This window comes from Marivita hallyeonensis (assembly GCF_900129875.1).
Taxonomy (GTDB): domain Bacteria; phylum Pseudomonadota; class Alphaproteobacteria; order Rhodobacterales; family Rhodobacteraceae; genus Marivita; species Marivita hallyeonensis.
In genome coordinates, this window is the sequence record NZ_FQXC01000005.1 from 1 (window position 1) to 57,671 (window position 57,671).

49 protein-coding genes and 2 pseudogenes (1 of these 51 running past the window's edge) are annotated in these 57,671 nt (G+C 60.5%); 17 read left to right on the forward strand and 34 right to left on the reverse strand.

The window, feature by feature from the left end; translation table 11 throughout:
- Nucleotides 1–139: 139 nt before the first annotated feature.
- The 5 genes from BUA42_RS16185 to BUA42_RS16205 all read right to left on the reverse strand — a co-directional run bounded on the left by BUA42_RS16185 (nt 140) and on the right by BUA42_RS16205 (nt 5,665).
- Nucleotides 140–991 carry a helix-turn-helix domain-containing protein gene (locus BUA42_RS16185; RefSeq protein ID WP_072779378.1) on the reverse strand — a complete coding sequence of 284 codons (852 nt, stop codon included), beginning with the start codon at nt 989–991 and terminating at the stop codon, nt 140–142.
- 535 nt (nt 992–1,526) lie between these two features.
- Nucleotides 1,527–2,717, reverse strand: coding sequence for a CaiB/BaiF CoA transferase family protein (locus BUA42_RS16190; RefSeq protein ID WP_072779379.1), 1,191 nt, complete (start codon nt 2,715–2,717; stop codon nt 1,527–1,529).
- On the reverse strand, nt 2,717–4,225 hold the full coding sequence (locus tag BUA42_RS16195; RefSeq protein ID WP_072779380.1) for a tripartite tricarboxylate transporter permease: 1,509 nt from the start codon (nt 4,223–4,225) through the stop codon (nt 2,717–2,719). Before BUA42_RS16195 ends, BUA42_RS16190 begins: the two co-directional genes overlap by 1 nt.
- Before the next feature lie 3 nt (nt 4,226–4,228).
- Nucleotides 4,229–4,699 (reverse strand): tripartite tricarboxylate transporter TctB family protein, encoded by a 471-nt coding sequence (locus BUA42_RS16200; protein WP_072779381.1) that lies wholly within the window; start codon nt 4,697–4,699, stop codon nt 4,229–4,231.
- Nucleotides 4,700–4,702: 3 nt separating this feature from the next.
- Complete coding sequence (locus tag BUA42_RS16205) at nt 4,703–5,665, reverse strand: Bug family tripartite tricarboxylate transporter substrate binding protein (RefSeq protein ID WP_072779382.1); 963 nt, start codon at nt 5,663–5,665, stop codon at nt 4,703–4,705.
- 123 nt (nt 5,666–5,788) lie between these two features.
- Between BUA42_RS16205 and BUA42_RS16210 the strand changes: the two genes are divergently transcribed.
- Complete coding sequence (locus tag BUA42_RS16210; RefSeq protein ID WP_072779383.1) at nt 5,789–6,703, forward strand: LysR family transcriptional regulator; 915 nt, start codon at nt 5,789–5,791, stop codon at nt 6,701–6,703.
- A 66-nt stretch (nt 6,704–6,769) separates the two neighbouring features.
- Here the strand turns inward: BUA42_RS16210 and BUA42_RS16215 are convergent, their stop codons facing one another.
- The 3 genes from BUA42_RS16215 to BUA42_RS16225 form a co-directional block, all read right to left on the reverse strand.
- Nucleotides 6,770–7,639 carry a CobW family GTP-binding protein gene (locus tag BUA42_RS16215; RefSeq protein ID WP_245819040.1) on the reverse strand — a complete coding sequence of 290 codons (870 nt, stop codon included), beginning with the start codon at nt 7,637–7,639 and terminating at the stop codon, nt 6,770–6,772.
- A gap of 11 nt (nt 7,640–7,650) precedes the next feature.
- The gene (locus BUA42_RS16220) at nt 7,651–9,234 is read right to left on the reverse strand and encodes an amidohydrolase (RefSeq protein WP_245819041.1); all 1,584 of its coding nucleotides are present in this window, start codon (nt 9,232–9,234) and stop codon (nt 7,651–7,653) included.
- Between the two features lie 119 nt (nt 9,235–9,353).
- Nucleotides 9,354–10,256, reverse strand: coding sequence for a LysR family transcriptional regulator (locus tag BUA42_RS16225; RefSeq protein WP_072779386.1), 903 nt, complete (start codon nt 10,254–10,256; stop codon nt 9,354–9,356).
- Nucleotides 10,257–10,359: 103 nt separating this feature from the next.
- Here BUA42_RS16225 and BUA42_RS16230 point away from each other — a divergent pair, with 103 nt between their 5' ends.
- From BUA42_RS16230 to BUA42_RS20880, 5 genes and pseudogenes are all read left to right on the forward strand, one after another.
- Nucleotides 10,360–11,352: a TRAP transporter substrate-binding protein gene (locus BUA42_RS16230; protein WP_084066285.1), complete on the forward strand. Its 993-nt coding sequence runs from the start codon at nt 10,360–10,362 to the stop codon at nt 11,350–11,352.
- A 57-nt stretch (nt 11,353–11,409) separates the two neighbouring features.
- Nucleotides 11,410–11,943, forward strand: coding sequence for a TRAP transporter small permease (locus BUA42_RS16235; RefSeq protein ID WP_072779388.1), 534 nt, complete (start codon nt 11,410–11,412; stop codon nt 11,941–11,943).
- Complete coding sequence (locus tag BUA42_RS16240) at nt 11,940–13,235, forward strand: TRAP transporter large permease (protein ID WP_072779389.1); 1,296 nt, start codon at nt 11,940–11,942, stop codon at nt 13,233–13,235. Before BUA42_RS16235 ends, BUA42_RS16240 begins: the two co-directional genes overlap by 4 nt.
- A 3-nt stretch (nt 13,236–13,238) precedes the next feature.
- Nucleotides 13,239–14,834, forward strand: coding sequence for an N-acyl-D-amino-acid deacylase family protein (locus BUA42_RS16245; RefSeq protein WP_072779390.1), 1,596 nt, complete (start codon nt 13,239–13,241; stop codon nt 14,832–14,834).
- 147 nt (nt 14,835–14,981) lie between these two features.
- Nucleotides 14,982–15,481 (forward strand): annotated as a pseudogene (locus BUA42_RS20880) (transposase); the annotation flags it as partial.
- Nucleotides 15,482–15,541: 60 nt separating this feature from the next.
- On the opposite strand, the gene BUA42_RS21225 reads toward BUA42_RS20880, so the two are convergent.
- Nucleotides 15,542–16,366: a hypothetical protein gene (locus tag BUA42_RS21225; protein WP_072779392.1), complete on the reverse strand. Its 825-nt coding sequence runs from the start codon at nt 16,364–16,366 to the stop codon at nt 15,542–15,544.
- Nucleotides 16,367–16,657: 291 nt separating this feature from the next.
- Here BUA42_RS21225 and BUA42_RS16260 point away from each other — a divergent pair, with 291 nt between their 5' ends.
- The 4 genes from BUA42_RS16260 to BUA42_RS16275 all read left to right on the forward strand — a co-directional run bounded on the left by BUA42_RS16260 (nt 16,658) and on the right by BUA42_RS16275 (nt 20,301).
- Nucleotides 16,658–17,557 carry a metal ABC transporter substrate-binding protein gene (locus tag BUA42_RS16260; RefSeq protein WP_072779393.1) on the forward strand — a complete coding sequence of 300 codons (900 nt, stop codon included), beginning with the start codon at nt 16,658–16,660 and terminating at the stop codon, nt 17,555–17,557.
- A gap of 97 nt (nt 17,558–17,654) precedes the next feature.
- Complete coding sequence (locus tag BUA42_RS16265) at nt 17,655–18,554, forward strand: manganese/iron ABC transporter ATP-binding protein (RefSeq protein WP_072779394.1); 900 nt, start codon at nt 17,655–17,657, stop codon at nt 18,552–18,554.
- The gene (locus BUA42_RS16270; RefSeq protein WP_178346921.1) at nt 18,551–19,453 is read left to right on the forward strand and encodes a metal ABC transporter permease; all 903 of its coding nucleotides are present in this window, start codon (nt 18,551–18,553) and stop codon (nt 19,451–19,453) included. Before BUA42_RS16265 ends, BUA42_RS16270 begins: the two co-directional genes overlap by 4 nt.
- Nucleotides 19,453–20,301, forward strand: a complete 849-nt coding sequence (locus tag BUA42_RS16275) for a metal ABC transporter permease (RefSeq protein WP_072779395.1) — start codon at nt 19,453–19,455, stop codon at nt 20,299–20,301. The genes BUA42_RS16270 and BUA42_RS16275 overlap by 1 nt, the downstream gene beginning before the upstream one ends.
- A gap of 19 nt (nt 20,302–20,320) precedes the next feature.
- Here the strand turns inward: BUA42_RS16275 and BUA42_RS16280 are convergent, their stop codons facing one another.
- Genes BUA42_RS16280 through BUA42_RS16310 form a run of 7 tightly spaced genes read right to left on the reverse strand, consistent with a single transcriptional unit; the run spans nt 20,321 to nt 33,334 of the window.
- Complete coding sequence (locus tag BUA42_RS16280; RefSeq protein WP_072779396.1) at nt 20,321–21,952, reverse strand: alpha-D-glucose phosphate-specific phosphoglucomutase; 1,632 nt, start codon at nt 21,950–21,952, stop codon at nt 20,321–20,323.
- Nucleotides 21,949–23,931 carry a 4-alpha-glucanotransferase gene (gene malQ, locus BUA42_RS16285; protein ID WP_072779397.1) on the reverse strand — a complete coding sequence of 661 codons (1,983 nt, stop codon included), beginning with the start codon at nt 23,929–23,931 and terminating at the stop codon, nt 21,949–21,951. The genes BUA42_RS16280 and malQ overlap by 4 nt, the downstream gene beginning before the upstream one ends.
- A complete protein-coding gene (gene glgX / locus BUA42_RS16290) occupies nt 23,928–26,033 on the reverse strand; it encodes a glycogen debranching protein GlgX (RefSeq protein WP_072779398.1) in 2,106 nt (701 codons plus the stop codon). Before glgX ends, malQ begins: the two co-directional genes overlap by 4 nt.
- Nucleotides 26,033–27,466, reverse strand: coding sequence for a glycogen synthase GlgA (glgA, locus tag BUA42_RS16295; RefSeq protein ID WP_072779399.1), 1,434 nt, complete (start codon nt 27,464–27,466; stop codon nt 26,033–26,035). Before glgA ends, glgX begins: the two co-directional genes overlap by 1 nt.
- Nucleotide 27,467: 1 nt before the next feature.
- Nucleotides 27,468–28,727 (reverse strand): glucose-1-phosphate adenylyltransferase, encoded by a 1,260-nt coding sequence (glgC, locus tag BUA42_RS16300; protein ID WP_072779400.1) that lies wholly within the window; start codon nt 28,725–28,727, stop codon nt 27,468–27,470.
- A 27-nt stretch (nt 28,728–28,754) separates the two neighbouring features.
- Entirely contained in the window at nt 28,755–30,959 is a 2,205-nt protein-coding gene (gene glgB / locus BUA42_RS16305; RefSeq protein WP_072779401.1) for a 1,4-alpha-glucan branching protein GlgB, read from the reverse strand.
- On the reverse strand, nt 30,956–33,334 hold the full coding sequence (locus tag BUA42_RS16310) for a glycogen/starch/alpha-glucan phosphorylase (protein WP_084066271.1): 2,379 nt from the start codon (nt 33,332–33,334) through the stop codon (nt 30,956–30,958). The genes glgB and BUA42_RS16310 overlap by 4 nt, the downstream gene beginning before the upstream one ends.
- A 309-nt stretch (nt 33,335–33,643) precedes the next feature.
- On the opposite strand from BUA42_RS16310, the gene BUA42_RS16315 reads away from it, so the two are divergent.
- A complete protein-coding gene (locus BUA42_RS16315; protein ID WP_245819042.1) occupies nt 33,644–34,165 on the forward strand; it encodes a hypothetical protein in 522 nt (173 codons plus the stop codon).
- Between the two features lie 144 nt (nt 34,166–34,309).
- On the opposite strand, the gene BUA42_RS16320 is transcribed toward BUA42_RS16315, so the two are convergent.
- The 3 genes from BUA42_RS16320 to BUA42_RS16330 all read right to left on the reverse strand — a co-directional run bounded on the left by BUA42_RS16320 (nt 34,310) and on the right by BUA42_RS16330 (nt 37,437).
- On the reverse strand, nt 34,310–35,020 hold the full coding sequence (locus BUA42_RS16320; RefSeq protein ID WP_072779404.1) for a GNAT family N-acetyltransferase: 711 nt from the start codon (nt 35,018–35,020) through the stop codon (nt 34,310–34,312).
- Nucleotides 35,017–36,405, reverse strand: a complete 1,389-nt coding sequence (locus BUA42_RS16325; protein WP_072779405.1) for an aminotransferase family protein — start codon at nt 36,403–36,405, stop codon at nt 35,017–35,019. The genes BUA42_RS16320 and BUA42_RS16325 overlap by 4 nt, the downstream gene beginning before the upstream one ends.
- A gap of 192 nt (nt 36,406–36,597) precedes the next feature.
- The gene (locus BUA42_RS16330) at nt 36,598–37,437 is read right to left on the reverse strand and encodes a zinc-ribbon domain-containing protein (protein ID WP_072779406.1); all 840 of its coding nucleotides are present in this window, start codon (nt 37,435–37,437) and stop codon (nt 36,598–36,600) included.
- A 179-nt stretch (nt 37,438–37,616) separates the two neighbouring features.
- Here BUA42_RS16330 and BUA42_RS16335 point away from each other — a divergent pair, with 179 nt between their 5' ends.
- The 4 genes from BUA42_RS16335 to BUA42_RS16350 are packed head-to-tail and all read left to right on the forward strand — an operon-like array spanning nt 37,617 to nt 40,522.
- The gene (locus tag BUA42_RS16335; protein ID WP_072779407.1) at nt 37,617–38,294 is read left to right on the forward strand and encodes a cell division ATP-binding protein FtsE; all 678 of its coding nucleotides are present in this window, start codon (nt 37,617–37,619) and stop codon (nt 38,292–38,294) included.
- A 26-nt stretch (nt 38,295–38,320) separates the two neighbouring features.
- The gene (locus tag BUA42_RS16340) at nt 38,321–39,196 is read left to right on the forward strand and encodes a cell division protein FtsX (RefSeq protein WP_072779650.1); all 876 of its coding nucleotides are present in this window, start codon (nt 38,321–38,323) and stop codon (nt 39,194–39,196) included.
- Nucleotides 39,196–39,930 carry a lysophospholipid acyltransferase family protein gene (locus BUA42_RS16345; protein ID WP_072779408.1) on the forward strand — a complete coding sequence of 245 codons (735 nt, stop codon included), beginning with the start codon at nt 39,196–39,198 and terminating at the stop codon, nt 39,928–39,930. The genes BUA42_RS16340 and BUA42_RS16345 overlap by 1 nt, the downstream gene beginning before the upstream one ends.
- On the forward strand, nt 39,917–40,522 hold the full coding sequence (locus BUA42_RS16350; protein ID WP_072779409.1) for a pyridoxamine 5'-phosphate oxidase family protein: 606 nt from the start codon (nt 39,917–39,919) through the stop codon (nt 40,520–40,522). The genes BUA42_RS16345 and BUA42_RS16350 overlap by 14 nt, the downstream gene beginning before the upstream one ends.
- A 72-nt stretch (nt 40,523–40,594) precedes the next feature.
- Here the strand turns inward: BUA42_RS16350 and BUA42_RS16355 are convergent, their stop codons facing one another.
- The 14 genes and pseudogenes from BUA42_RS16355 to mdh form a co-directional block, all read right to left on the reverse strand.
- Nucleotides 40,595–40,966, reverse strand: a complete 372-nt coding sequence (locus BUA42_RS16355; protein WP_072779651.1) for a VOC family protein — start codon at nt 40,964–40,966, stop codon at nt 40,595–40,597.
- Between the two features lie 404 nt (nt 40,967–41,370).
- Complete coding sequence (gene lpdA / locus BUA42_RS16360; RefSeq protein WP_072779410.1) at nt 41,371–42,759, reverse strand: dihydrolipoyl dehydrogenase; 1,389 nt, start codon at nt 42,757–42,759, stop codon at nt 41,371–41,373.
- A gap of 74 nt (nt 42,760–42,833) precedes the next feature.
- On the reverse strand, nt 42,834–43,223 hold the full coding sequence (locus BUA42_RS16365) for an MAPEG family protein (protein WP_072779411.1): 390 nt from the start codon (nt 43,221–43,223) through the stop codon (nt 42,834–42,836).
- 13 nt (nt 43,224–43,236) lie between these two features.
- A complete protein-coding gene (locus BUA42_RS16370; RefSeq protein WP_143152730.1) occupies nt 43,237–43,653 on the reverse strand; it encodes a hypothetical protein in 417 nt (138 codons plus the stop codon).
- Nucleotides 43,654–43,965: 312 nt separating this feature from the next.
- Nucleotides 43,966–44,085: pseudogene (locus BUA42_RS20985) on the reverse strand (MAPEG family protein); the annotation flags it as partial.
- Nucleotides 44,082–44,621, reverse strand: coding sequence for a hypothetical protein (locus BUA42_RS16380; protein WP_072779414.1), 540 nt, complete (start codon nt 44,619–44,621; stop codon nt 44,082–44,084). The gene BUA42_RS16380 and the pseudogene BUA42_RS20985, both read right to left, overlap by 4 nt.
- Before the next feature lie 178 nt (nt 44,622–44,799).
- Nucleotides 44,800–46,326, reverse strand: a complete 1,527-nt coding sequence (gene odhB / locus BUA42_RS16385) for a 2-oxoglutarate dehydrogenase complex dihydrolipoyllysine-residue succinyltransferase (protein WP_072779415.1) — start codon at nt 46,324–46,326, stop codon at nt 44,800–44,802.
- A complete protein-coding gene (locus tag BUA42_RS16390; protein WP_072779416.1) occupies nt 46,327–49,296 on the reverse strand; it encodes a 2-oxoglutarate dehydrogenase E1 component in 2,970 nt (989 codons plus the stop codon).
- Nucleotides 49,297–49,332: 36 nt separating this feature from the next.
- Nucleotides 49,333–50,073, reverse strand: a complete 741-nt coding sequence (locus BUA42_RS16395; RefSeq protein ID WP_178346922.1) for a hypothetical protein — start codon at nt 50,071–50,073, stop codon at nt 49,333–49,335.
- Between the two features lie 62 nt (nt 50,074–50,135).
- The gene (gene sucD / locus BUA42_RS16400) at nt 50,136–51,017 is read right to left on the reverse strand and encodes a succinate--CoA ligase subunit alpha (protein WP_072779418.1); all 882 of its coding nucleotides are present in this window, start codon (nt 51,015–51,017) and stop codon (nt 50,136–50,138) included.
- Between the two features lie 768 nt (nt 51,018–51,785).
- Entirely contained in the window at nt 51,786–52,979 is a 1,194-nt protein-coding gene (sucC, locus tag BUA42_RS16405; RefSeq protein WP_072779419.1) for an ADP-forming succinate--CoA ligase subunit beta, read from the reverse strand.
- A 250-nt stretch (nt 52,980–53,229) separates the two neighbouring features.
- Entirely contained in the window at nt 53,230–53,958 is a 729-nt protein-coding gene (locus BUA42_RS16410) for an FkbM family methyltransferase (protein WP_084066273.1), read from the reverse strand.
- A complete protein-coding gene (locus BUA42_RS16415) occupies nt 53,958–54,794 on the reverse strand; it encodes a hypothetical protein (RefSeq protein ID WP_072779421.1) in 837 nt (278 codons plus the stop codon). The genes BUA42_RS16410 and BUA42_RS16415 overlap by 1 nt, the downstream gene beginning before the upstream one ends.
- Nucleotides 54,795–55,064: 270 nt before the next feature.
- Nucleotides 55,065–56,027: a malate dehydrogenase gene (gene mdh, locus BUA42_RS16420; protein ID WP_072779422.1), complete on the reverse strand. Its 963-nt coding sequence runs from the start codon at nt 56,025–56,027 to the stop codon at nt 55,065–55,067.
- Between the two features lie 148 nt (nt 56,028–56,175).
- On the opposite strand from mdh, the gene BUA42_RS16425 reads away from it, so the two are divergent.
- The gene (locus tag BUA42_RS16425; RefSeq protein WP_072779423.1) at nt 56,176–56,931 is read left to right on the forward strand and encodes a sulfite exporter TauE/SafE family protein; all 756 of its coding nucleotides are present in this window, start codon (nt 56,176–56,178) and stop codon (nt 56,929–56,931) included.
- A gap of 20 nt (nt 56,932–56,951) precedes the next feature.
- On the opposite strand, the gene BUA42_RS16430 is transcribed toward BUA42_RS16425, so the two are convergent.
- Nucleotides 56,952–57,266: a hypothetical protein gene (locus BUA42_RS16430; protein ID WP_425435039.1), complete on the reverse strand. Its 315-nt coding sequence runs from the start codon at nt 57,264–57,266 to the stop codon at nt 56,952–56,954.
- A 196-nt stretch (nt 57,267–57,462) separates the two neighbouring features.
- On the opposite strand from BUA42_RS16430, the gene BUA42_RS16435 reads away from it, so the two are divergent.
- Nucleotides 57,463–57,671: the start of an HpcH/HpaI aldolase/citrate lyase family protein gene (locus BUA42_RS16435; RefSeq protein WP_072779424.1), read on the forward strand. The gene runs 649 nt beyond the window's last position; the window shows 209 of its 858 coding nt (coding positions 1–209); its start codon is at nt 57,463–57,465; its stop codon lies beyond the right edge, outside the window.

Here is a 57,671-nt window from a genome sequence, read left to right on the forward strand (position 1 = left end):
GAAGACGAAGGTCTCCGTCAGCGGCTCTTTTGCGCGGGCTTTTCCCGCGCCGGTGGGGTTCGAAGGGGAGGCTTGCCGCCCCTCGCAAGGTCCCGGGTCATCCGCGCCAGCGTATGACATGGGTCGCCTTGCTGTTTCCTCAGACCGCATGGCGGTTCTCCTCCGCGCTCGGGGCAACATCCTGCGGAAGACACGATGCGCTCTGCGTCTGACGCGGTGCAAAAGACGCGATGCGGGGTGCGGGCGACGCGGCGCATGCGTCATCCTGCGCTTGACGGATGACATCCCGCAGAAGACGCAACTGCGCCTGCCATTCCGCGCTGTCAGCCGGGGCCGGTGTCCGTGCTGGAAGCCAGTAGCCCAAGTGATGCTCATGCGGTGACAGGGGCAGGCTGCGGTCCAGCGTGGTCATGCCTTCCCGGGCCAGCCGTGCATCCCAGTCCCGGACAAAGCAGATGCCCCTCGAGACAAACACCAGGTCTGGGCGCGTTCCGCCGGATTGCCCTTCATCGGGTAAATCCGGCGCGGACGCGCGCGCCTGTTCTTTTCTAAGTTCTTGTTCTCTGTTCGGGGGGCGATCCTGTCCCCCTTTGCCGGACAGGTCTGTCCCGCTTTGCGGACAGGAGTGTCCCCCTTTGGCGCGGCTAAGCGGGACAACCTTGTCCCCCTCCCGGCGGCGCTCGGTAGCCCGTTTCAGGGCCGCTTCGGTCGGGCGGTAGCGCGAGGATTTCCCCTTGTTGGTCCCGCGCTCCACGGTCATGTAGCCTGCCGCCTCGACCTTGTTCAAGGCGCGCTTGACCGACTTGGCGTGCTTGCCGATGGCCGCGCCGATGGTCTCGAAAGACGGGCGGCTCTCGCCGGTCGCGTGGTCTGCATGCGCCAGTGCCAGGTAGAGGGCGACCCGCAGGGCGTTGTCGTCCAGCTCGTGGTCCGTGACCATCTCCAGCAGGTATTGCAGCTTGATCTTGCAGAAGGGCAGAACCTCAGACATCGGCCCCTCCAGCAATTGCGGTCACGGGCGCGATCTGATATCCATATCTAGCAAAGTTTTCGGTTTGGCCGTTGACGCGGGTGCCAGCCCAGTCAGCGGCCTTTCGGTTTCTAGGCTCCCTGAAACGGTTCGCCAGAGGCCCGAAAAGCCCAATCAAATCAAGGGGCGGGGTTTTCCGGTTCGCCAGCGCAAGCCGTTGATTTCCCTCACCCCGCACAGTCCTACACGGCTCACCACTGAATCCAGTAAGTTAGACAAACGTCACGTATTGCGACTCGCGCTTGGATAAGCGTTACGTGAGCATGCGCTCAGTTTTGTCAGGGCAGCAGGTTCTCTTCTCCAAGTAGCCATCGCTGAGCCTCCGAATTGCGGGACGTTCCATTCCAGTTGGTGGGCCATGTTCGGCGGGATGCTCCACAAAGGTTGCCAGTCCCTCTCACCCTACGGTTTTCGAGGTGGGGCATGCACCGCAATTGATCGATGCCACGTCAGAGGCAGCTGGCATCTAGCGGTTTTGACGTCGTTGGGCATCAAATCATTCGGGCTGCTCAACAATCCCATCAGCCAGCATGTCGTACACGTCAGTGTCCCCGAATCCAAGTTCACTCAGAACGGACTTGGTATCTGCGCCCAGCCGTCGTGGGAGTTCGCTTGTCCCGCCGGGTTCGGTTCTGAATGGCAAACCAACAAAGCCGGCTGGACCGCGTGTTGCAAAGGCTCGGTCCTTCGCAGGCGGAAGATCAAGCGCCTCTGCCAAGCTGCGCAAGCGTGCGCAGGGGACGCCGGCGGCTAGCAAAATTTCTTCCCACGCATGTGCGGTTTTGGTCCGCAACACAGCAGTCAAATCTTCGACAAGTGCGCTTCTGTTCTTGTCACGCTCTTCAGGCGCCGCAAACCTTGGATCTCTCAGCCAGTCTGATCGCCCAATCGCCACTGCCAGTGCACGGAACTGCGGTTCCTCATTGACGCCAAGGCTGAGATGTCCGTCTTGGCAAGGGAATGTGCCAGAGGACGGCGACCTGCTGTTGGCGGCATTGCCGCGTGGTTGGGGCTCTGTGCCTGTCAGGCGGTAATCGGTGATTGTCGAGCTCATCAACGCAAAGGCCGTTTCCAGCATCGACACATCCACGAAAGCGCCTTCGCCGCTGTGGCTGCGCGACATCAGTGCGGACATGACCCCCAATGCCCCGGCCAACCCGGTGGCGTAGTCAATGATCGGCGCTCCCGTGCGGATTGGGCCGGTTTCCTGTGTGCCGGTCAGTGCCATCAAGCCGCTGATTGCCTGTATGTTCACGTCATAGGCCGGGGAGCCAGACATTGGATTGTCACGCCCGTACCCCGTCATCGCGCAGTGGATGAGGCGCGGATTGATGTCGCGCGTGTGGCGCTCAGTCAGGTTCAACCGCTCAAGCGTCGAAGGGCGATGGTTTTCCACCAGCACATCTGCGGAGCGAAGCAGGCGCTCGAAAACCTCGCGGCCCTTGGGCGTTTCAAGATCAACGGACAATGATTTCTTACCCGCCCCTTGGGTCAGGAACGCGGTGCTCATTCCTTGGGATGCGCGGGCGGCGTCGCTGCCACCCCGGTGGCGCATTGCGTCGCCACGACCGGGGCGTTCGACCTTGATCACTTCGGCGCCGAGTTGCCCGAGGTAGTAGGCACATGCCGGGCCGGCCAGCACATGCGTCCAGTCGATCACCCGTATCCCGTGCAGTGCAGCAACCATCACGCGTCCCTCAAGGCAACGGCACGCGCCTGTTTGTTCACGCTGCGAATGCGCGCAAACATCGCCGCGAGGCCGATCAGCAGGAATGTGAGCGCAATGGGGCGGGTGACAAAGATCATCAATCCGTTGTCACTCAGAAGCAGCGCCTGCCGAAACGCCTCTTCCGCGCCGCCTGCCAGCACGAAGGAGATCACGAACGCGGCAGGGTTGAAATCGAGCTTGCGCATGGCCCAGCCGGCAAAGCCCGCCGCCACCATGACATAAACATCGAACAGGTTGCCGCGCGATGTATAGGCTGCGACGAACGACGTCAGAAAGATAACGGGATAAAGCACCTGCGTCGGAACACGCATGATTAACCGGCCCACATAGGCCGCGCCGAAGTAACCTATGACGCCGTACATGACGATGCCGATCAGCCCGCACGCAAACAGCGCAAACACCAGATCACGGCTTGTCAGGAACATCGTTGGGCCGATCTGGATGCCGTGGATCAGGAACACACCGATCAGGATCGCGCCGATGGTTGAACCCGGAATGCCCAGCGTCAGCAAGGGAGCCATTGACGGACCGCTGACCGCGTTGTTGGCCGCCTCCGGTGCCGCCACGCCCTCTAACGCGCCGTGTCCCCACTCATCGGGGTTCTTCGCAAGCCGTTTGCCTTCGCCGTAGGCCACAAAGGCCGCAATGGCAGAGCCGAGACCGGGGAGCATTCCGATGAATGCGCCGATGAAGGATGATCGTATGACATGCGGCATACAGGGTTTGTATTCTGCCCAAGTGAGACGATTGCGGGCGGCATCGCTGTCACCGGTCGGAACCATGCGGGTTTTGACGCCGCGCTCTTCGATTTGGGAGAACACCTCGCCCAGCACGAAGATTCCGATCATCAGAGGCACCAGCGAAATGCCATTTGTCAGATCAAAACTGCCGAAAGTGAAGCGTTCTGTCGAACTGATCGGATCGAGGCCAATCATGGCAACCAGGACGCCCAGTGCCGCCGATGCAAGGCCCCGCGTTACGGATTTGCCGATGACCGACCCGATTACGATGAACGCGGCGAAATAGACGGCGAACAACTCCGGCGGCCCAAGTTTCAGGGCGATGGCCGCGATCCATGCAACGCCAATGATTAGCAGGATCTCTCCGGTAAAGTCACCGATCACGGACGAGATCGTCGCGACCTTCATAGCCTTGCCCGCCTTTCCCTGTCGTGCCAGCGGATAGCCATCCAGCTGCGTCGCCGCTGACGCTGCCGTGCCGGGGGTGTTGAACAAGATCGCGGCGATCGAGCCGCCGTAGCGCCCCGATTTGCCGATCACATAGAGAAACGCGAGGGCGGGCAGTGGTTCCATGTAAAAGGTGAGCGGAAGCAACATGGCAATCGCGGCGGATGCCGTAAGACCGGGGATAGCCCCGACGATCATTCCGACAATTGCAGCTAGAAAAACCCAGCCCAAAAGAACGGGATCACTTAGAACGGTGGCGAGGCCCACAAAGATGTCCACGCCTCAATACCCCCCGATAATATCAAGGAGGTCGAACCACCGTCCCAACGGGGGAAAGACGCCCAACGCAACAAAGAACACGGTGTGATAGATGGCGGGGCACAACACTGCCGCTGCACACAGGCCAATCGGATTGCGCACACCGAAGATGTAGAGCGCCAGAGGTGCGGCTACTGTGGTGCTCAGCAGATACCCAACAACGGAAATCGACCAGACATAGGCAATAGATAAAAGAAGGAGCGCCAAAATCGCAGGTAGGTGGCGACGGTCAGACGGTTCGGATGGTTTCGCCCCCCAAAGCTCCACAACTCCAAGCACGAGCAACGATAGTGACCCTGCCAACGGAAAGAAGCGCGCGCCCCAGCGTCCGTATTGATCCAGCCCGATGCTCATGCTCGTGACGGTGGCGCCAATCCCGATCAGGATCAGCGCCACGCCGACGGCACGCGAGGCGGGAGCGGCCTGCGGTGACACGTCCTAGCCCTGCGACTTCAGCGCATCGATGACCGGTTGGGTTTCTTCCTGCATCTGGCGCAAACGCGCTTCAGTCTCCGCGCCGCTGAGAAAGGCGGGTACGTTTCCACGCTCCAGCATCAAGGCAGCGAACTGCTCCGTTTCGGTGATTGCCTTCAAGGCCGCTTCCATTCCGCTGATGATCTCGGGATCGGTGCCCTTCGGCGCGAAGAAGACAATCGGTGAGGACACGGCAACATAGTCAAAGCCAAGCTCTTCCAGCGTCGGGACATCGTCGCGCACCGCATCGCGTTCCGGTGCAGCCAGCGCGAGCACGCGCAATTCGTTTTCGAACCCGGCCGCCTGCTGAATGCCGACAAAGGCAAAATCCACCTGCTCGCCGATCACGGCGGCGCGTGTGGGCCCGCCGCCTTTGAAAGGCACGTCCTGCGCCTCCAGATCGTTGCGGTTCAGGAAGCTTTGGCCCGCGACCTGATGGAACCCACCGCGTCCGTTATGCGCCCAGCGAAGTGAACCTGGGTTCGCCTTCGCTGCGTCGACCAGATCCTGCACCGTCTGGAAGGGGCTGTTGGCGGGCACGATGACGGCTGGTGTCAGATTGCCGATTTGCGCGATGATCTCGAAACTGTCGAACGGGTTCACATCCGTGTCGCGCAACATCGAGGTCAGCAGGAAGGATCCCGCCGATGTCACCATGACGGTGTTGCCGTCGGGCCGGGCGGCTGCCGCCTCTGTTGCGCCCGTGATGCCGGACGAGCCGGGCTTGTTCACGATTACCAGCGGAACTGGCAAGATGCCTTCTGCAGAGGCTGCCGCCGCACGCGCCAGGGCGTCGGTACCGCCACCGGCGGAATACGGCAAAATCGCATTGATCGGGCGACGCGGTGCCCATTCTGCCAGAGCCGGGCCAGCGGCCAGAACAGCAGAGGCAGACAACCCTGCTTTGATAAAGTCACGTCTTTCCATGATGTCCTCCCACAGACGTCGGCACCGCTTTTGCGCGCCGAAAAAGGTGTTGCTGGAGCTTAGCAAACGGCGCATCGTATAAAAAACGCAATTATCGCATCTATAATTCGAAAAAGTAGAACTATGAACATCCGGTCTTTGCGCATCTTCGTCTATGTCATGGAAGAGGGGACGCTTGCCCGCGCTGCTGACCGGATGAACCTCAGCCAATCCGCTGCAAGCCGTCAGCTTGTGCTGCTAGAGCAGGAATACGACGTCACGCTCTTCAGCCGCGCGCAAAAGCGACTGATCCCGACGCCGGAAGCGGAAAAGTTCTATCCCGAGGCGCTGAGCCTTCTGGCCCAGATTGACGAACTTCCATCCGTGTTAGGCCAAATGCGGAAGGATGTGCGCCCACCGCTGCGGATCGTGTCACAGACCCGCATTGCAAATGGACTTGTGCTTCCCTCTATCGCGGAGTTCGCGGCGTCGTATCCCGACCATCCGGTCAAACTGGAAATCATGTTGCGCCGCGATCTGGGTCGCCGGATCATGCACCAGAAATTTGATGTGTGTGTCTCGGCGCTGCCCTTGCCCGTGGAGAAGCTAGAGCCGATACCCCTTGGCGCGGCAACTCTTTGCATCGCTTTGTCTCGCAATCACCCCTTGGCAACGAGACCTGTCCTCGGACCACGCGACCTTCGCGATGTGCCCTACATTGCCTTGGATGAAACAACGGTGTTGCGCCGCCTTATCGAGCGCGAAGTGTCCGGTCTTACCAAACCCGCATACGAGGTGTCCGTCGGCACCGCCGCTTACCGGCTTGTCCATAAAGGGCTTGGGTTCGCCTTCGCCGATCCCGTGTCACTCGATCCTGAATTGGCGGAAGGCGTTGCTTTGGTGCCATGGGAGCGAAAGCTGACCATCGAGTTTGGTTACTTCGTAGCCGAGGGAAAGGAAAACAATCGCGTGTCTCACGCGTTGGGCGGCATCTTGGAGCGGCAGTTCCAATTGAAATCACGGCAGTTCGAAGATTTAGAAAATGGCAATGATCCTTAGCTGAAAATGATCACATCCAACTGAGTGTTTACCAGAAAACCGTGCGACCATGGCCGGTTCGGCGTTTCAGTGATCAAGTTTGGTCACCGAAGCCCACCAAGCCTCAACTTCGGCCAAGTCGACGCGCTCGCGAAGGCCGATTCCAACAAGCGCGGGCGGTGCTGATCCGGTGTTCGGTGTGATTTCGATGTTCTGGCCCACGACTTGCACGCCCCATTTTGCTCCTGCGCTGTCCACAACCAAGCCTTTGACGCGAAAAAGCCCGGTGGGGCGACGGGCCAGCGCGTGATGCAGAGCAGTCTTGTCAATGCCGGCTACCTCCTGGCTGACCCATGCTGTGTAATCGGGATGCCTTGCCGCGCGTTCGGGTACTGTCGCAGGTACCGGGTCGGACAGCATGAGTTTAAACACCGCATATAAATGCGGTTCTTGCAGAATGGGCGCACTGGTGAGTTCGACCAGACACGTCTCCAAGTTGTCTGACACCTGTTTGGTGATGACGACAAGGTCTGCCTTTGACACTTGGTTGCGGACTTGCGGGCCGATCAGAGGGTCGCGGGCCAAGGCGTCAAATTCCTGACCATCGACCAGCGTCAGAATTCCCGCATAGCGCATGTCGGGTTCCGCTTGTGCGGCGGTGGCGATACGCGATGGATCCGCGACGCCGCTGGCCTCGACGATCAAGTGATCGGGTCGTGGGCGGCGGTCCAACGCGTCTCCAAGCGCCAGGAACAGGTCCGACCCCATTGTACAGCACACGCAGCCATTGGTCAGTGCGATGGTGTCTTCGTCTTTCGACGCAAGCAGCGCGGCGTCGATGTTGATGGCCCCGAAATCATTGACAATGATCATCAGGCGCAACCCGTGATCTCCGGCCAGCAGTTGGTTGATGAATGTGGTTTTTCCGGCTCCGAGGTAGCCAGAGATCACAGTCATCGGCAAAGGTATCATAACAGTGTTGCCCGTCCACCGAAGACCGTTCCAAGAATGCGGATGTCCTTTAGTCTTGTCGGGTCTTCCTCAAGCGGGTTCGCCTCGAGAACAGCAAAATCCGCACGTTTACCGACCGAAATAGAGCCGATCTCGTCATCAAATTTCAAGGTTTTCGCCGCGCCCATCGTGATTGCGTAAAGCGCCTCTGAAACCGATATACGCTGCGCAGCGCCAAGCACTTTACCGGTCATCGTCTGTCGGTTGACCGCGCACCACGCGGTGAAAAGCGGCCCCATCGGAGTGACCGGCGCGTCCGAATGGATACCGACCGTGAGTCCCGCGTCCAATGCAGATCGCACAGCGTCCATCCGTTCTGCGCGATCTTTGCCAATGGTCAACGCGACGTGTTGATCCCCGAAATACCATAGATGGTTGGCAAAAAGGTTCACCGAGACGCCAAGTTCGGCACAGCGCCGGAATTGCGCTTCATCCATCATCTGTCCGTGTTGCAGCACGTGCCCGTGGTCCGGCCATGAGGCATGGCGCATCGCCTTGGCCAAGGCGTCAATCACCACTTCGGACGCCTCATCGCCGTTGACGTGGATATGCATCTGCACCCCAGCAGCATGGAGGGCGGTACAGGTCGCATAAATCTGATCTGGCGCCATGTTCCAGATGCCGTTTGGCTGCCCGCCGACGTAACCGGGCCATTTGACCCGCGCGGTCCACCCCTGAATGGACCCATCGGTCATGAGCTTCACTGCGCCGAGGCGCACCTTATCCGTGGACTTCGCTTTCAATGCCAAAGCCCGCGTGGCAATGGCCGCCGGATCACCGCTGGCTGCCAGAGCGGGTATGATGCGCAGTGGAAATTCGGCCTCGCCTGTGACTGACAGCATCACATCAAGGTCTTCTTCCTCAAGCTGCGAAAACAGGTCAGTCACGGTCGTGACCCCCGCCCGTGTGGCCACCTGTGCATAAGACCGGATCGCGCTTTCTTTCTGCGACAGAGCGCGAAAATCTATGCCCAACCGCCGCATGATCGGAAACATTGCAGCCATTTCCTGCAGCTCACCTGTGGGCTTGCCATCGGGGCCTTTGACAACACCTTCCGCATTGGTGGTTTCCGAGTATCCCACCATGTCGAGCGCTGCGGAATTCACGCACATCAGATGGAAATTCGAATACAGAATCGCGATGGGGCGCGTAGTGGACACCTTGTCGAGATGCGCGCGGCTGAGGCGGTCATCGGGTAGAAAGATCGGATCGAAACCCCAACCGATCAGCGGCTCATCGGCAGGCAGCCTGTCTTCAATCTCGGCCAGGCGCGCGACGACATCCTCGAGCGATGCGAGCCCGGTCCAAAGGCGTCCCTCAGGGTCGATACGGTCATGGTAGCCGGTATACGCAAACTCCCAAATCGCGCCGGCGAGCATATGCGCATGGCCTTCGACAAGGCCGGGCATCAGCACCGCGTCAGCGAGCGAAGCATCACGCGTTACGTCACCCCATTGATCAGCGCAGGTCGCGTCACCAACCGCCAGAATGCGCCCATCGCGCACTGCGACATGGGTGGCGTTCGGTACATTCGGGTCCATGGTAACGATTGATTTTGCTTGAAAAAGCGTGATGTCTGACATTGGGGACCCCGAAGCTACACATTGCTAGGACTACAGCAGAATCTCGGGAAGACAACGGATTTGACTGTCGCTCTGCCTCAGATTGACGAGCTGGGGTTAGGCAGCCCGCGCAGGTATTCGACGAAGTGCCGTGTCGGCCCGACCATGTGATCACGCCGCCAGATTGCTGTCGTTGTGAGGCGCTCGGTCACGTCCTCAATTGGAATTATGACCAGACCGGGCGGCAGCCCGCAGCACACTTTTTCAGTCAGCACTGTGACCCCCATTCCACAAGACACGAGGCCAAAAATCCCCGCCGTATTGAAGGCTTCTTGCACAATGCGGGGCGTGAACCCGGCTCGACGGCACAGCGGGATCAGGAAATCATAAAAATGCTGCCAATCGGTTGAGCTGCCATGCACGAAATCCTCGTTCGCAAGTTCTGCAAGTTGGATCGACTGGCGTACGGCTAGGCGATGACTGTCCGCACAGACACAGACAAAGGCCTCTGTTTGTACGGGATGTTCCTCGTAGCCGTTTTTGTTCACGGGCCCGGTGACAAACCCGATGTCGAGTTGACCCTCGGCCAAACGGTTCAACTGCATCAGGGTCACACCGTGCTGGGGTTTGAGGGTAATCTGGCGCTGGCGTTCCTGGAAATCCTTGAGAAGGGTCGGCAATGGGCCTGCTATCGCAAAATCCGTATAACCGATGCGCAGGGTTCCGACCCGGCCGTTATGGGCATTGCGTACGTCTTCGGTGGCCCGGTGCATCAGGTTCAGGATTTCATTGGACCGCTCCAGAAACACCTGACCGGCCGGTGTGATTTGAACGTTTCGGTTCGACCTGACAAACAAGGCCACGCCCAATTCAGTTTCCAAGGTTTGGATCGCTCGACTGAGCGCCGGTTGCGCGATCCCAAGCCGGTCTGCCGCGCGCCGGAAATGCAACTCTTCCGCGACGGCCACAAAGTAGCGCACCAGGCGAAGATCAGATCGCATGATGCCGATTGGGTATCAAAAGTGTCATAATTGATATTATGCCCACACGGCATCCCATGCAAAGCTGAAAGAAAAAAACAGATGGACAACAAGGAGAATGATCATGGGATTTCACACCAGAACGCTCGGCGCGGTGATGGCGCTTACGATGTCGACCGCAGCGGTTTCGGCGCAGGACATCACGATGAACGTGGGATTTGGCGCACCCGAGGATTCGCTCTACGGCCGCTTCGGCGCGATTTTCGAGGAACTGGCCGAGCAATACACGGACGGCGCGGTCGATGTTCGCCTGCGTTGCTGCAACCAGGTGGCGACCGAAGACGAAGGTTTCCGCGCGATGCAATTGGGCACTGTGGACGGCTTCTTCATCACGGCCAATAACGTTTCGCCGCATTGGCCGCTGATGGATGTGACGGTGCTGCCATATATATTCCAGAACACCGACCACCTTGCGCGCGTCGTGGATGGTGAAGTTGGCGATTTCATTCGGTCACAGCTTTTGGCCGACACCGGTGTGCATCTGCTGAGCTTTGGCCCGGCACTGTATCGTGATTTCTACAACTCGGTTCGTCCGGTGAACACGATGGCGGATATGGCAGGTCTGAAAGTCCGCACACCGAACAATTCTGTTATGCTCCAGACATTCGAGGCCTTTGGTGCGAACCCCGTGCCGCTTGCATGGTCCGAAACCCCGACTGCGTTGCAGACGGGCACGGTGGATGGTGGCGACAACGGAACGTCTTTCATCCGCGACATGAGCTTCTACGAATTCATGCCGAACTTGGTGATCCTGGAACACTTCGTGTCGATGGCCCCGCTATTCGCGTCTTCCAGCTTCATGGACCGCCTGAGCGAAGAACAGCGCGAGCAGATCATGCGCGCCGCGGTCGACGCGGGCAACCGGTTCAGCGAAGAGGTTCGCACTGAAACGGAAGAGGTACGCCAGTGGCTTGCCACCGAAGGCGGCATGACCCGCACTGACCCCGACCGCACGGACTTTATCGCGGCAGCCCAAAAAGTTCAGCAGGCCGTCGCGGCCGAGCGGGGCGAAGAATTTGTTGAACTGGTCAACATGATCAACGCCGCTGCCGAATAAACGCGACGGGCGAGAGCCGAAAACAGGCTCTCGCCCAATATCGACTGGGGGCAGGTCATGGCCGTTCTGCGATGGCTCGAAAAACACTTTGAAGAAGCGTTGTGTTGCATTGCGCTGTCGATCATCGCAGTAGCGGTTATCTCGCAGGTTCTGGCGCGCTACGTGTTCGAAGTGGCCCTGCACTGGACAGAAGAGACCGCCGCGATCTGCATGGTCTGGGCAGTTTACATGGGCGCATCCCTGTGCGTCCGCGAACGGTTCCACATCCGCATTCTGGTCGCGGTTCAGGCCCTGCCCCCAAGGGTCGGGCGCTATACGATCTTTATGGCAGACCTCGCCTGGGCCGCATTCAGTATCATCATGATCCGGGTCAGTTGGGAGTACCTGACCGTCCTTTGGAAGTTCCCGTCCCGAAGCCCAAGCCTCGGGATTAACGAGTTTTACCCTCAGACCATTCTGGTGATCGGCTACGGCCTGATGCTCGCCCGGCTGATCCAGACATACGTGCTTTGGTATCGCAACGGGGCGCACGGGTTGCCTGGCATGCTGGTGGAAGATGGCGATGCCGTGGATGAGGAGCACTTGTTTTGAACGAGCTCTCAATCCTCGCGATCACCTTTGTCGTTTTGACGCTGATCGGCGTTCCGTTGTTTGCCGCCGTAGGGCTGACAACAGCGTTGGCGCTGTTCCTGATCGACATCCCGTACACCTTGCTGGCGCAGACAGGATATAACAGCCTGACACCCTTTCCTCTGTTGACCATCCCCTTGTTCGTTCTGGCCGGGAGGTTGATGGAAACCGGCGGCATGGCGAACCGCATGATCGGGATTGCAACCAAGCTGGTGGGCGCATATCGCGGCTCCATGGGGCTGGTAACAGTATTTGCCTGCATGCTCTTCGGCGCGTTGTCCGGGTCCGGCCCCGCTACGACCGCTGCCATCGGATCGGCAACTGTTCCCGCGATGAAGAGAGAGGGATACGACGTGCCCTTCGCCGCCGCCATTACGGCGAGCGCTGGCGCGTTGGGAAGCCTGATCCCACCGTCGAACCTGATGATCATCTACGGTCTGGTCTCTGAAACCTCGATACCGCGTCTGTTTCTGGCGGGCATCATTCCCGGCTTCATCGTGACCACGCTTCTGATGATGACCACTTACATCATCGCCCGTCGTCGCGGGTATGGGGGTGGTGGCGACGCGTTCACGTGGGGACCGTTCCTGAGTGCGGCTTGGGAAGGCAAGTGGTCTATAGGTGCGCCGGTTCTGATCCTCGGCGGTATCTACGGCGGCATCTTCACCCCGACCGAAGCGGCAGGTGTTGCGGTGTTCTACGCGCTGTTCGTCGGCTTGTTCATCTACCGCGAACTGACCATGCGCAAAGTCCTTGAGGCCCTGCGCTTCACGGCCCTTCTGACCGGTATCCTGATCCTGCTGACACCGACGCTCGCCTTCGGACAGCTTACCGCATTCTACGACGTTCCCGCTGCGGTTCAGGCGGGGATCACGTCGATCACCACCAGCCCATTCCTCGTCCTGATGCTGATCGGCATCTTCTACATCTTCATTGGCACCTTCATGGAGAGCCTTGCACAGATCGTGCTGTTCACGGCCGTGTTCCTGCCGCTTGTCGTGTCGCTGGGTATCGACCCGGTTCTCTTCGGTATCTTTACCGTCATCACGTGCGAAATCGGATTCCTTACGCCGCCGTTGGGGGCGAACCTGACCATCGCGTCGCGTATCTCAAAAATCTCGCTCGAACGCATTTCGGTGGCGGTGCTGCCGTTTATCGGAGCGTATATCGTTGGGATGATCATCCTGATCCTATTCCCCGACCTAACTCTTTTCCTCCCCAACTGGGTCTACGGACCTGCATCCGTGAGGTAGCCGATGTTCGATCTGATCCTGAAGGGCGGAGAGGTGTTTGATGGCAGTGGCACGGCTGGCAAGATCGCCGATGTCGGCATCAAGGACGGGATAATCGTTGAGGTTGGCACTATCAACGACGACACAGGGGCCAAGGTGATCGATGTGTCCGGCCTTGCGGTGTCGCCGGGTTTTATCGATATGCACACGCATTCGGACTTTACCCTGATCGCCGATGGCCGCGCCGAAAGCCAGGTGCATCAGGGCGTGACCACCGAAGTCATCGGCCAATGCGGCATCTCTTGTGCACCGGTCTGTTCGCATGACGCAATCCGGCAGGTCTCCCCGTGGTTCACCGAAAAAGCCAAACACCGCAAATGGCTGGGATTTGGCGAATACCTCGACGTGCTTGACGACACCGATCTGGGTGTGAACGTGGTGGCCTTCGTGGGCCACGGCACCATCCACCGTGCAGTTCTGGGCGGTGATCTTCATCCAGGCGAGCCCGATGACGTCGCCAAGATGGCCAAGCTTGTCGATCAATGCATGGAGGAAGGGGCCGGGGGCTTTTCATCCGGCCTGGAATACTTCCCCGGCAGTCTTGCCGCTCCCGATCACCTTGTCCCGATGGTCGAGGTCGCGGCGAAATACGGACGGCTCTACGCAACCCATGTGCGCAACCGCGACACTGAATATGATCTGGGGTTCACCGAAGCCATGAGCACCGCGCGTCAGGCTGGGGCGCGGCTGCAGATCAGCCATATTCAGCCCAAGTACGGTGCGCCGAGCCACGCAATGCAACACACGCTTGAGATGATCGATATTGCGCGCACGCATGATGCCGACATTGCATTTGATGTGATCCCGCATGACTGGAACCACACGCTGATGGCTGCGATCCTGCCGAAATGGGCGCAGGCGGGCGGGATCGACGATGTCCTGAAACGGCTTGCCGATCCAGAGGCGCGCGAACGGATCAAAGCCAACCCGAAGCCGATGTGGTTGATTGTCAAAGCGCGGCAATGGAAAGACATCATTCTGCTGAACGCCACCGAAAATAAAGATCTGGTCGGTGCGACCTTCGACGAAATTGGACGGATGCGCGGCGTTGATCCCTATGACGCGGTCCTCGATATCCTGCTTGAGGAAGGTGAGAACATGATGGCCACGATGTGGTCTTCAAAGAGCTTTCAGAACGTGGATATCGATCTGTGCCTTGAGCAACCGGAATGTGCCGTGATCTCAGACACAGTCGCGATCGCCAACGATGGCATTCTGAGCGACCATATCGGTTCTCTCAGTGGCTATGGCTGGGCGGCCCGGTTCCTTCAACACTATGTCAGGGACAGAGGCGTATTAAGCCTGTCGCAAGCCATCGCCAAGATCACAGGCGTGCCGGCGGATCGGTTGGGATTGAAGGGACGGGGCAAGCTCCAAAAAGGGTACCACGCCGATATCTGCGTTTTCGACCCGGCCGCGATCTCAAGCAATGCCACGGCGCGTCATCCCCGTCGGTATGCCTCGGGCATTGCCCATGTTTTGGTAAATGGCAGCTTGTCCATGCACAACGGGAAACGCACGGCAAACAACACAGGCGTCGTCCTGCGCGAATTCCAATAGGTCGGATAAAGGCGGCACGCGCATCCAGCGCTTTTTGCCCCGGCGCGGAGAGCGTGCGATGATTGATGTCGCACGGTGCGCTGGTTTCAGGATGCATTGATTTCCGCCGTATCGCGTAATTCTCGGCTCTGAAAGCGGAGTGGCGACATGGGCGATCTTTCTTGGCTGACCGACGCGCAGATAGCGCCTCTGGAACCTTTCTTTCCGAAACCTCACAACAAGCGTCGGGTTGATGACAAGCGCGTTTTGAGCGGGATAATCTTCATCAGCCGCAATGGCTCAAGGTGGTGCGATGCGCCTGCTGCCTATGGCCCGCACAAGACGCACTACAGTCGTTGGAAGCGTTGGAGCGAGAAAGGCATCTTCGTGCGAATTTTGGTGGGCCCGGCCGCTGAGCACGGCAAACGGAAGACGGTGATGATCGTCGCGACCTTCCTCAAGACACACTGAACAACCACCTGCGTGGGCGTGAAGTTCGGAGCGCCACAAACCGATCCAGTGAATCGTTTTACAGACGGACGGGGCATGGACGCCTGATTGGTCGAACCAAGGGTGGCATGAATACGAAATTGTACACACTCTGCGGCAGCCAGGGACGACCTCTCGATCTGTTCCTCACCGCCTGGCAGGTCAGTGAATATATCGGCGGACGCATGTTCCATAGCATGCGCTATAATCGTTTACTGTTCAACCAGACGCACCAACAATCAAATAGTCCACTTCGTCCCGGACGCAGTGGCGGTTGCGCTCGTTGCATTGATACCTACATCCTGCGGATTGATGCGCCAAAAGCCGTCGTCGGTTTGGGCAGCTGCTTCGAGATAACTCAGCAACATAAAGTCCGTTTGCGCGTTCGGTTGCATGACTTGTTGTTTGCACAGTCTCTTGTAGAGAAAACAGTATGCCCCCACCATCTCGATCCTCAGGGTGGATTTGTTCGTGTTACTTTTCCGATTGGCTGGATCATTCTTGTATTCCATCATCGCCCCCATCTCGCTGTCGGCACCGACGGTTGGGTTGTTTGCGTGTTGTTGTTTGATGGCCTGAACGCGCCCGCCATAAGTTTCGCTTCCCTTGCGGTGATGGTGGCCTGAAACAACAACTGCGAGACCCCGACGTTTCAACTCATTGGCGTTTGCAGCGCCGTAGGGATTAACGCCCGCAGAATACATCACCTGATTGATTGAGTCGGCGAGCAGGTGATCACGGTTCGTCTTGTGGCCTTTGCCCCAGGGCGCGGTTCGGCTGGTCAGCTTGCCGTACTCCTCGACATCCCATCTGGCCAATTCTCCACTCGTTCGATCTTCGCGCTGATAAGACAGAACATTTCCCGTCAGCGGATCGACAACCTGTTTTGCGGCGGCCATCTCGGTTTGTCGGCCCGCGCATTTGAACCGGATAAACTGCGTATGGTTCAGCGTTACCGTTTTTTGGATCGCGTTCTGAGGGATATTGTAGTTTTGCAATCGGCCGTGGAGGTTCTGAAGGTTCGCTCCATAATGTATCTTTCCGTCTATAATGGTGATTTCCATGCGGTGGCCTCGCCAAAATCTTGAAGCAGGACGATCGACGTAAAAATGGGTGCGGCCTCGGTTCGCCGCGCCAAGTCCATTCTATACTACCAAAAAAGACGCGGCTTTTCATCAAGGATCCGGATTGACTTGCATTATCCGCGCGTGTCCCGGGCGTGTGTCCCGATTTGCGGGATTTTTCAAAGAATCAGTTGCGCCCATCTTGAGAACCGTTCGCAACTACCTAGTTAGTTGCGAGTGATTTGCATCTACAGGGCGAAAGCCTGTATATCTCATCGGGAGGTTCCAAGAATGAAGAAGCTTTTCCTTGCTGTGTCTGTCTCTGCCGTGACGGCTGCCTTCGCCGGGCAGGCGTGGGCGGACGACAAGATGAAGGTGGTTACCACTTTCACCGTGATCGCGGATATGGCGTCGAATGTGGCTGGCGACGCGGCCGAAGTCGTGTCGGTGACCAAGCCCGGCGCGGAAATCCACGGATACGAGCCGACGCCGCAGGACATCGTCCGCGCGTCGAATGCCGATCTGATCCTGTGGAACGGTATGAACCTCGAGCTTTGGTTCGAGCAGTTCCTTTCGAACCTCGGGGATGTGCCGTCCGTGACAGTCTCCGAAGGCATCGACCCGATCTCGATCTCGTCCGGCAGCTACGAAGGCAAACCCAACCCGCATGCCTGGATGGGTCTCGATAATGCGCTGATCTATATCGACAATATCGTCACGGCATTCTCAGAGCAGGACCCCGAAAATGCCGAGATCTACCGCGCGAATGCGGAGGCCTACAAGGAACAGCTGCGCGCCACGCTCCAGCCTCTGCGTGACGAAATCGCGTCCATTCCGGTGGACCAGCGCTGGCTCGTGACCTGTGAGGGCGCGTTCAGCTACCTTGCCCGGGATTTCGGGATGAAAGAGCTTTACCTCTGGCCGATGAATGCCGACCAGAACGGCACGCCACAACAGGTGCGCGCGGTGATTGACGGGGTGCGGGACAACAACATTCCAGTCGTGTTCTGCGAGAGCACAGTGAACACCGCCCCTGCGGAACAGGTCGCGCGAGAGACAGGTGCCGCCTATGGCGGCGTCCTGTATGTCGACTCGCTCAGCGAAGCGGACGGTCCTGTGCCCACCTATCTCGATTTGCTCACCGTGACCTCGCGCACCGTCGCGGAGGGCCTGACCGCTGCCACGAACTAGGCGCGGCCTATATTGAAAGTTGGTGGACCTGCGGTGCGCGCATCGCAGGTTCGCGCGTTTCCGGCCCCTTGGGGCCATTAAGTCGAAGGATACCGTCATGCTTGACGCCCAAAACGCAACGATTGACGCACCGGACTCCGAACCCGGCGGTGCGGGCTTGTCGGCGCACGACGTCACGGTGACCTATCGCAACGGGCACACCGCACTGTGGGATGCGACCTTCGAGATCCCACGTGGTACGGTCACGGCTTTGGTCGGCATCAACGGGGCGGGCAAATCCACGTTGTTCAAGGCGATCATGGGATTTGTGCCCGCGGCCAAAGGACAGATCCGCATCCTTGGCATGACGGTGAAAGAGGCATTGGCGAAGAACCTCGTGGCCTATGTTCCCCAATCCGAAGAGGTCGACTGGGCCTTTCCGGTTCTCGTCGAAGACGTGGTCATGATGGGTCGTTACGGCCATATGGGCTTTCTGCGCCGCCCTGCAGCGGCCGATCACACCGCCGTTGATGAGGCGCTCCGCCGGGTGAACATGCAGGACTTCCGCCATCGCCAGATCGGCGAGCTGTCCGGTGGTCAGCGCAAACGTGTGTTCCTTGCCCGCGCATTGGCGCAGGACGGGCAGGTGATCCTGCTGGACGAGCCGTTCACCGGCGTTGACGTAAAAACCGAGGACCAGATCGTCGCCCTCCTGCGCGAATTGCGGGACGAAGGCCGCGTGATGCTGGTCTCGACGCACAACCTTGGGTCGGTGCCCGAGTTCTGTGACCGCACGATCCTCGTCAAAGGCACCGTGCTGTGTCACGGCCCGACTGAGACGACCTTCACGCGCGAGAACCTCGAAGCTGCGTTCGGTGGCGTGTTGCGCCACTTCACGCTGGGCGGCGAAGCGCTGCACGACGATGAGGACGCGCGCGAGATCACGATTTTCACCGACGACGAACGGCCGTTTGTGCAATACGGCGAAATCACCCAAAAAACGGATCCAGACGCATGATCGACCTCCTGCTGGAGCCGTTCACCTACAGCTACATGACAAATGCCATGTGGGTGTCCGCGCTTGTGGGGGCGGTCTGCGCATTCCTGTCGGCTTATTTGATGCTCAAGGGCTGGTCGCTGATTGGTGACGCGCTGGCGCATTCCGTTGTACCGGGTGTGGCTGGAGCCTACATCCTCGGTCTGCCGTTCGCCCTGGGGGCCTTCATTGCCGGAGGGCTGGCAGCCGGGGGCATGCTCTTTCTGTCCGAACGGTCGGGTCTCAAGCCCGATGTCATCATTGGCCTGATCTTCACGTCCTTCTTCGGGCTCGGCCTGTTCATGGTCTCGCTCAATCCGATGTCGGTTTCGGTTCAGACAATCACGATGGGCAACATCCTTGCCATCACGCCAGAGGATACGCTGCAACTAGCGATCATCGGGGTTGTGTCGCTCGTGGTGCTATTGGCGAAGTGGAAAGACCTGATGGTCACCTTCTTCGACGAAAACCACGCCCGCGCCATAGGGTTGCGACCCGGCCTCTTGAAGGCGATCTTCTTTGTCCTGCTTTCGGCCTCGGTCGTGGCAGCGATGCAGACGGTGGGGGCGTTTCTCGTCATTGCGATGGTGGTGACCCCGGGCGCCACGGCCTACCTGCTCTGTGATCGGTTCCCGCGCCTGATCCTCTTGTCGGTGACGATCGGAGCGCTGAGCAGTTTCTTCGGGGCCTACATCAGCTACTTCCTCGACGGCGCGACGGGCGGGATCATCGTCACACTGCAAACGCTGGTGTTTCTTCTGGCGTTCGTTTTCGCGCCCAAGCACGGGCTTCTGGCGGCGAAACGCAAGGCCAGAGCCGCGCTGGAAAAAAGCGCGGGTCAGACACGGGTCACTCATCGCCCCGCGCAAGAGGGTCTCTGATGGACGTCGAAACGCTTCTCCTGCCGTTCCGCTTCGCCTTCATGCAGAACGCGTTCCTGATCTCGATCATGGTCGCGGTGCCGACGGCGCTCCTGTCGTGTTTTCTGGTGCTCAAAGGCTGGGCGCTGATGGGCGATGCGGTCAGTCACGCTGTCCTGCCGGGCATTGTGCTGGCTTACATCCTCGGTTTGCCGCTGATCGTCGGGGCCTTTGCCGCAGGCATGACCTGCGCCCTCGCGACCGGGTATCTGGCGAACAACAGCAGGGTGAAACAGGACACCGTGATGGGGGTCGTGTTTTCGGGCATGTTTGGTCTGGGGATCGTCCTCTACGTCTCGGTTGAGACGAATGCCCATCTCGATCACATCCTGTTCGGCAACATGCTCGGCGTCGGGGCAAGCGATCTGTGGACCGCCGGGATCATCTCGGCCCTCGTCGCCCTGGTCCTGATCCTGAAGTGGAAAGACCTGCTCTTGCACAGCTTCGATCCGGCGCAGGCGCAGGCTTCGGGTCTCTACGTCAACGTGCTTCATTACGGGCTGCTGGCGGCGCTGTCGCTGACCATCGTTGCGACGCTGTCGGCCGTTGGCCTTATCCTCGCCATTGGCTTGCTGATCGCACCGGGGGCGATTGCCTTCCTGCTGGTGCGCCAGTTCTCGACCATGCTCTGGGTCTCGGTTCTGGTTTGCGTCGCGTCAATGCTCGCAGGAACCTATCTGAGCTTCTTCCTCGACAGCGCACCCGCCCCGACCATTGTGTTGATCTTGACAGTGCTGTTCTTGGCGGCGTTCGTCCGCCGCCAGATGCTCACCCGTCGGGCGTCCAGACTGAAGGTGCGCAAGGCGTAACGTCCGTTGGACGCGCATTTCAGGTCATCACATCCGGTGCCGTCCGCCCGGTGCGCTCGACAAGCCCGGTGATTTCGGCCACCGCCGCCGCGATGTCTTTCAGCGCCGTCTGCGTTTCAATGGCAAGATCGCCGTCCCGAGGTTCGTACCGCTCAAGATAGACCCGCAGCGTCGCACCTTCGGTGCCCGTTCCAGACAAACGCAACACGGCGCGACCGCCGCCCTCGAAATCAATCCGGATGCCCTGATTGTGGCTCACCGATCCATCCACCGGGTCGTGATAGGAAAACTCATCCGCTGAAGCGACCGTACAGCTCGCAAAGCTTTGTCCGGCAAGACTATCGAGATTGGCCGTCAGATCATTCATCAGCCCATTCGCCGCGGTGCTGTCCACCGCCTCGTAATCGTGGCGCGAGTAGTAGTTCCGCCCGTAGGTCTGCCAGTGGTCTATCAGGATATTGCGCACTGGCATCTTGCGCGCGGCAAGAATGTTGAGCCACAGAAGCACCGCCCAAAGCCCGTCTTTCTCGCGCACATGATCGCTGCCCGTCCCGGCGCTTTCTTCTCCGCAGAGGGTTACCCGACCGGCGTCGAGCAGATTGCCGAAGAATTTCCACCCCGTTGGTGTCTCGAAGCACTCCACCGCAAGCGCCTCTGCCACCCTGTCGCAGGCGCGGCTCGTTGGCATGGACCGCGCCACCCCGGCGATACCGCGGTCATAACCCGGCGCGAGATGCGCGTTGGCAGCCAGAACGGCAAGGCTGTCGGACGGCGTCACATAGATGCCTTGGCCAAGGATCATGTTGCGGTCGCCATCGCCATCCGAGGCCGCGGCAAAATCCGGCCCGTCTTCCGACATCACCAGATCGACCAAAGGCTTGGCCCAGATCGGATTCGGATCCGGGTGGCCCTTGCCGAAATCGACCGACGGCACACCGTTCAGAACCGTGCCCTCCGGCGCACCCAGAGTACCTTCGAGGATGGCCTTGGCATACGGTCCGGTCACCGCGTGCATCGCATCGAACCGCATGGTGAACCCGCCCGCAAAGAGTGCGCGGATCGCGTCGAAATCGAACAGCTCTTCCATCAGCGCGGCGTATTCTGCAACCGGATCAACAATTTCGACGGTCATGCCGCCGAGCGATGTCTCCCCGATCTGATCCAGCGCGAGGTCGCCGGTATCCAGCGTCTTGTACTCGCTGATCGTCTTCGTTTCTTCAAAAATGCGGTTGGTGATCGCCTCCGGCGCCGGACCGCCGTTCGCGATGTTGTACTTCAGGCCGAAATCCTCATCGATGCCACCAGGGTTATGGCTTGCCGACAGGATCAGCCCTCCATCTGCTTTGCGCTTGCGGATCAGGTTAGACGCCGCCGGCGTCGACAGTAGCCCGCCTTGCCCGACAATCGCCCGCATCGCGCCATTGGCGGACGCCATCCGCAGGATCGTCTGGATTGCCTCGGCGTTGAAATACCGCCCATCCCCTCCGATCACGAGCGTCTTGTCATCGACCCCGTCAATCGCGTTGAAGATCGATTGCACGAAGCATTCGACATAGTCGGGTTGCATGAAAACGCGTGTCTTCTTGCGCAAGCCGGATGTCCCCGGCTTTTGACCGTCGAAGGGCGTGCAGCTTTTCGTGAGAAGTGTCATGCAGTTAGCTCCTTGGTGTGGGGCAGTTCGGGTTCGTCCTGTGCGGGGGCGCGGTGCCGGTTCATGATACCGGCTGTCCGCGCAAGCGCATCGCTTTGTGCCATTTCGTCGAGCGAGACTGGCAGGCGCCGGCGCCAGTTTGGGTGTTCGTCTATGGTGCCGGGCAGGTTCTGCGCCTCAACCGCGCCGAAGACGTCGTCCAACTGGACCGAGACCATCGCGGCGGGCGACGCCGCCAGACGGTCGTGCAGCGTTTCAGTGATCTCTGGGGCAGCGGCGGAGGGTCGAAGACTGCTGACCTTGCGCAAGCTGGCCCGTTGCCGCGCGCGGTCGCCGTGCCGATCCGCGCGTTCTTGAGGCGTGATCCAGCCGACGCGCTGCCACCAGTCGATGTCATTGCCATACCAGAACCCCTGCACGGTCGGCGTATCATGGGTGCCGAAACAGGCAAGGCTGTCGGGTGCCAAGCTGTCGGCCGGGCGAATCTCTCCGAGGTGGTTCGCCTCGAACTGCCATACCGAATAGCTGTACAGCCCCGATGCCTTCATCGCCGCGCGCAACCCGTTGGGGACAAGCCCAAGGTCCTCACCGACGACCACGCATCCCGCGCGGTGCGCCTCGATGGTGATGACGGCCAAGAGCGAGTCGAGTGGCTGGGCAATGTACCCGCCGGGGCTGCCGTCATCCGGTATCAAGAAGCTGCGCAGTAGCCCAAGGGCATGGTCAATCCGCAGCAATCCGCACCGCGCCATCAGGTTGCGCAACATCGAACGGAAGGGCGCGTAGCGGTACGCGGCAAGCTGTCCGGGCGCATGCGCCGCCAAGGCCCAGGACTGCCCCTCCGGGCTCAGGTGATCGGGCGGCGCGCCGATGGTGACACCCTTGGCGATCGTCGCCGCGTTCATCCAGACCTCGGCCCCATCCGGGCGCGGTCCAACGGCAAGGTCGAGATAGAGGCCAAGCGCCATACCTGACGCTGTCGCCCGCGCCTGCGCCGCATCCAGTTGTGTCTGTGCCAGCCACTGGAGCCAGAGGTGAAACGTGGCGTTGTCCCGCGCCTCCGCATCCGCCGCGCGGCCCGGTTGTTGCAATGCGGTGGGCCACCGACGGAAGTCATGGCCGTGCCGTTCGCTGATCGCTTCGAAGACGGCAAAGGTCTTGATGTCCGCTGAACAGGTTTCGCACCAAGCGGCAAAAGCAGTTCGGTCACCAGAAGCCTGAAACGTCGCGAAGTCCTGCCGCAATACGGTGCGCTGCCGCTCCCGAAACGCGGCATAATCGATAAGCGCGTCGTCGGGGCAGGGGCCGAGACCCGTCGCAGGCGCAATATGATCGGTGTTGAACGCCCCGCGATGCGACGGCGAATAGGGGCTGATCATATCCGTGGTGGCCCATCCAATCGCATGGACAGGGTTGATCCCGAAAAACTGCGCACCCGCGCGGCCCAGCGTCTCGGACACCACCCCCAATTCGGGGTAAGAGCCAAGACCGCCATTCCGGTCCGATCGCAAACCGTAAAGCGCACCGGTCGCGCCCCAGCAGGGCGCTTGCGGCATGCTGGGCGCACGGGCAGGACGTGCCAGGACGAAGGTCTCCGCCGACCAATCCGGCCCCTCGCACCGCAGCCGGTAATACCCAACTTCAACTTGCGGCAGCCCGATCCCGTCGGCGCTGCGCCCTTCGGCCACAACGTCCCCCGCTTCCGTTTCAAGCACCCATGTACAGTCCGGCGCTGAGATCCGAACCTCTTGCCCCGCCGCAACGATGTGCTCTGCTGGCATACGGCGCGAGGCACCGCGGCGTTCGGCCAAAGCCTCATGCACCTCCGCCTCGCTGGTCGCCGCGACCCCGATTGCCTTTAATAGCGCTCGAAGGGTGTCTGGTGTCGCCGCATGACGAACACCGTGCAGGTCAAAGAACTCAAGGTAGATCCCGTTCTCGGCCGCCAGTTCCCGAAGCGTATCGTCTGCGGTGCTCATGCCACGACCCTGTCGGTCAGGACGAAAGCGCTCACCGATTGCGCCGGGACGGTCACGCGATCGGTGTCGAGGCGGTGCGAGGACTGCACCATCTCGGACGTATCGATCTCGCGCGTCCAGGCGCGGGTCTCGGGGTCGGGAAGCGTCAATTCAAGATCGTCCTCACCCCGGTTGAAGGCCAAGAGAACCTCATCCGTCACCCTACGCCCGATTACACTCTCGGCGTTGCCGCGCAGGTGCAGACAGAGTGACGACAGGTCCGGATCGGTCCAGTCGATGTCGGTCCCTGCGAAGGACTGCCACTCCACATCAGGTTTCTGGTCAATCGGACGGATCGCGCCGTGCAGAAAACCCGATTGCCGCAGCACCGGGTGCGCTTGCCGGAACCGCGACAGCACCGTCGTGAATTCAATCAGCTCGGCATCCATGCTGGCCCAGTCAAGCCAGCTGATCTCGTTGTCCTGGCAGTAGCTGTTATTGTTGCCCTGTTGCGAGTTGCCGCCTTCGTCTCCCGCCAAGAGCATCGGCGTGCCTTGCGACAGGAACACAGTGGCCAGAAGGTTACGTTGCCGCTGACTGCGCTTGGCTTGGATGGCTGGATCGTCGGTCTCTCCCTCCACGCCAAAATTTTCGCTGAAATTCGCGCGGTGACCGTCCTGATTGTTCTCGCCATTGGCGTGATTGTGCCGCGCCTCGTAGCGCGTCGTGTCGGCCAGCGTGAACCCGTCATGTGACGCGGCATAGTTGACCGATGACCAGACCCGCCGCCCGCGCTGGTCGAAGATGTCGGCGGTGCCAAGCAACGCCGACCCAAGCCCTTGCGCCCCATGTGCGTCGCCGCGCCAGAACAGGCGTGCGGTATCGCGGAACCGATCGTTCCATTCGGCGAATTTCGCTGGAAACGCGCCAAGCTGATACCCGCCAAAGCCGATATCCCACGGCTCCACGATGAGCTTGACGCCAGCCAGAACCGGGTCCTGCCGCAGCGCGGTCAGAAACGCGCCATGCGGCTGAAACCCTTCCGCATCGCGGCAGAGCGTCGTGGCCAGGTCGAACCGAAACCCGTCAATCCCGAAGGTCTGAACCCAGTAGCGGAGGCTGTCGAGGATCATGCGGGTGACAAACGGATGGCTGACGTCAAGCGTATTCCCGCAGCCGGTGTCGTTCACGTAGTACCGCGGGTCCTCTTGCAAGCGATAGTACGACGCATTGTCGAGACCGCGAAACGAGAAGGTCGGTCCCAGGTGGTCACCCTCGGCCGAATGATTGTAGACCGCGTCCAGAATGACCTCGATCCCGGCAGCGTGGAACCGGTCCACCATTGCGCGGAACCCGCGCAGACCGGACGGCCCCATGTAGCGCGGTTCGAGCGCGAAAAATCCGGCCGTATTATACCCCCAGTAATTGACCAGACCGCGCCCGCCCAAGGCACCTTCCGACTTGATCGCCTGCACCGGCAGCAGTTCCACCGCCGTCACGCCAAGTCGCGTCATGTGATCAAGCATCGCTGGTGAGGCCAGCCCGTCGAACGTGCCGCGCGCTTCGACCGGGACGTCAGGATGGCGCATCGTCAGACCCTTCACATGCGCCTCGTAGATAAACGTGCTCTCCCAACCCCGTCCCAGAGGTGTGGCCGTTGCGGGCAAGAAGCCCGGGTCCGGCACAACGCTTTTCGGCGTGTGGCCCGCACTGTCGCGAGTGTCAAATGACAGGTCTGCCTCTGGTGCGGTCAACGTGTAACCAAATGTGACAGGATGGTCGTTGAACGCCCCGAAGAAGGATTGGCTGTACGGGTCGATCAGAAGCTTGTTGAGGTTGAAGCGATGACCTGCCTCGGGCGCGTACGGCCCTGCCGCGCGATACCCGTAAAGCGTACCTGGCTTCACGCCGGGCAGGTAGCCGTGCCAAACCGATCCTGTGCGCTCCGGCAAGGGGAGCCGTAGCTCCTCACGCTTGCCGTCCGGCGAAAAAAGACACAGAAACACAGCCTCCGCGTTTTCCGAGAAGACGGCAAAATTTGTGCCATGCCCATCGAAATGCGCGCCCAGCCGGGTCGGCATGCCGGGTTCAAGCTGTGCAGAGACGGTGTTCTGATAGGTCATCAAACAAGGTCAGAATACATGTCACGATAGGCTTTCGCCGAGGTCTCCCAACTCACCGGGTGCCGCATCGCATTTCGCTGCATGGCCTGCCAGAGTTTCGGGTCCGCATAAGCATCAACGACGCGGTCTACGACCCCCGAAATACCCGCGCCGCTGACGTCAGAGAACACAAAGCCCGTCGCGGCCTTGGCCGCAATCGCCGCGACATTGGCGTCGATCACCGTATCGGCCAGACCACCGGTCCGCGCCACCACGGGCAATGTGCCATAGCGCAGCCCGTAAAGCTGGGTCAGGCCGCAAGGCTCAAACCGCGACGGGATCAGAATGGCGTCGCTGCCCGCCTGGAAAAGGTGTGACAGGGGTTCGTCATAGCCGATATGGGTCGCGACCTGCCCGGCATGCGTTTCAGCGGCAGTTTTGAAGCCTTGCTCCAATTCGCGCTGTCCGGTGCCCAGAACCGCCAGTTGCCCACCCGTCGCGACGAGATGCGGCACCGCATCAAGCAGCGCGTCCAGGCCCTTCTGACTGGTCAACCGGCTGACCACGCAGAAGAGCGGTCCGGTTGCATGCGTCACGAGCCCGAGCTGTTCCTGCAGCGCGGCCTTGTTGGCAGCTTTTCGTTTCAGCGTCTTTGCGTCGAAATTCTCGGCCAGCGCCTTGTCGTCCGCCGGGTTCCACACGTCCGTGTCGATGCCGTTCAGCAGCCCGCTCAACACGTCTGACCGCGCGCGCAAGACGCCGTCCAGCCCCATGCCAAACTCCGGCGTCAGGATCTCGCGCGCGTAGGTCGGGCTGACCGTGGTGATCCGGTCGGAATACATCAAAGCGCCCTTGAGCATGTTCAGATCACCGTGAAACTCCAGCCCCTCGGGGTGGAACCAGTCGGTCTTGAGGTGCAACTGCCCAAGCACTTGCGGGCCGAACCGACCTTGGAAGGCGATGTTGTGGATGGTGATGATGGACTTCGGCTCCGTCCGGCCCGTCATGCGCAGGTAAACCGGACTAAGCGCCGCCTGCCAGTCATGAGCATGCAGGATGTCGGGTTGGTAGCCGTCGATCACCCCCATGCAAATCCGCGCGGCGGCCATCGACAGGGCGGCGAAGCGGATGTGGTTGTCCGGCCAATCGCGCCCGTCCTCGTCGATGTAGGGTCCGCCCGGCCGGTCAAAAAGCTGCGGCGCGTCGAGCAGAACAAGCGGCACGCCCTCCGCCTCGACTGCGACCACGCGTGCGGTCCCGCCGGGCAAATCGTCGAACGCGGCGACCTCGGTCCCTTTCGGCAGCAGCGGAAAAAGCTGCGGATACGCGGGCAAGACCACCCGCGCCTCCACGCCAAGCGGCTTCAGCGCGGCAGGCAAGGCCCCCACCACATCCGCGAGGCCACCCGTCTTAACGAAGGGCGCGCATTCCGATGACACCATCAAGACCTGCATGTCAGCCGTCCAGTTTATCAATCATCGACTGTGTGATGAGGCAGATGCCCCCTTCGGTGCGCCGGAAGCGCTTGGCGTCCAGTTCGGGGTCTTCACCCACGATCATCCCGGGCGGGATCTTTACACCGCGATCCAGCACCACGTTCTTGAGATAGGCCCGCCGTCCGACCTCGGCGTAAGGCAGGGCGACGACGCCCTCGAGCTGTGAATAGGAGTGCGTCTTCACGCCGGTGAACAAGAGGCACCGGTACAGCGACGATCCCGAAATGATGCACCCGCCCGACACCATCGACGACACCGCCTGACCGCGGCGGCCTTCCTCGTTATGGATGAATTTCGCGGGTGGGACCAATTCGGAATAGGTCCAGATCGGCCAATCGGTCGCGAAGATGTCCAGCTCCGGCTTGAAGTCCGTCAGGTCGATATTGGCCTGCCAGTAGGCATCGATCGTACCCACGTCGCGCCAGTAGGGTTCGGTCTCCAGCCCCGACATGACACAAGAGCGGCTGAACGGATGCGCCCGCGCGCCGCCTTCAGCCACGATGCTCGGGATGATGTCCTTACCGAAATCGTTGTCGGATTTCGGGTTTTCCGCGTCCTTCTTGAGGATCTCATAGAGATACTCGGCCTCGAACACGTAAATTCCCATGCTCGCCAGCGATTTGGTGTCATCGCCCGGCATCGTGGGGGGCTCTGCCGGTTTCTCCACGAAGTCGAGAATGGTGTCATTGTCATCGACATGCATGACGCCAAAGCCCTTCGCCTCGTCGCGCGGCACCGCGATGCAGCCGACGGTCACCTTGGCGCCGGACCGGACGTGTTCCTCGATCATGAAGGAATAGTCCTGCTTGTAGATGTGGTCACCTGCGAGGATCAGAACGTATTTCGGACCATAGCCGCGAATGATGTCGATGTTCTGCGTCACCGCATCGGCCGTGCCCTTGTACCAGTTCTCTTCGTTCAACTGTTGCGAGGCCGGCAGGATATCGAGCGACTCATTGCGTTCCGCGCGGAAGAAGCTCCAGCCGCGCTGGATGTGGCGGATCAGGCTGTGTGCCTTGTATTGCGTCGCGACGCCTATTCGGCGGATACCCGAGTTGACCGCGTTCGACAGCGCGAAGTCGATGATCCGCGTCTTGCCGCCAAAATAGACGGCGGGTTTCGCGCGGATGTCCGTCATCTCTTTCAGGCGGCTACCGCGCCCCCCGGCCAGGATGAAGGCCATGCTTTGCTGTGCGAGACTGAATCTGTCTTCTTTCATCTTTCCCTCCCCTCTGTCCGCGTGCGGTCAGTCCTCCAACTGAAAGAACACGGTCGCCAATGGTGGCACTGTGATTTCGATAGAATAGGGGCACCCGTGCATCGAGACCGCGTCGGTCCGTGCGCCACCGGGGGTACCCGTATCCGTGCCGCCATAGATCGCGGCATCCGAGTTTAGTTTTTCGTCCCAATGCCCTTCATGCGGCACGCCGATGCGGAAACCGGTGCGCGGGACCGGGGTGAAATTCGCGACGACCAGAACGGGTGTCTCACCCGCCTCGCCGTATCTAACCCAGGAAAAGACCGAGTCCGCCGCGTTGCCGCCGTCGATCCAGCGGAACCCGTCTTCTTGATGGTCCTTCTGGAAGAGCGCGGGCGTCGCGCGGTAGAGCGTGTTCAGATCCCGCACCAAGCGCTGCATTCCCTCATGCGAGGCATGGTCAAGCAGGTGCCAGTCGAGGCTTGTTTCGTTGTTCCACTCCTGCGCCTGGGCGAACTCGCCGCCCATGAACAAGAGCTTCTTGCCGGGATGGCCCCACATGAAGCCGAAATAGGCACGCAGGTTCGCAAAGCGCTGCCAGTCGTCCCCCGGCATCCGGCCCAAGAGCGACCCCTTGCCATGCACCACCTCGTCATGGCTGAGCGGCAGGATGAAATTCTCGGAGAACGCGTAATGCAGTCCGAAGGTCATCTTGTCGTGATGATATTTCCGGTTGATCGGATCTTCGGCCATGTAGCGCAGGGTGTCGTTCATCCACCCCATGTTCCACTTGAAGCCAAAGCCCAGGCCGCCCGCATCGACCGGAGCGCTGACGCCCGGAAACGCGGTGCTTTCCTCGGCGGCGGTCAGAATGCTGTCATCGGCGCCGTAGACGGTCGTGTTCATCCGCTGCATAAAGGCAATCGCTTCGAGGTTCTCGCGCCCGCCATCCTTGTTGGGCACCCATTCGCCCTCTTTCCGCGAATAGTCGCGGTAAAGCATCGACGCCACGGCATCCACGCGCAGCCCGTCGATGTGGTATTCCTCGAACCAGAACCGCGCATTCGCGATCAGGAAGTTCTGCACCTCCGTGCGCCCGTAGTTGTAAACGAGCGTGTTCCAGTCCGGATGGAAGCCTTCTTTCGGGTCTGCATGTTCATAAAGAGGCGTGCCATCGAACCGGCCCAGCCCGTGCTGGTCGGTCGGGAAGTGCCCCGGCACCCAGTCGATGATAAGACCAATCCCAGCCGCATGGCAGGCATCGACGAACTGGCGGAACTCTTGCGGCGTGCCAAAACGCGAGGTCGGCGCGAAGAGGCCAACTGGCTGATAGCCCCACGAACCGCCAAACGGGTATTCCGACACCGGCGTCAATTCGATATGCGTGAACCCCATGTCGCGCACGTAGTCGACAAGCATCGTTGCATGCTCAAGGTATGTGAGCGAGCGGTTACCCTCTTCCGGCACCCGCCGCCAGCTTTCCAGATGCACCTCGTAGATCGAGATCGGCTGGTCGATCCGCTGTTTCGCGCCGCGTTTCTTCAGCCAGCCAGCGTCGGACCAGTCGTACCCGTCAAGGTCTCGCACGACCGACGCCGTGGCCGGTGGCAACTCCGCGCCAAATCCGACCGGGTCGGCTTTCAACGGCAGCAGGTTTCCATGCGCATCGAGGATTTCGTATTTGTAGACCGTGCCGTCCCCAAGTCCCGGAACGAAGATCTCGTGCACGCCCGTCGCGCCCCGGCGGCGCATCACGTGGCGGCGGCCATCCCAGCCGTTGAAGTCACCGACGACCGAGACGCGCAACGCATTCGGTGCCCAGACCGCGAAATGCGTGCCATGGACACCCTCATGCGTGCAGACATGCGCCCCAAGCGCGTCCCACAGGTTGTCATGCGTACCCTCGCCGAGAAGGTATTCGTCCATCTCGCCCAGCTTCGGGCCAAATGCATAGGCGTCCTGCTCTTCCCAGGACTCGCCGCCGCGTGTCAGGCGCAGTTTGTAGTCGAACCGGTTCTTTCGTCGCGGAACAACGCCCGCGTACAAGCCGTCCCGCACGTTTTCCAAAGCTGCAATCTTGCGCCCGGTCTTGGCGTCGAGCACCTCGACACTGTCCGCCTCGGGCCGCATGGCACGGACCACGATCTTACCGCCGATCTCGTGCAAGCCGAGCACCGCGAACGGATCCCCGTGCCGACCTTCAGCAATCGCGGCGGCAGTCCCGGCGTCGATCAGATCAGCAGTGTCGCTCATGCGGATTTCTCAAGCTTCGGTCGTGTGACGGACTCCGCGCCCCAGATATCGCGGGCATAGCCCGTGATCGTCCGGTCGGACGAGAACCATCCCATGCTTGCGGTATTGGCCAGCGCCATCGCCGCCCAGTTCTTTGCGTTCCGGTACGCCACATCCGCACGGCGCTGCGTATCGAAATAGCTGTCGAAATCGCAGGTCACGAGGAAATAGTCATGGTCATAAAGCATTCCCACGAGCCCATGATACCGGCTTGGGTCGTGAGGTGCAAAACGGCCCTCGGCGATCTGGCCCAGCACCCGCTGCAGACGCGGGCTCGCCTCGATCGCGGCGCGGGCGAAGCCGTGATGCGTGCGCCGCTCCATCACCTCCTGCGCGGTCAGGCCGAACAGGAAGAAATTCTCGGACCCGACATGCTCGCGGATCTCCACGTTCGCGCCGTCCAGCGTGCCGATGGTCAGCGCGCCGTTCAGGGCGAATTTCATGTTACCAGTGCCAGACGCTTCCTTGCCCGCCGTCGAGATCTGTTCCGACAAATCCGCTGCCGGGATCAACCGTTCGGCCATCGTCACGTTATAGTTCGGCGGGTAGACGATCTTGAGCTTGTCGCCCGTCACCTCGTCGGCATTGATGACACCGGCCACGTCGTTGATGAGCCGGATGATATCTTTCGCCACGAAGTACCCCGGTGCGGCCTTGCCGCCGAAGATCTTCACGCGGGGGGTCCAGTCTGCATTCGGAGTGTCGCGCATGTCGTTCCACAACGCGACAGTCTCCAGAAGGTTCATCAGCTGGCGTTTGTATTCGTGGATGCGCTTGATCTGCACGTCGAACATCGCCTCGGGATCAAGGGTGATCCCCATGGTTTCCCCGATCCAGTTCGACAGGTTGACCTTGTTTTCGCGCTTCGACGCGGTGAACGCCTCGATGAAGCCCACATCGTCGCGTTTTGACTTGAGCGTGGAAAGCTGTTCGAGGTCCGTCACCCAGCCCTCGCCGATCTCGTCCGTGATCAACCGCCGCAATGACGGGTTGCAGCCATGAAGCCAGCGGCGCGGCGTGATGCCGTTGGTCTGGTTGATGATCCGCGTCGGGTGGATACGGTGCAGGTCGGCGAAGACCGTTTCCTTGACCAATTCGGTGTGCAGCGCCGACACCCCGTTGACCTTGTGCGCCATGATGAAGGCCAGTTCGCCCATGCGCACATCGCCATGTTCAAGGATGCGTGGGCTTCCGGGATACTCGGACTGATGCGCGTGTTCGATGACGCGGATGATCTCAAGATGGCGCGGCAGGATACGACCCATCAGGTGTTCGCTCCACCGTTCCAGTGCCTCGGGCAAAAGCGTGTGGTTGGTGTAAGCCAGACAGCGCCGCGCGATGTCCATCGCCTCGTCCATCGGCAATCCGTGGTCGTCCACCAGAAGGCGCACCAGTTCCGGCCCGGCAATCGCCGGATGTGTGTCGTTCAACTGGATCGCCACGTAATCGGGCAGGGCACGGATGTCGTCATGGTCCTGCAGGTAGCGGCGCATCAGGTCCATCAGCGACGCGGCCGTGAAGAAGTATTCCTGCTTCAACCGCAATTCCTTGCCGCTTTCCGTCGTGTCGTCGGGATAAAGCACCCGACTGATCGTGCGCGCCAGTGCCTCCGACCGTCCGGCGGCGAGGTAATCGCCGCGGTTGAAGCTTTCCAGATCGAAATCCTTCGACGGCTCCGCCGCCCACAGGCGCAGTGTGTTGCCCCATGCGCCCTTCCAGCCGACAATCGGCGTGTCATAGGCGGTGGCCATCACCACCTCGCCCGGATGCCAGTATGCCTTGCCTTCGTGGTGATCCACATGCCCGCCGAACCCGATCCGGTACTGTGCCTCCGGCCGTTCGAATTCCCACGCGTGCCGTTGTGTCAACCACGTCTCGGGCTTCTCGACCTGCTGGCCTTGCGCGAAGCTCTGTTCAAACAACCCGTGTTCGTAGCGGATGCCGTAGCCAAAGGCCGGGATGCCCAACGTGGCCAGCGAGTCCATGAAACAGGCGGCCAGCCGCCCCAATCCGCCATTGCCCAACGCCGCGTCAGGTTCGTCATGCACGATGGCGTCGTAGTCGAGCCCCAATTCGTCAATCGCGGCTTTGACCGCCTCTTCCATCTGAAGGTTGCCGATCATGTCCTCGATCAGCCGTCCCATCAGGAATTCCATCGACAGGTAATACACCCGCTTCGGCGAGGCCGCGTAGGTCTCGCGCGTGGCGTCGAACCACGTCTCGACCATCTGGTCGCGCAGGACGAGTGACAGCGCGATGCGCCAGTCATAAGTCGAGGCGTGCTCGGCGTCTTTGCCAAGCGAGTATTTCAGGCGGTTCAGAATGTCGGTTTTCATCGTCATTTTGCTGTCCAACGCGACTCAAAGCGCTTTGATTGCGCTAACAATGGCGTCTATGGCGCAAATTCGGCCCTTTGACCACTGTTATAAGCGCAAAGCTGTGCCGCAGATTCAGCATATACGCAAGCCGATAGCAATCTGTTCGACGTCAACGTAGGGCGTCGGAGATGTTTTGACCGTCATGAAGCAAACAACCCCAAGAAAACGATCGACAATCGCACAAGGTCGCCTTGAAAGCGCCACGCTGATGGGTGCTGTGTTGGGCACGCTTGTCTGCAATGATGAATTGAAAGCCTTGGTCGTGTTTTGAGTGATCAACCAGAAAACCAATCGGACGCGTACTCGCGCCGGCAATGGGTTCGCGCCGTAAATCTGTCCGCCATCCTCGGCTGGTTGGTCGTGGCTGTACCCATTTCTATGGGCATAGGCGGCGGTGAAGTCCGCCAATCGGCCGGCGTCATGATCTGGGCTGCGGTCATCGGTCTGCCCATCGCATTTGCGGTGAGTTGGCTGATTGCCGCGCCAATCCTCAAGCGCATGATGCGTTCGCCCATCACGTGGCTCCGCGCGGCGTCCTCGGGCGCTTTCGTTGCGTTCATCATCGCCTTGGTGAGCATCGTGATGGGTCGACTAAGAGGCTGGATGCAGTCGATGAACCCGGACTCCTTTTCGCAACGCGGTGGGGGTGACAGGATCCAGGAAGTTGATGGGATTTTGACAACCTACGGATGGTTGGTTCTTGGCCAGAGAACGGCTGTTTTCGTGCTGGCGGGCGCTTTCATCGCCATCCTCATACGCGCGATCATCGGTCCCGGACGAAAACCCTAGAAGAAGAGACGCTGGTGTTCGGGAACGCTTTGAAAACCGCCACGAAGGATTCTCAACAAGCGCCTGGTGAATAAGGAAAGCATGGCACGCCCAGCTCGTTAGGAACACCACGCCTGGTCTACGAGGGTCCGCCGCTGTGTCCCGTCACACATCCCCCAGCGACCGAAGCTGCGCGCCCGTGTCGTCAAAATTCGCCGGGTCGAGCCAGCGTTCAAAGCGCGCTTTGAGGTCCGGCCATTCACTGTCGAGGATCGAGAACCACGCGGTGTCGCGGTTGCGCCCCTTGTAATGCGTCGCCTGTCGGAAGGTGCCCTCGTAAGTGAAGCCCAACCGCTCTGCCGCCTGCCGGGAGGGCGCATTCAGCGCGTCGCATTTCCATTCGTAACGCCTGTAGCCCAGCTCATCGAAGACGCGTGCCATCATGAGGTACTGAAACTCGGTCGACGCGCGGGTCCGTTGCAGCGCAGGGGAAAGGTTGATGTAGCCAACTTCGATCGACGCGTTTTCCGGCGCGATACGCAAAAAGCTCGCGTGGCCCACTGCGCGCCCATCGACAAGGATCGCGTGCATCAGGGGATCATCCCACGTGACAGCCTTCTGCACCCATTCGCGGAATGCTTCGACATCGTCATACGGACCGTTTGGCAAATAGGTCCAGAGGCGGTCCTCCTGATCCTCGCAAAACGCCAAATGAAGGTCATCGGTATGGTCGAGGCGCAACGGTACTACAGTGCAATACCGCCCCGTCATCTCTGTCTTTGGCGGCAATGGTCGCGTGCTCAAGTCAGAAAGGGGCAACCCGACAGGCTGCCCCAACTCGTTCAGTGTTTGCCCGGTGACGAACGGATCCGTCACGCAAATTCGCGGGTCAGAGCCTCGTCGACCGACGCGATGATCTGGTCGATATCGTCCTTCGTCGCGATCAGCGCGGGGCTGAAGCACAGCGTGTTGTTGTAGCCAGGAAGCGACCGGTTCGTTGCGCCGATGATGATGCCCTGCGCCATGCAGTCGGCAACGACCTTCTGCACGCGCTTCTCGGCCATCGGCTTGCGGCTTTCACGGTCCTCCACCAGCTCTGCGCCAAGGAACAGACCTTTGCCTCGCACGTGGCCGATCACGGAATGCTTGTCGGCCAGCGCGTGCAGTTCACCAAGCATGTAGTCGCCCATCTGCGTTGTGTTTTCGAGCAGGTTCTCATCCTCGATGATCCGCATGTTCTCCAACGCCGCCGCCGGTCCTGCGGTACAGCCCCCGAAGGTCGAGATGTCGCGGAAGTAGTTCATCGGGTCTTCGTGGTTGTCCTTGAACATCGAGAACACGTCTTCCGTCGTGACCATGCAAGCAATTGCGGCATAGCCGGACGCGACACCCTTGGCCATTGTCACCATGTCAGGCTGCACACCGTATTGCTGGTAGCCAAACCAGGTGCCCGTCCGACCCACGCCGCAAACAACTTCGTCGATATGCAACAGGATATCGTACTTGCGGCAGATCTCCTGCACCCGGTCCCAATAGTCTTGCGGCGGGGTGATGACACCGCCACCCGCTGTCACCGGCTCAAGGCACAGCGCGCCGACGGTGTCCGGACCTTCGCGCAGGATGACCTGTTCGATCTGGTCCGCCGCCCATTCACCGTAGTTCTCGGTTGGGGCGCCCTGATCGGCGGCGCGGTATTCAAGGCAATGCGGCACGCGCACGAAGCCGGGGTTAAACGGCCCGTACTGCGCGTTGCGCTCGTCCTGACCGCCAGCGCTCAGGCAGGCAATCGTGGTGCCGTGGTAATCGCGGTCGCGGTAGAGGATCTTGTGCTTCTTGCCGCCATAGCGCTTGTGCGCGATCTGACGGACCATCTTGAACGCCTTCTCGTTCGCCTCGGAACCGGAGTTGCAGTAGTAAACCCGCGTCATCCCCGGCATCTTCGAGATCAGCTTTTCCGAGAATAGCGCGCCAGGGATCGACCCGGCGGAGCCCGCGAAATAGTTCAGCTTTAGCAGCTGGTCATAGACCGCCTTGGCGATGCTTTCGCGCCCGTAGCCGACGTTCACGGTCCAGACACCACCGGACACGGCATCAAGGTGCTCTTTGCCTTTCTGGTCCCAGACCCGCATGCCCTTGCCCTCGACGATGATGCGCGGGTCGGTCGTCTCGAACGGTTTATGCTGAATAAGGTGGTGCCAGACGTGGGCGCGGTCGGCTTCGACCACGTGGCTGAGATCGTTCTGGGACAAGGTGCCGTCCATGGCTGTCGCCTCCGTATGAGAATCAGTGCCACCCAAGCGCGGACCCCGCCTTGGTTCGAAACAACTTGAGCAGAAGGCGTGACCCGGGGTTAGGGCCAGAAGCACATCAGAAATGAGTCCAAATGAAAAGGCCCCTGCGCGTCTGTGCGACAGCGCAACCTGAGCGATACAAAGGGCATTGAAACAAGCCGCTTAAGCGCTGTCCCCACCGATCATGGCGCGGATACTGTCGATCTGAGTATCGAGCCAGGCCCGCGCCTGATCAACCGTTGCGACGTACATCTCCATAGGCCCGGCAAGCCCCGGAAAGCTTTCGGCCAGCTGTGGTCCGAAAATGTAGACCGCGGTGGCGATCACGAAAATGAGCGCGGTGAAGATGAAACCGCGTCCAAACCCGCCGTTTGGCTCATCGTCGTCTTCCAGATCGCCCTGAACCGTCCGAACCTCGCGCCGCTCGGTCGAGGCGCGCAGCGTCTGGTTGATCTCCTCCACATCGGGCAGCATATCGCTGCGCGATTGAGGCCTTGTGTCGACGACCGCCCCCGTGGCAGCGGCCGCAATGGACGGATCAGGCGGATCACCGCGCAGCTTGCGCATCCGGTCCTGGGCCTGACGCGCGCGCTTTGCCGCCTCGTCTTCGGGTTCCTGCAATCCCAGATCGGGTTGGTCTTCCAGCACGTCGGCTTCGGCTTCGCGGGCCCGCGCCTCAAGCTCGGCTTCCTCGCGCAAAATTCCGGCAACGGCAGGATCAAGTTCCTTGCGTTTCGGGGGCGCTGGCGGGGGCGTCTTCCCCGGCGCCGCGTCCTGGTTCACGGACGGGCCGTCATCCCCATCGCTGTCGACCTCCGGATGCCAGACGGCGTCCTTCGGTGCAGCTTCGGCGGCAGCAACTGCCTCCGGACTGTCTTCCGTGCCTTTCGCCTGAAACCACGTTTTCCCGCAATTCGAGCACTGAACGTCGCGTCCCTCGTCCGGGATCACGTCATCGGGAACTTCGTATTGCGCTCCGCAACTTGGACATGTCAGCCGCATATTGCCTGTTGCCCCTCCTGGACGCGGCGATTGTTATGCCGTCGCCTTTTCTCACCGTGAAATCAACATAGGCGCGCCATGCGCTGTGGAAAAGCCTCTTGTGCTGCCTCGGTCGCATTGAAACTGGCACGATGCTCAGGCACAACAGCGCCGAACGAGGGGGCAGGGGCAAGACCACCGTGATCGAGCTTGAAAATGTGGCGTATAGTTACGGTGGGGGTGAGCTGCTGACGGACATCACGCTTACGGTGCAACCGGGCTCGTTCCACTTTCTGACCGGGCCGTCCGGGTCGGGCAAAACCACCTTTCTGAAGCTCTGCTACGGCGCGCTGCAAGCCACCTCCGGCCATGTCCGCCTGTTCAACCGCGATGTGCGCGGACTTGGTCGCGATGACGTGGCCGTGCTGCGCCGCAAGGTCGGTGTGGTGCATCAGGACTGCCAGTTCCTCGACCATTTGCCGGTGGAAGAAAACGTGGCCCTGCCACTGGCGGTCTCCGGGCAGGATGCGGGCGGGGATGACGCCAACCTCAAAGAGCTACTGGCCTGGGTCGGCCTGACCGCACGCGCCGATGCCCTCCCGCCAGAACTGTCCGGCGGCGAACGCCAACGGGCCGCCCTTGCCCGGGCGGTCATCATGTCACCCGAGGTCATCCTCGCCGACGAACCCACCGGGAATATCGACTGGGAAATGTCTCAGCGCCTGTTGACGCTTTTGGTCGAACTCAACCGCATGGGCAAAACCATCCTTGTCGCGACCCATGACCTTGGCCTCATCCGTGCCGCCAAGGCGCAGGTCCAGACGCGCGTGTTGCGGATTTCCAACCGGCGATTACAGACAGCGGGGGCGGACCTGTGAAGTTCGATTTTCGCTCCACCGCCCAGATGCTTCGCTTCGATGAAAAAGCCGATCGCGTCGTCCCGCCGACTGGCTTCACTGCGCGTCTGACCCTGTTCAGCGCCTTTGCCATGGCGTTTCTCGCCGTATTTGCGCTGGCTTTGTCGATGGCCGCGGGCCGGGTTGCAGAGCGATGGGGTGAAGAACTCGCCCAATCCTCGACCCTGCGCATATCGGCCCCTGCGGGTGAGGTCGCGGCCCAGACGGACGCCGCGCTGCGCGTTCTGCGCACGACACCCGGCATCATCGATGCCCGCGCACTCACGCTTGAAGAACAGCGCGCGCTTCTGGCCCCCTGGTTCGGGGATGACCTGCCCATCGACGACCTGCCGCTGCCGCAGCTGATCGACATCTCGGAAACCGAGGATGGGTTCGATGCCGCCGGGCTGCGCCTGCGTCTCGCGGCCGAAGCGCCCGGCGCGGTTCTGGACGATCACGCCCGCTGGCGGCAACCGCTGATCGAAGCAGCCACACGGCTGCGCGTCTTGGGCTGGGCGTCGATCCTGCTTATCACGGCGGCCACGGCGGCAATGGTCACGCTCGCCGCCAACGCGGCCCTTGCGGCCAATGCGCAGGTGATCGCCGTGTTGCGCCTCGTCGGCGCCAAGGACACCTATATCGCCAGTGCCTTTGTCCGTCGTTTCGCCCTGCGCGCCCTGACGGGCGGCGCCTTCGGAACGTTGACCGGCATCATCGCGCTCTTCGTCATACCCAGCAGCAGCGACGCGGCAGGGTTCCTGACGGGCCTGACCATTCAGGGCGTCGGCTGGGTCTGGGTCGTGCTCATTCCGCCACTGACCGGTTTGGTGGCCCTGATCGCGACCCGGTTCGCGGCGGGCCGTGTGCTTGAGGAGTTGGCCTGATGGCATATGCAATCCAGTGGGTCCGTTCCCTGATCTTCGTTGTCTTGATCTATGTCTCGATCGCGGTGGTCGGCATCGTTCTGTTCCCGTGGGCCGTGTTCTCCCGTCGCGGCGCGCGCACGGCGTGCATGACGGTCTGCCGCATCGTGCGCTGGCTGGGCCCGTGGCTGGTTGGCCTGAAGACCGAGATCCGGGGCACGCCACCCGATTACGAATGCCTGGTCGCGTCGAAACACCAGAGCTTTCTGGACGTCTTCCTTGTCTTTTCGGCTTTGCCGGCGGGCAAGTTCATCATGAAGCGCATTCTGATGTACGCGCCCATCGTCGGGCAGTACGGCCTACGCATCGGCTGTATTCCGGTCGACCGCGGCAAACGCGGCGCCGCGATCAAGAAGATGGTAGACGCGGTTTCCAAGGGCACGGCGATCCCCGGCCAGCTCATCATCTACCCGCAAGGCACGCGCATCGCGCCCGGCGTGAAGGCCCCGTACAAAGTCGGCACGGCCGTCCTTTACGAGCAGCTGGGCCAACCCTGTGTGCCCGTGGCGGCGAATGTCGGGCTGTTTTGGCCCAAGCGCGGCATCTACCGCAAACCAGGCACCGCAGTTGTCGAGTTCCTGGAACCGATCCAGCCGGGCCTGCCGCGCGATGAATTCCTGACACTGCTGGAAGAGCGGATCGAAACCGCGTCGAACAAGCTCAACGAAGAGGCCGGATTCCATGCGCCGCATTGAAACGATCGCCGATCTGGAAACCCTCTACGGACCACCGGTGCCCGCAGCGCTGAGCAAGGTCGCGGACCACCTCACGCCAATGTACCGCCGCTGGATCGAGGCCTCGCGGTTCTGCGTCCTGTCCACTGTCGGCGCACAGGGCACCCACGCCACGCCGCGCGGTGATGTCGACCCGGTGATCCGTGTGACCGATCCCTCGACCATTCTTCTGCCCGACTGGCGCGGCAACAACCGGCTCGACGCGCTGCGCGATATCGTCGAAGACCCGCGCGTCGCGTTTCTGTTCCTGATCCCGAACTGCAAGACCACAGTCCGCGTGAACGGCCGCGCGTATCTCACGGATGACGCCGATCTCCGCGCGTCGTTCGAGAAGAAAGGACAGCGCCCCGCCACCGTCATCGTGACCGAGGTAAGCGAGGCCTACACGCAATGCGCCAAGGCGCTCATGCGGTCGGGCCTGTGGGACAACGCGCCTGTTCCCGCAGATCTGCCAACGGTCGGCGATATTCTGGCGGACATGACTGACGGTGGGGTCGGAGGACCCGACTACGATCGGGGCTACGAAGAACGGGCCATCCCGAGACTCTGGTAGCGCGCGGGTCAGAGCCTTTGAAGGCTCTGCCAAAGACCTTTCGAAAGGTCTTTCGACATCTATAATCCCGCCTTAGCGATGTTGGTCGATCAGGATCGGATTGCCGTCCGGATCGATCACCGTGATATGCGCCGGGCCGCTGCCGTCGGGATCGGTGCGTTCGGTCAACGCGATGCCCGCCGCCTCAAGCTTTGCCTGTATCTCACGGACGTCCAAGAACCCGTCGGTGTTCTGAGCGTTCTGATCCCAACCTGGATTGAAGGTCAGCATGTTCTTCTCGAACATGCCCTGGAACAAACCGATCAGCGTGTCACCGCTCTTCAGGATCAGCCATCCCTGATCCGCATGCCCGCCAAACTCTGAAAACCCGAGCGCTTCGTAGAAGGTTTTTGATGCGCCGATGTCTTTTACGGCGAGGCTGATGGAAAACGCGCCCAAATGCATGTGGTGTCCTTTGCGAAAAATGCTCGCGACCATGCTACCACAGCGGGTGACCGTCCGGTTCATTTCTCTGTCATTAACCACACCGGCGACAGGGTACGCGCACGATGCGCATCGAGCGGGAAGGGTCACTCCCATGCCGCGACTTTTCTGACCCGCGTGTTTTGCGACACGCATTCTCTCACATGCCGGAAGGCTGACCATGAGAGACCGGTTTCCGAACAGGCTTGGGTATCCCCCAAGTACAGGTCGCCCGTTGAATCGGGGACGATGAGAGAACCGTCAGGCCTACGGGGCGGCGCCGCTTCTTCTCAAAGACAAAACGGCTCTTCGAAGAGCCGTTTCACGCAGCGTCGAAGCTGCGTAAGGAAGCCTGTTCGAACAGGCTTCCCGCTTGGTGTGCTCGATCACATATGGATCGGACCGTCGCCACAGGCCAGCGCGGCCTCGCGTACAGCTTCCGAATAGGTCGGATGCGCGTGGCATGTAAGTGCCAGATCCTCCGCCGACGCGCCGAATTCCATTGCGACACAGATCTCGTGGATCAAATCCCCCGCCATCGGCCCGATGATATGCGCGCCGAGGATGCGGTCGGTTTCCTTGTCGGCAAGGATCTTCACGAACCCGTCCGCCGCGAAATTCGCCTTCGCGCGGCCATTGCCCATGAAGCTGAACTTGCCCGCTTTGTAGGCACGGCCCGCTTCCTTGAGCTGTTCCTCGGTCATGCCCACATTGGCGACCTCGGGATGGGTATAGATCACACCCGGGATTACGCCGTAATTCACGTGACCATGCTTGCCTGCGATCACCTCGGCGCAGGCCATGCCTTCGTCCTCGGCCTTGTGCGCCAGCATCGGTCCGTCAATACAGTCGCCGATGGCGTAGATGCCTTTGACATTCGTCCGCCACTGATCGTCGGTCTTGATCTGGCCGCGCTCTGACATCTCGATCCCCAACCCGTCGAGGCCAAGGCCGTCGGTATAGGGGCGGCGTCCGGTGGCGACGAGCACCACATCGGCGTCCATCGTATGTTCGCTGTCATCCTTGCGCAGCTTGTAGGTGACCTTGGCTTTCGTCTTGGAGGCATCGACGCTTTGCACCGCAGCCCCCAGCGTGAAGCTCAGCCCCTGTTTCTGCAGCAGCTTCTGGAAGGCTTTTTGCACCTCACCGTCCATGCCCGGGGTGATCGTGTCGAGGAATTCGATCACCTCGACCTCGGTCCCGAGGCGGCTGTACACCGAACCCAGTTCAAGCCCGATCACACCTGCACCGATGACGACCATTTTCTTCGGGATCTTCGGCAACTCCAGCGCGCCGGTCGAGGTCACGACCACCTTCTCGTCGATCTCGATCCCCGGCAGGCTCGACGCCTCGGACCCGGTCGCGACGATGATGCTCTTCGCATCGTGCACCTCGTCCCCGACCTTGACCTTGCCGGTCTCCGGGATCGACCCCCAGCCCTTGAGCCAATCGATCTTGTTCTTCTTGAACAGGAATTCGATGCCCTTGGTGTTCTGGCTGATCACGTCGTCCTTGTAGGCGAGCATCTGTTTCCAGTCGACCGAAGGCGATTTGCCCTTCAGGCCCATCTTCGCGAAGTTGTGCTCGGCCTCGTGCAATTGGTGGCTCGCGTGCAAAAGCGCTTTCGACGGAATGCAGCCAATGTTGAGGCAGGTTCCGCCCAGCGTTTCGCGGCCCTCGACGCAGGCGGTTTTCAGTCCCAGCTGCGCGCAGCGGATCGCGGCCACGTAGCCGCCGGGGCCGGAGCCGATAACGATGACGTCGTATTGTGCCATTTTGCGGTGTCCTTTTTTGGTCTGTCGGTTGGGGGCCAGCCCCCAAACCCCCGGAGTTTTGGGGCAAGATGAAGTTACATAAGTGCGGCGATCAGGATGTAGAGCGTGGCAAGAAACCCGATGAACCAGATCAGCGACCGCCATGGCGCCCAGCCAAATGCATAGGCGGGCACGTAGAGGATGCGGGCGATCAGGTAGAGGGCACTGGCCAGCGCCGTCATCTCGGAGTTTTGTCCGGAATAGGTGATCACCATCACGGCAATGCCGAACAGGATCAGGCCTTCGAAATGATTGTTGAGCGCGCGCTGCAAGCGACCCGCGATGCCGGTGATCTGCACCGGTTCGTCGCGCGGTGAGGCGGCGTATTTGCGGCCGACCTGGCGCTGGGCGGTGATGGAATAGGCCACGAATTGCAGCATCTGCAACAACGCGGCCAGGGTCAGGGCGGTCAGTTCGGGGGTCATAAGCCCCCCCGGATCAGGCGCGTCCGTTCAGACGACCCTTGTCGAGTAGTCGCCACAAGTACCCGGCCGCGGCCAGCAACACGGCCAGCGCCAGAACGCGGTACATCACCCAGATGCCCAGCATCGCTGCGGGCATCGCGGGCAGGGCGTCCGACATCTGGCCGGCCATGAACCAGCCGATAAGCTTGACGGGAATGATCAGCAGACAGGCCACAATGGCCAGCCGGGACCGTTTGTAGGCCCAGTAGGCCAGCCCGGCATACAGCACCGCCGCGATGGCGGAGCGCAGTTTCACACCGAACGCGCCGGTCTCCGAGATCGTGCCGACAGTCTCGGACGGGGCCATCAGCATGACACCGCTGAGGGCGAACAGGTGCCAGACGGCGTTGAGGGCCGCGAAAGCGACGATGAACCAAAGAATGAGGGGCATGAGGACATCCGCTGCGTTGATTACCGGCTTTGGTGTCCAACACGCGATCGGTGTCTTTGGTTTCATCTCTTCGGGAAAGGGGCATCAGCCCGCATAGCTGCGCGCCACGTCCACGGACCATGGCATGCCTGCCCGCTGGCGCAGCGGACGTGCAGCGGCGCATGGGCCGGGATATGGCGGCAGACCGGGTCACGCGGCCTCGTCGAAGGCGTAGTCGACATCGGCGAAGCGCGCGACAGGGAAGGTGAAGAGCATCTTCATCGTTTCATCCGCCTCGAACCCGTGCATCTGGCCTGCCGGAATGAAAAGCGTGTCGCGTGAGGACATCGCCGTTTTTGGCCCGACCTGCAGATTGGCGCTGATCGAGTAGGCCACGAATTGCAGCACTTGCAGCAAGGCGGCGAGGGTGAGGGCGGTGAGTTCGGGGGTCATGTTTCGTTTTCCTGGCTCGTCTTTTGTAAAGGTTCCAAGATTTGACGAAAGTATCGTTGGTTCGCCATTTGGACCAAAACAACGAGAAGCTGACACAATGCCGCGATGGCTAATACTCTGCCGAAGCGGAAATAGTCCCACGTCTCGACAAGATGAAAAACTGCCGTTCCTACGTAAAGGGTGATCAGCGAAGTAAGACCTTGTAGAACAACTAGTGATGAAGCAAAATTTTCATATTCTCGGACTATGATTGCATTTTCAAATTTCGCAGCTTCGCCAATGAGCATAAGACTGTGATCTCGCAAAAAACTGATTGGCGATGCTCGTCCAAGAGCGATCGTGAGCTCGCCAACTGAGTAAATTACAAAGAGTGATACGAGGCCAACCAAAAAAGCCTCGGCATTGTTTAGTCGTAAGTACCAGTCGCCAGCTTTGCCAATCAGAAAGGTTACTGGCGCTTCAATTCTCGCAATCACTTCCTCTAGTTCGTTTCGTAGGTCTTCGGTTGCCAAGCCTTGGTTGTCAGCTTCCAGCAAGATGCTTTCCGCTCTCAAACTCAACTCGCTTACCTCTGTTCTCAAGTCTGGAAGAACCGCTACTACCGTTGACAAAAAAACTATCGCGCAAGCTGCTGCTCCGAAGCCAATTGTAGTGAAGGCTCGGGGCCAACGGGGCGCGATAGTTGCAAGCATTATTCACAGACCGCTACTGAAATTACAAATCCATCAGCAACCGGCGCGGGTCTTCGAGCGCCTCTTTGACGCGGACGAGGAAGGTCACAGCACCTTTGCCGTCGACGATGCGGTGATCGTAGCTGAGGGCGAGGTACATCATCGGGCGGATCTTGATCTCTCCGTCGATGACCATCGGGCGGTCCTGGATCTTGTGCATGCCAAGGATGCCAGATTGCGGCGGGTTCAGGATCGGCGAGGACATCAGCGAGCCGTAAACGCCGCCGTTCGAGATGGTGAAGGTGCCGCCCTGCATTTCGGCCATCGACAGCTTGCCGTCGCGGGCGCGGCGGCCTTTTTCGGCGATGGCTTTCTCGATCTCGGCGAAGGACATCGAGTCCGCATCGCGGATCACCGGCACCACAAGACCCTGCGGGGTGCCCGCAGCGACGCCCATGTGGACGAAGTTCTTGTAGACGATGTCGGTGCCGTCGATCTCGGCGTTCACTTCTGGCACTTCCTTCAGCGCGTGGCAGCAGGCCTTCGTGAAGAAAGACATGAAGCCAAGGCGCACGCCGTGCTTTTTCTCGAACTGGTCCTTGTACTGGCTGCGCAGCGCCATCACCTCGGTCATGTCCACCTCGTTATAGGTGGTCAGGATCGCGGCTGTGTTCTGCGCGTCCTTGAGGCGGCGGGCGATGGTCTGGCGCAGGCGGGTCATCTTGACCCGTTCCTCGCGCGCGGCGTCGTCGGCGCTGACCGGACCGCGCGGCGCGGCGGGTGCGGCTGCCGGGGCCGGGGCACTGGAGGCGGCGGCGACGGCCTTGGCGACGTCTTCCTTCATGATCCGACCGTCACGGCCCGAGCCCTGTACCTGGTCGGGGGAGAGGCCCGCTTCGGCCATGGCCTTCTGGGCGGAGGGTGCGTGTTCCACATCCTTGCCACCGGTCGAGGCCGGTTGTGCGGCGGGCGCGGGCGCGGTTTCCTGTGCCGGGGCAGCGGCCGCTGCGCCTGCGCTTCCCCCGATCACGCCAAGCTTGCCGCCCGCTTCCACGGTGCTGCCTTCGTCAGCGAGGATCTCCGACAGGACACCGGCGGTGGGCGCCGGGACCTCGACGGAGACCTTGTCGGTTTCCAACTCGCAGAGCATCTCGTCCTGCGCGACGGTGTCGCCGACCTTCTTGAACCAGGTCGAGACGGTGGCCTCGGTCACGGATTCGCCCAAGGTCGGGACCATGACGTCGACGCTCTCACCGCCGCCGCTTGCGGCAGGGGCTGCGCTGGCTTCGGCTTTGGGCGCTTCCGCTTTGGCCGGGGCCGCTGTGGCCTCACCGCCTTCGGACAGTGTGGCAAGCAGGGCATCGACGCCGACGGTTTCCCCTTCGCCCGCGACGATCTCGGCCAGCGTGCCGGCAGCGGGCGACGGCACTTCGACCGTCACCTTGTCGGTTTCCAGCTCGCACAGCATCTCGTCCACGGCGACGCTGTCGCCCGGCTTCTTGAACCAGGTCGCAACCGTGGCTTCGGTCACGGATTCGCCCAGGGTGGGGACTCGCACTTCGGTGGTCATTTATGTGTTCCCTTCGATCGTCAGCGCTTCGTTCACGAGCGCGGCTTGCTGTGCTTTGTGTTGGCTGGCCAGACCTGTCGCAGGTGAGGCCGATGTGGCGCGGCCCACGTAGCGCGGGCGGTCATGCTTGGCGTTGATGCGGCTCAGCACCCATTCGAGGTTCGGCTCCATGAAGGTCCAGCCGCCCTGGTTCTTGGGCTCTTCCTGGCACCAGATCATTTCGGCGTTGGGGAAGCGCTCGAGCTCTTTCACGGCAGAGATCGCCGGGAACGGATAAAACTGTTCGAACCGCAGCAGGTAGATGTCGTCGATGCCTCGCGCGTCGCGCTCTTCGAGCAGGTCGTAGTAGACCTTGCCCGAGCACATCACGACGCGTTTGATCTTGTCATCCGCCACCAGTTCGGTGTCCGAGTTGCCGTGCTGCGCATCGTCCCACAGCACGCGGTGGAAGCTGGACCCGGTGGTGAACTCCTCGGCCTTCGAGACCGCCAGCTTGTGCCGCAGAAGCGACTTCGGCGTCATCATGATCAGCGGCTTGCGGAAGGACCGGTGCAACTGGCGGCGCAGGATGTGGAAGTAGTTTGCCGGGGTCGTGCAGTTGGCGACGATCCAGTTGTCCTGACCGCACATCTGCAGGAACCGTTCGAGGCGCGCGGAGGAGTGCTCCGGTCCCTGACCTTCGAAACCATGCGGCAGCAGGCAAACGAGGCCCGACATGCGCAGCCATTTCGACTCGCCCGAGCTGACGAACTGGTCGAACATGATCTGCGCGCCGTTGGCGAAATCGCCGAACTGCGCTTCCCAAAGCGTCAGCGCGTTCGGTTCGGCCAGCGAATAGCCGTACTCGAAACCCAGCACCGCATATTCGCTGAGCGCGGAATCGATCACCTCGTAGCGTGCCTGACCTTCGCGGATGTGGTTGAGCGGGTAGTACCGTTCTTCCGTATCCTGGTTCACGATGCCGGAGTGCCGCTGGCTGAACGTGCCGCGGGTGCTGTCCTGACCTGCAAGGCGCACCGGGTAGCCTTCGGTCAATAATGACCCAAATGCCAGTGCCTCGGCGGTGGCCCAATCGAAGCCTTCGCCGCTTTCGAGCATGCCTTTCCGGCTTTCCAACAGACGCCCCACCGTCTTGTGCAGCGGGAAACCATCGGGAAGGCGGGTCAGCGCATCGCCCACCTGTTCCAGCGTTTCCGGTGTGATCGAGGTCTTGCCGCGTTGGTACTTGCCCTGTTTCTGACGATCCAGATGGCTCCAACGGCCATCAAGCCAGTCGGCCTTGTTCGGTTTGTAGCTTTTGCCCGCCTCGAACTCTTCGTTCAGATGCGCCTGGAAGGCCGCCTTCATATCCTCGATTTCGCCCTCGGGGATAAGGCCGTCCTTGACCAGTCGTTCGGTGTAAAGGCTGAGCGTTGTCTTATGACCCTTGATCTTCTTGTACATCAGAGGGTTGGTGAACATCGGCTCATCGCCTTCGTTGTGTCCGAAGCGGCGGTAGCAGAAGATGTCGATCACCACGTCTTTCTGGAACTTCTGGCGGAACTCGGTCGCGACCTTGGCCGCGTGCACAACCGCTTCCGGGTCATCCCCGTTCACGTGGAAGATCGGCGCTTCGACCACGAGTGCGTTGTCCGTCGGGTAAGGGGACGAGCGCGAGAAGTGCGGCGCGGTGGTAAAGCCGATCTGGTTGTTCACCACGATATGGATGGTGCCACCCGTCTTGTGGCCGCGCAGGCCGGACAGCGCGAAGCATTCGGCCACGACGCCCTGACCGGCAAAAGCCGCATCGCCATGCAGAAGGATCGGCAGAACCTGCGTGCGTTCGGTGTCGCCGATCTGATCCTGCTTGGCGCGCACCTTGCCCAGAACCACCGGGTTCACCGCTTCGAGGTGCGATGGGTTGGCGGTCAAGGAAAGGTGCACGGAATTGCCGTCGAATTCGCGGTCCGAAGACGCGCCGAGATGATATTTCACGTCGCCCGAGCCATCGACCTCGTCGGGCTTGAAGCTGCCGCCCTGAAACTCGTTGAAGATCGCGCGATAGGGTTTGCCCATCACGTTGGCCAGAACCGACAGGCGGCCCCGGTGGGGCATGCCGATCACGATCTCTTTCAGGCCAAGTGAGCCGCCCCGCTTGATGATCTGTTCCATCGCGGGGATCAGGCTTTCGCCGCCGTCGAGACCAAACCGCTTGGTGCCCATGTACTTGACGTGCAGGAATTTCTCGAAGCCCTCGGCCTCGACCATCTTGTTGAGGATCGCTTTCCGGCCCTCGCGGGTGAAGGCGACTTCCTTGCCGAAGCCCTCGATCCGCTCTTTAAGCCACGCAGCCTGTTCCGGGTCGGAGATGTGCATGTATTGCAGCGCAAACGTGCCACAATAGGTGCGCTTCACGATATCGACGATTTCCCGAAGTGATGCGATCTGGAGGCCGAGGACGTTGTCGATGAAGATCGGGCGGTCCATGTCGGCCTCGGTGAAGCCGTAGGATTTCGGATCAAGCTCGGGGTGCGGGGTCTGTTCACGCATGCCCAGCGGATCGAGATCGGCGGCAAGGTGCCCCCGGATCCGGTAGGCGCGGATCAGCATCAGCGCGCGGATGGAATCCAGCACGGCGCGCTGCACCTGGTCGTCGGTAACCTCGACGCCCTTTTCCTGCGCCTTGGCCTTGATCTTGTCGCCTGCGGCCTTGGCCTCTGCGGGCGGCGCGGGCCACTGACCGTCAAGCGCGGCGGTCAGATCATCGTTCGGCTGCGGCGGCCAGTCGGCGCGCGCCCAGCTTGGACCGGTGGCCTCTTTCTTGACGCTGATCTCGTCGTCGCCCAGCTGCCGGAAGAACGCCTGCCACGCCTCGTCGACCGCGTTGGGGTCGCTCGCGTAGCGCGCGTACATCTGTTCCAGATATGCCGCGTTGTGCCCCTGCATGAAGCTGGAGGCGTGGAATTGATCGTTGGGGCTTTGATCGGTCATTGGGGACGCTCCCTAAAGGCGTGATCTTTTGAATTCTTACTCGGCAGGTCTTTTTTCGTACATTTTCACTTCGAACGAATGTCGGAGGTGCATCTTGTAATCCGTGAACGCGGCAAGGCGTTCTGGATCAATTTCGCGTACAATTGTGAACGTGCCTGCTTCGGTTTCTGTCGGCTGCACCACACGTGCGCTGAATTGCGCCGCAGTCATCATCGCGTTCGCCGCAGGAAACTCACGAAGGTCAGAGAACAGAGAGAGAAAGCTTTTAGGTGGCACGTCGGTTGACACGACAACGCAATCCGCTCCTGCACCGTAGGCGCCCGGACTCATAAGCACCAAAACCGCATCGGGCGCCGCAGGGTTCACCAGCAAACGCCGGGTCGGATCGCCGAACAATTCCGAGGGATCGGCATTCGCAATATACGACTTTGCTGCTTCATGCTCGGACGAGATGGCCCGCTTCATGTTGACCATCGCTTCTATGTTGGCATCACGTCTTGCCATGGGGTCGTGAGATACCAAGCGCGTCCAAATGATCTCTTGAATGAGGTGACCCCACTCTGCGTAGTCCGCATTTGTCAGCAAGCGCCAGTCAAGATCGCCAGCGGCTTCCAGAATGCCAGCCATGCCTTCCTCGAACCGCTCGCACACGAGTACTGCATCAATGTGCGCGCGCGCTTCATCCGTTTTGGAATGCACCGCGGTCGCAATGGTGCTTGCGCCGACCATCAAAAGACCAGCGACAGCCCTGGCAGCTCCTTCTCGGACTATCGACATTCCCAACATATCTCCCGGAACTCTCGTTTATTTGGTCCCAGGAGCAACCCGGGACCTCCGTTTCACCCGATCGCCTCAAGCACGGCCTCGCCCAACGACGCGGGGCTTTCGGCGACGACGATGCCAGCGGACTTCATCGCTTCGATCTTGTCCTCGGCACCGCCCTTGCCACCGGCGACAATCGCGCCCGCGTGGCCCATGCGGCGACCCGGAGGGGCGGTGCGGCCCGCGATGAAGCCAGCGGTCGGCTTCCAGCGGCCTTTCTTTTTCTCGGAGGCGAGGAATTCGGCGGCTTCTTCTTCCGCAGAACCACCGATCTCACCGATCATGATGATGCTCTCGGTCTCGTCATCGGCAAGGAACCATTCCAGCACGTCGATATGCTCGGTCCCCTTGATCGGGTCGCCGCCGATGCCCACGCAGGTGGACTGGCCAAGGCCAACGTCTGTCGTCTGTTTCACAGCCTCGTAGGTAAGGGTTCCCGAACGGGACACAACCCCGACCGTGCCGCGCTTGTGGATGTGGCCGGGCATGATGCCGATCTTGCAGGCATCCGGCGTGATGACACCGGGGCAGTTCGGGCCGATCAGGCGCGAGGACGAGTCCATCAGCGCGCGCTTGACCTTCATCATGTCGAGCACCGGAATGCCTTCGGTGATGCAGACGATGACTTCCATCTCGGCGTCGATCGCTTCGAGGATCGAGTCCGCCGCGAAGGGGGGCGGGACGTAGATGACCGAGGCATTCGCACCGGTCTCGTGCTTGGCCTCGTGGACCGAGTTGAAGACCGGCAGGTCCAGATGCGTCTGCCCGCCTTTGCCGGGGGTCACACCGCCAACCATCTTGGTGCCGTAGGCGATGGCCTGTTCGGTGTGAAATGTGCCCTGAGACCCGGTGAGGCCCTGGCAGATGACTTTGGTGTTTTCGTCGATGAGGACGGCCATGTTAGTTGGCTCCTTAGCTATTCTATTTTGCGTTGGTGCAATGGCGCACCGTTGTGTTGTTCACCGAGGCCGGTAAGTTGGCCCCGAACAGGGCAGGAAGACTCCGCTTCTTGGTCCGGTAGTGACTTGCGGCTTGCATTCAATCGCGTGGTTCAATCGCACTGCTGCGCCAGGTGTCTTGGGAAAGAAGTCACCAATATCGTAGGCGAGGCTGCGCTGCGGGTCGTAGGGCCCGGAAGGCCACGTTTTGTAGGCGGCAACGTAAATGCGGTGTGCATAAGGTGCCTTGTCTGGGAAGCGTGGCGGCTCTGTAAAGAACCGCCTCCAAGCCCCAGACACGTGGCTGGACAAACCATCTCCAAACTCCGCGTTCGACAATAGCTGATGGGCTTCCACCCAGATGCTAGCCAGTTGACTTGATTGAGCGGGGGTCATGCCTTCAAGCCCGACATAGCAGCTGCCCGGAAAATATAGGATACGCACTGCATCGTCCGGAGACGTGATCCTGAAGCGAGTTACTTGGCGACCACCTCTAACCGTGACACGCTCTTGAGACACTGCAAACCCAGCCCGTCTCATTGCTTGGCTGACTGTGGTCGGACTGCTTGCATGGGAACATGCACGCGCAGCACGTTGTGCCACAGCAAAACTCTGTGCGTTGGCAGGCATTCGGCTCACTGTCGAAGTATCGACGGGTGGTATTCCACACCCTGGCAATATCGCAATGCACGCAGCGGCTATGATGGACAAACGAAGCATTGGAGAGACTTAGCCCTTAACCGCCTTCACGATCTTCGCGGCACCGTCTTTCAGGTCGTCCGCTGCGATCACGTCCACGTCCGACTCATTGATGATCTTCTTACCGGCTTCCACGTTTGTGCCTTCGAGGCGCACAACGAGCGGGACTTGCAAACCAACTTCTTTCACCGCGGCCACGACGCCCTCGGCGATGACGTCACAGCGCATGATGCCGCCGAAGATGTTGACAAGGATGCCTTTGACATTGGGGTCAGAGGTGATGATCTTGAACGCCTCGGTCACCTTTTCCTTGGTCGCGCCGCCGCCCACGTCGAGGAAGTTGGCAGGCTCGGCCCCGTAGAGCTTGATGATGTCCATCGTCGCCATCGCCAGACCCGCGCCGTTGACCATGCAGCCGATCTCGCCGTCCAGCGCGATGTAGTTGAGGTCGTACTTGGACGCTTCGAGCTCTTTCGGGTCTTCTTCGGTCTCGTCGCGAAGTTCGGCAATTTCCGGGTGGCGATAGATTGCGTTGCCGTCGAAGCCCATCTTGGCGTCGAGGCATTTCAGATCGCCCTCATCGGTCACGATGAGCGGGTTGATTTCGAGCATCTCCATGTCTTTTTCGGTGAAGAGCTTGTAGAGCGTGCCCATCAGTTGAACGCACTGCTTTACCTGCTTGCCTTCGAGGCCGAGGTTGAACGCGATGCGGCGGCCGTGGAACGGCTGGTACCCAGTGGCGGGATCGACAGAGAAGCTGAGGATTTTCTCGGGCGTGCTTTCGGCCACTTCCTCAATATCCATGCCGCCTTCGGTTGAGGCGACGAAGGACACGCGGCTGGTCTGGCGGTCAACGAGAAGCGCGAGGTACATCTCGGTCTCGATGCCCGAGCCGTCTTCGATGTAGATGCGGTTGACCTGCTTACCCGCAGGGCCGGTCTGTTTGGTGACCAGCGTGCGGCCCAGCATTTTCTTGGCTTCTTCGGCGGCTTCCTCCACCGACTTCGCCAGACGGACCCCACCGGCCTCGCCAGCGGTTTCTTCCTTGAATGAGCCCTTGCCGCGGCCGCCCGCGTGGATCTGCGCCTTCACCACCCAGAGCGGGCCGTCCATCTCGCCTGCCTTGGTCTTGGCCTCTTCAGCCTTGAGAACCACGCGGCCATCCGACACCGGAGCGCCGTAGCTGCGTAGCAGGGCTTTTGCCTGATACTCGTGGATGTTCATCGGTCAACTGTCCCGTCTTTTGCTGCGATTTTGGCCGATATACGATTGTATACCGACAGAGATTAAAGGCTTTTTTGACGCAGGGTCGGCATTTGAGCGAAAAACCGACATATGTGATCACACGTGAAAATCGTGTGATCACAAACCGGGTGTTGCAGGTGGGATTGATTCGTTGAAGCTGGCCGTTCGGCTTCGAACGTTGCCTGCACCAGGCGGGAATGACCAGCGTCCGCCGGTCTACGGGTGAAGCCTAGCTGACCTTCTGCAGTCCGATCAGTTCCATCATCTCTTCTGGAGTGATCGCCGGGAAGTCTTCGGAATAGCCGAATATGTCGTCGCCCATCCGGTGCAAGGTGTACCCCGCCTTGGAGAGATGCGCGCGGATCTGCGCGTCTTCTTTTTCGTCCTTCCCATTGCTTTCGATCAGGATTGCCTTGGGTTTGATCTTGGAGAGGGTCGCGCCTTTCAGAACGGCCATCTCGTGGCCTTCCACATCGACGACCAGAAGGTCTGTTGTCTTGATCTTTTCGGCCTTGAGGATCGAGGACAGCGTCCGGACCTTGATGTCCGTGCTTTCGATATCGTCATCCTCGGGCGCGGCGACTCCGCTCAAAACAGTCTCGAGACGGGTCTTGTCCAGGGTGGCACACCCCTTGGCCCATTCAGGATACTTGGTCTCTCCGGTCTTGGAGAGATGGTGGAGTTTCAAGGTGCCTGTCTTGTCCGACACGCCGCAATTGACGAGCGTGAAATTATTCCGGCCTTTGTACCTTTTGGAGAGTTCGGAGAAATACGTGGGATTGGGTTCGATAAGCACGCCGCTCCAGTTGCGCGCTTCCGCGATCTTGTAGACGGGATCATCCATCAGGCCATCATTGGCACCGACTTGAACATAGTGCACGGTATCGTCGCCAAGACGTGAGAGCAAAAAGTCTCTTACCCGGTTGACGACCATTTTGGGACGGACACCAATTAACATCACGCAGCCTCCTTTGTGATGGGACCGTTGGCAGGGTTGATGCCGTGTTTCTCACATAAGCGGCCAAGAAAAGATCTTGGATGCGGGACGCCATCGCTCTTTGCCAAAAGGTTTCTGATCTTTGAGCCGTAGAAGTGTACGGACAGTGTTTCTTCCGGAATCGAGATTTTTGCGCGCCACGGCATTTGCAATACACGTGAGATTTCCCCACCGGAGATCGGGTACAGAACGTCTTTCCCGGTTGTGTGCTTGGCTTCATCATGACGCCAGGCGAAATGCGTGATCGCGAACGGCCCCCAGATTTCCCAAGGTAATTCGCTGACATGCATTGGATTTCCCGCCTTGCGCCGGGCTTCATATTCGGCGCGGACCGTTTTGCGCACGAAGGGGAAGTCTTCGGGAAGATCGGGATATTGGTGGGATGTGAATTCGAGCAAGCCCGCAAGCGTTGGCGAGTCTTTCGGCAGACGAAGCACGCCATTGGCGATCACTGTGTTGAAATGATTGCCGAAAAGGTAGTCGACTTCCGGAAAAGGTTTTGTGCAGTACGCGTCCGTGTCCACCCAGATTTCATCGGTTTTCGACAGGAGATGATAGCGAAACTTGTCCGAGTGTGGACCTGCCTTACCGCTTTGGGCATTCACGATGAATTCGGTTGCTGGCAGGATTTCGTTTGCGTCCGCGATCTCAACGCCGTCGGGGACGTTGCCGACCGTGTCATAGACATAGAGCTTGGTCCGGTGACCTGCATCGACAAAAGATTGCAGGCACAGTTGCTCAAGAAACGTCAGAGGTGCCCCAATCCACAAAGAGGCAATGACAGGACGTTCGCTCATGCACGAAACCCCAATTCTACTGCTCGGCTTTTGCCGTCTTTTGGCAGGCACCGTAAGCGTCAGGGATCACGTGTCAATTTTTCGATGTGTTCGGGTAGAACTGCTCTGATGAGTGGCACATCTTTGCTACGCGCGACGGATCTGCGGAACAGAGGCGCACGCACGCGGGCACGTGCTTTTCTCATGGTCTTGTGTACAGGAAGTTGAGCGCTTTTGCACGCCGGTGCGGCCCCCAGAGCGTGTCCGAAGGCCGCGTTATTGACGTAGATGTCAGGCGAGACTTTCGTCGATGCCTTTGCACGCCTCGACCAGGCCTTTGACGGCGTTGACCGAGTTGTCGAACATGGCTTGTTCGTCTTTCGAGAGCTTGATGTCGACGATCTTTTCGATGCCACCGGCGCCGATGATGGTCGGGACGCCGACGTAGAAGCCGTCGAGGCCGAATTCGCCGTCACACCAGGCTGCGCAGGGCAGGAGGCGTTTCTGGTCCTTGAGATAGGCTTCGGCCATTTCGATGGCAGATGTCGCGGGGGCGTAGAAGGCGGAGCCGGTCTTCAGTAGGCCCACGATTTCCGCGCCGCCGTCGCGGGTGCGCTGCACGATGGCGTCGAGCTTTTCCTGCGTGGTCCAGCCCATCTTCACCAGATCGGGGAGCGGGATTCCGGCAACGGTGGAATAGCGCGTGAGCGGCACCATCGTGTCGCCGTGGCCGCCGAGGACGAAGGCGGTGACGTCTTTCATCGACACGTCGAATTCGAGCGACAGGAAGTGGCGGAAGCGCGCAGAGTCCAGAACGCCCGCCATGCCGCAGACCTTGTTGGCGGGCAGGCCGGAGAATTGCTGCAGCGCCCAGACCATCGCGTCGAGCGGGTTTGTGATGCAGATGACAAAGGCGTCGGGGGCGTTGGCGGCGATGCCTTCGCCCACGGATTTCATGACCTTGAGGTTGATGCCCAGCAGGTCATCGCGGCTCATGCCGGGCTTGCGCGGGACACCGGCGGTGACGATGCAGACGTCGGCGCCTGCGATGTCGGCGTAGTCCTGTGTGCCCTTGAGCTTGGCATCGAAGCCTTCGGAGGGGCCGGATTCGGCGATGTCGAGCGCTTTGCCCTCGGGGGTGCCTTCGGCGATGTCAAAGAGAACAACGTCGCCCAGTTCTTTGATGGCGGCAAGGTGGGCAAGGGTGCCACCGATCTGTCCCGCGCCGATGAGGGCAATCTTTGGTCTGGCCATGGAATTTATCTCCGGTCCGTTTTGAGTTTGGCGCTGTGCTAGTCCGAGTGGGTGTATTTCGCAAGTGCGGCGCAGACGCGCGTCTTTGCTGGTGCGGCGGGGCTTGGCGGGATATGTGTTGAAAAACCTGAGGCTTAGCGAGGCGGGCATGGAGGCTCTGAGCTGGACAGTTTTTGCTCTGGGCATCCCCGCAGCGCTGTTTGCCGGGGTGTCGAAGGGCGGCTTCGGGTCTGGCGCGGCCTTTGCGAGCGCCACGATTCTGGCGCTCGCGTTCGAGCCCGCGATGGCGCTTGGGATCATGCTGCCGTTGTTGATGCTGATCGATGTGTCGAGCCTGCCAGCCTACTGGAAGAAATGGAGCTGGCCCGATGTGAAGCTGTTGCTGATCGGCGGTGTGCCGGGGACGATCCTCGGCGCGGTCTTTTTCGGGCTCGTGGACACGGATGTGATCCGGCTGATCATCGGGGCGATTTCGATTGGGTTTGTTGTCTGGCAGGTCGCACAGGCGATGGGTGTGTTCCGTCTTGGCACTCAAGAGACGTCGGCCACGCTGGGGATCACGGCAGGGGTCGGGATCGGCTTCACGAGCTTTATCAGCCATGCAGGCGGGCCGTTGGCGGCGGTCTATTTGCTGGGTCGGAAGCTGAGCAAGACGACCTATCAGGCGTCCACTGTCATTGTTTTCTGGGCGATGAACGTGCTCAAGGCGGTCATCTATGCCGGGATGGGGTTTTTCACGGTGGAAACGCTGACAATCAACGTGTTTCTTGCACCGTTTGCGGTTCTGGGAACCTGGATTGGCATCCGGGCGCATCATCTGGTGCCCGAACGCCTGTTTTTCGGTCTGACCTACGTGTTGCTCACGGTGACCGGATCAAAGCTGATCTGGGATGCCGTAACCTAGGCGGGACATGTTTGTCCGATCTACGCGTCTTCGGACGGTTTCGAAAGCGCCTCTGCCAGTTGTTCGTAGGATTGACCGCTGGCCGCGAGGCAGGTCAGGCCGCGCGCGTTGGTGATGGTGATCGTCCAGGTGCCGGTTTCGGTTGACGCGAACACCTCGACCACGGTGTTGTTTTGCGCGAGGCCCACCGATTGCCGCGTCTCTCCGTAGGCGGAGGCGAGGCGTTCGATCACCTGCTCGCGCGGCGCGCAATTGGCTTGTGCATTGGCAAGCGTCGCGGTCGTCAGAAGCGCGCCGATTGTGAGCAGTGTCATCTTCCAGAAAGTCGTGTGCATGGCCGTCCCCCGATATGGCTGAATGTGGCGGGAAGCGTCCGTATGGGGGCCTTACATTTGGTTAACGGTGCGTTCGGGAGCGGGGATCGAGTGACTTTTTTCTGCGCTGCGGCACATCGGCGCTTGCAGTTTTTGGAAAAGAATGTAGCTGTCTGGCGCAAGATTATTTCGCGTGACGCCGATCAGGAGACCCGACATGGACATGCGCAGCCGCCCTTACCGCTCTGTTCTTTATATCCCGGGGTCAAAAGATCGCGCGTTGGAAAAGGCGCGGTCGCTGCCGGTGGACGCGATCATCTTCGATTTGGAGGACGCCGTCGCGGTGGACGAAAAGCCTGCCGCGCGGGCAACGCTGACAGAGGCCTTGGCGAGCGGCGGCTATGGTCCACGGGTGAAGATCGTGCG

Coding starts and splice junctions, on each gene's coding strand:
- BUA42_RS16185 (WP_072779378.1), bottom strand. CDS start 991: ATGTCTGAGGTTCTGCCCTTCTGCAAGATCAAGCTGCAATACCTGCTG.
- BUA42_RS16190 (WP_072779379.1), bottom strand. CDS start 2,717: ATGGTTGCTGCACTGCACGGGATACGGGTGATCGACTGGACGCATGTG.
- BUA42_RS16205 (WP_072779382.1), bottom strand. CDS start 5,665: ATGGAAAGACGTGACTTTATCAAAGCAGGGTTGTCTGCCTCTGCTGTT.
- BUA42_RS16210 (WP_072779383.1), top strand. CDS start 5,789: ATGAACATCCGGTCTTTGCGCATCTTCGTCTATGTCATGGAAGAGGGG.
- BUA42_RS16215 (WP_245819040.1), bottom strand. CDS start 7,639: ATGACTGTGATCTCTGGCTACCTCGGAGCCGGAAAAACCACATTCATC.
- BUA42_RS16220 (WP_245819041.1), bottom strand. CDS start 9,234: ATGGACCCGAATGTACCGAACGCCACCCATGTCGCAGTGCGCGATGGG.
- BUA42_RS16225 (WP_072779386.1), bottom strand. CDS start 10,256: ATGCGATCTGATCTTCGCCTGGTGCGCTACTTTGTGGCCGTCGCGGAA.
- BUA42_RS16230 (WP_084066285.1), top strand. CDS start 10,360: ATGGGATTTCACACCAGAACGCTCGGCGCGGTGATGGCGCTTACGATG.
- BUA42_RS16235 (WP_072779388.1), top strand. CDS start 11,410: ATGGCCGTTCTGCGATGGCTCGAAAAACACTTTGAAGAAGCGTTGTGT.
- BUA42_RS16245 (WP_072779390.1), top strand. CDS start 13,239: ATGTTCGATCTGATCCTGAAGGGCGGAGAGGTGTTTGATGGCAGTGGC.
- BUA42_RS21225 (WP_072779392.1), bottom strand. CDS start 16,366: ATGGAAATCACCATTATAGACGGAAAGATACATTATGGAGCGAACCTT.
- BUA42_RS16260 (WP_072779393.1), top strand. CDS start 16,658: ATGAAGAAGCTTTTCCTTGCTGTGTCTGTCTCTGCCGTGACGGCTGCC.
- BUA42_RS16265 (WP_072779394.1), top strand. CDS start 17,655: ATGCTTGACGCCCAAAACGCAACGATTGACGCACCGGACTCCGAACCC.
- BUA42_RS16270 (WP_178346921.1), top strand. CDS start 18,551: ATGATCGACCTCCTGCTGGAGCCGTTCACCTACAGCTACATGACAAAT.
- BUA42_RS16275 (WP_072779395.1), top strand. CDS start 19,453: ATGGACGTCGAAACGCTTCTCCTGCCGTTCCGCTTCGCCTTCATGCAG.
- BUA42_RS16280 (WP_072779396.1), bottom strand. CDS start 21,952: ATGACACTTCTCACGAAAAGCTGCACGCCCTTCGACGGTCAAAAGCCG.
- malQ (WP_072779397.1), bottom strand. CDS start 23,931: ATGAGCACCGCAGACGATACGCTTCGGGAACTGGCGGCCGAGAACGGG.
- glgX (WP_072779398.1), bottom strand. CDS start 26,033: ATGACCTATCAGAACACCGTCTCTGCACAGCTTGAACCCGGCATGCCG.
- glgA (WP_072779399.1), bottom strand. CDS start 27,466: ATGCAGGTCTTGATGGTGTCATCGGAATGCGCGCCCTTCGTTAAGACG.
- glgC (WP_072779400.1), bottom strand. CDS start 28,727: ATGAAAGAAGACAGATTCAGTCTCGCACAGCAAAGCATGGCCTTCATC.
- glgB (WP_072779401.1), bottom strand. CDS start 30,959: ATGAGCGACACTGCTGATCTGATCGACGCCGGGACTGCCGCCGCGATT.
- BUA42_RS16310 (WP_084066271.1), bottom strand. CDS start 33,334: ATGAAAACCGACATTCTGAACCGCCTGAAATACTCGCTTGGCAAAGAC.
- BUA42_RS16325 (WP_072779405.1), bottom strand. CDS start 36,405: ATGGACGGCACCTTGTCCCAGAACGATCTCAGCCACGTGGTCGAAGCC.
- BUA42_RS16330 (WP_072779406.1), bottom strand. CDS start 37,437: ATGCGGCTGACATGTCCAAGTTGCGGAGCGCAATACGAAGTTCCCGAT.
- BUA42_RS16340 (WP_072779650.1), top strand. CDS start 38,321: ATGCTTCGCTTCGATGAAAAAGCCGATCGCGTCGTCCCGCCGACTGGC.
- BUA42_RS16345 (WP_072779408.1), top strand. CDS start 39,196: ATGGCATATGCAATCCAGTGGGTCCGTTCCCTGATCTTCGTTGTCTTG.
- BUA42_RS16350 (WP_072779409.1), top strand. CDS start 39,917: ATGCGCCGCATTGAAACGATCGCCGATCTGGAAACCCTCTACGGACCA.
- BUA42_RS16355 (WP_072779651.1), bottom strand. CDS start 40,966: ATGCATTTGGGCGCGTTTTCCATCAGCCTCGCCGTAAAAGACATCGGC.
- lpdA (WP_072779410.1), bottom strand. CDS start 42,759: ATGGCACAATACGACGTCATCGTTATCGGCTCCGGCCCCGGCGGCTAC.
- BUA42_RS16365 (WP_072779411.1), bottom strand. CDS start 43,223: ATGACCCCCGAACTGACCGCCCTGACCCTGGCCGCGTTGTTGCAGATG.
- BUA42_RS16370 (WP_143152730.1), bottom strand. CDS start 43,653: ATGCCCCTCATTCTTTGGTTCATCGTCGCTTTCGCGGCCCTCAACGCC.
- odhB (WP_072779415.1), bottom strand. CDS start 46,326: ATGACCACCGAAGTGCGAGTCCCCACCCTGGGCGAATCCGTGACCGAA.
- BUA42_RS16390 (WP_072779416.1), bottom strand. CDS start 49,296: ATGACCGATCAAAGCCCCAACGATCAATTCCACGCCTCCAGCTTCATG.
- BUA42_RS16395 (WP_178346922.1), bottom strand. CDS start 50,073: ATGTCGATAGTCCGAGAAGGAGCTGCCAGGGCTGTCGCTGGTCTTTTG.
- sucD (WP_072779418.1), bottom strand. CDS start 51,017: ATGGCCGTCCTCATCGACGAAAACACCAAAGTCATCTGCCAGGGCCTC.
- sucC (WP_072779419.1), bottom strand. CDS start 52,979: ATGAACATCCACGAGTATCAGGCAAAAGCCCTGCTACGCAGCTACGGC.
- BUA42_RS16410 (WP_084066273.1), bottom strand. CDS start 53,958: ATGTTAATTGGTGTCCGTCCCAAAATGGTCGTCAACCGGGTAAGAGAC.
- BUA42_RS16415 (WP_072779421.1), bottom strand. CDS start 54,794: ATGAGCGAACGTCCTGTCATTGCCTCTTTGTGGATTGGGGCACCTCTG.
- mdh (WP_072779422.1), bottom strand. CDS start 56,027: ATGGCCAGACCAAAGATTGCCCTCATCGGCGCGGGACAGATCGGTGGC.
- BUA42_RS16425 (WP_072779423.1), top strand. CDS start 56,176: ATGGAGGCTCTGAGCTGGACAGTTTTTGCTCTGGGCATCCCCGCAGCG.
- BUA42_RS16430 (WP_425435039.1), bottom strand. CDS start 57,266: ATGCACACGACTTTCTGGAAGATGACACTGCTCACAATCGGCGCGCTT.